General features: G+C 55.4%; 51 protein-coding genes (2 of these 51 only partly in view). 37 read left to right on the top strand and 14 right to left on the bottom strand.

The window, feature by feature from the left end; genetic code table 11:
- On the bottom strand, positions 1-546 hold the 5' end (the start) of the coding sequence (locus RUA4292_RS08450; RefSeq protein ID WP_370737416.1) for a lytic murein transglycosylase. Its footprint begins 678 nt before the window's first position; the window shows 546 of its 1224 coding nt (coding positions 1-546); it begins with the start codon at positions 544-546; the stop codon falls past the left edge of the window.
- Positions 547-745: 199 nt separating this feature from the next.
- On the opposite strand from RUA4292_RS08450, the gene RUA4292_RS08445 reads away from it, so the two are divergent.
- Genes RUA4292_RS08445 through RUA4292_RS08420 form a run of 6 tightly spaced genes read left to right on the top strand, consistent with a single transcriptional unit; the run spans position 746 to position 7277 of the window.
- Entirely contained in the window at positions 746-1708 is a 963-nt protein-coding gene (locus RUA4292_RS08445) for a cytochrome ubiquinol oxidase subunit II (RefSeq protein ID WP_233493389.1), read from the top strand.
- Positions 1705-3795 (top strand): cbb3-type cytochrome c oxidase subunit I, encoded by a 2091-nt coding sequence (locus RUA4292_RS08440; protein WP_058277207.1) that lies wholly within the window; start codon positions 1705-1707, stop codon positions 3793-3795. The genes RUA4292_RS08445 and RUA4292_RS08440 overlap by 4 nt, the downstream gene beginning before the upstream one ends.
- Complete coding sequence (locus tag RUA4292_RS08435; protein ID WP_058277206.1) at positions 3792-4424, top strand: cytochrome c oxidase subunit 3; 633 nt, start codon at positions 3792-3794, stop codon at positions 4422-4424. The genes RUA4292_RS08440 and RUA4292_RS08435 overlap by 4 nt, the downstream gene beginning before the upstream one ends.
- Positions 4417-4743 carry a cytochrome o ubiquinol oxidase subunit IV gene (locus RUA4292_RS08430; protein WP_058277205.1) on the top strand — a complete coding sequence of 109 codons (327 nt, stop codon included), beginning with the start codon at positions 4417-4419 and terminating at the stop codon, positions 4741-4743. Before RUA4292_RS08435 ends, RUA4292_RS08430 begins: the two co-directional genes overlap by 8 nt.
- 33 nt (positions 4744-4776) lie before the next feature.
- Positions 4777-5757: an HlyD family secretion protein gene (locus RUA4292_RS08425; RefSeq protein ID WP_058277204.1), complete on the top strand. Its 981-nt coding sequence runs from the start codon at positions 4777-4779 to the stop codon at positions 5755-5757.
- A complete protein-coding gene (locus RUA4292_RS08420) occupies positions 5754-7277 on the top strand; it encodes a DHA2 family efflux MFS transporter permease subunit (RefSeq protein WP_058277203.1) in 1524 nt (507 codons plus the stop codon). The genes RUA4292_RS08425 and RUA4292_RS08420 overlap by 4 nt, the downstream gene beginning before the upstream one ends.
- Here RUA4292_RS08420 and RUA4292_RS08415 read toward each other — a convergent pair.
- A complete protein-coding gene (locus RUA4292_RS08415; RefSeq protein ID WP_058277202.1) occupies positions 7274-7636 on the bottom strand; it encodes a fluoride efflux transporter FluC in 363 nt (120 codons plus the stop codon). The two genes, RUA4292_RS08420 and RUA4292_RS08415, sit on opposite strands and share 4 nt — an antisense overlap.
- Positions 7633-8040, bottom strand: a complete 408-nt coding sequence (locus RUA4292_RS08410; protein WP_233493388.1) for a fluoride efflux transporter FluC — start codon at positions 8038-8040, stop codon at positions 7633-7635. The genes RUA4292_RS08415 and RUA4292_RS08410 overlap by 4 nt, the downstream gene beginning before the upstream one ends.
- A gap of 216 nt (positions 8041-8256) precedes the next feature.
- On the opposite strand from RUA4292_RS08410, the gene RUA4292_RS08405 reads away from it, so the two are divergent.
- The 3 genes from RUA4292_RS08405 to RUA4292_RS08395 are packed head-to-tail and all read left to right on the top strand — an operon-like array spanning position 8257 to position 12363.
- Entirely contained in the window at positions 8257-9837 is a 1581-nt protein-coding gene (locus tag RUA4292_RS08405; protein WP_058277201.1) for an FMN-binding glutamate synthase family protein, read from the top strand.
- 55 nt (positions 9838-9892) lie between these two features.
- The gene (locus RUA4292_RS08400) at positions 9893-10438 is read left to right on the top strand and encodes an RNA polymerase sigma factor (protein WP_058277200.1); all 546 of its coding nucleotides are present in this window, start codon (positions 9893-9895) and stop codon (positions 10436-10438) included.
- Positions 10435-12363 carry a vWA domain-containing protein gene (locus tag RUA4292_RS08395; protein ID WP_058277199.1) on the top strand — a complete coding sequence of 643 codons (1929 nt, stop codon included), beginning with the start codon at positions 10435-10437 and terminating at the stop codon, positions 12361-12363. Before RUA4292_RS08400 ends, RUA4292_RS08395 begins: the two co-directional genes overlap by 4 nt.
- A 16-nt stretch (positions 12364-12379) precedes the next feature.
- On the opposite strand, the gene RUA4292_RS08390 is transcribed toward RUA4292_RS08395, so the two are convergent.
- From RUA4292_RS08390 to RUA4292_RS08375, 4 genes are read right to left on the bottom strand one after another with little or no spacing between them, the layout of a single operon-like run.
- Positions 12380-13030 (bottom strand): ABC-type transport auxiliary lipoprotein family protein, encoded by a 651-nt coding sequence (locus tag RUA4292_RS08390; protein WP_058277198.1) that lies wholly within the window; start codon positions 13028-13030, stop codon positions 12380-12382.
- Positions 13027-14343 carry an MlaD family protein gene (locus RUA4292_RS08385; protein ID WP_058277197.1) on the bottom strand — a complete coding sequence of 439 codons (1317 nt, stop codon included), beginning with the start codon at positions 14341-14343 and terminating at the stop codon, positions 13027-13029. The genes RUA4292_RS08390 and RUA4292_RS08385 overlap by 4 nt, the downstream gene beginning before the upstream one ends.
- Positions 14344-14348: 5 nt before the next feature.
- A complete protein-coding gene (locus RUA4292_RS08380) occupies positions 14349-15164 on the bottom strand; it encodes an ABC transporter ATP-binding protein (protein WP_058277196.1) in 816 nt (271 codons plus the stop codon).
- A gap of 1 nt (position 15165) precedes the next feature.
- A complete protein-coding gene (locus RUA4292_RS08375) occupies positions 15166-16290 on the bottom strand; it encodes an ABC transporter permease (RefSeq protein ID WP_058277195.1) in 1125 nt (374 codons plus the stop codon).
- A gap of 296 nt (positions 16291-16586) precedes the next feature.
- On the opposite strand from RUA4292_RS08375, the gene RUA4292_RS08370 reads away from it, so the two are divergent.
- The 3 genes from RUA4292_RS08370 (at position 16587) to RUA4292_RS08360 (ending at position 20813) form a co-directional block, all read left to right on the top strand.
- Positions 16587-18119, top strand: coding sequence for a sulfatase-like hydrolase/transferase (locus tag RUA4292_RS08370; RefSeq protein ID WP_058277194.1), 1533 nt, complete (start codon positions 16587-16589; stop codon positions 18117-18119).
- Positions 18120-18249: 130 nt separating this feature from the next.
- Complete coding sequence (locus RUA4292_RS08365) at positions 18250-20115, top strand: PAS-domain containing protein (RefSeq protein ID WP_233493387.1); 1866 nt, start codon at positions 18250-18252, stop codon at positions 20113-20115.
- Positions 20115-20813: a response regulator transcription factor gene (locus tag RUA4292_RS08360; RefSeq protein WP_058277193.1), complete on the top strand. Its 699-nt coding sequence runs from the start codon at positions 20115-20117 to the stop codon at positions 20811-20813. The genes RUA4292_RS08365 and RUA4292_RS08360 overlap by 1 nt, the downstream gene beginning before the upstream one ends.
- A gap of 71 nt (positions 20814-20884) precedes the next feature.
- On the opposite strand, the gene RUA4292_RS08355 is transcribed toward RUA4292_RS08360, so the two are convergent.
- Together RUA4292_RS08355 and RUA4292_RS25220 are read right to left on the bottom strand one after the other, a co-directional pair.
- Positions 20885-21655 (bottom strand): HlyD family type I secretion periplasmic adaptor subunit, encoded by a 771-nt coding sequence (locus RUA4292_RS08355; protein WP_233493386.1) that lies wholly within the window; start codon positions 21653-21655, stop codon positions 20885-20887.
- A 135-nt stretch (positions 21656-21790) separates the two neighbouring features.
- Positions 21791-22141: an HlyD family secretion protein gene (locus RUA4292_RS25220; RefSeq protein ID WP_233493385.1), complete on the bottom strand. Its 351-nt coding sequence runs from the start codon at positions 22139-22141 to the stop codon at positions 21791-21793.
- On the opposite strand from RUA4292_RS25220, the gene RUA4292_RS08350 reads away from it, so the two are divergent.
- Positions 22125-22418 (top strand): hypothetical protein, encoded by a 294-nt coding sequence (locus RUA4292_RS08350; protein WP_058277192.1) that lies wholly within the window; start codon positions 22125-22127, stop codon positions 22416-22418. The two genes, RUA4292_RS25220 and RUA4292_RS08350, sit on opposite strands and share 17 nt — an antisense overlap.
- A 319-nt stretch (positions 22419-22737) precedes the next feature.
- Here the strand turns inward: RUA4292_RS08350 and RUA4292_RS08345 are convergent, their stop codons facing one another.
- Positions 22738-24051: an HlyD family type I secretion periplasmic adaptor subunit gene (locus tag RUA4292_RS08345; RefSeq protein ID WP_058277191.1), complete on the bottom strand. Its 1314-nt coding sequence runs from the start codon at positions 24049-24051 to the stop codon at positions 22738-22740.
- Entirely contained in the window at positions 24051-25748 is a 1698-nt protein-coding gene (locus tag RUA4292_RS08340; RefSeq protein WP_145974905.1) for a type I secretion system permease/ATPase, read from the bottom strand. The genes RUA4292_RS08345 and RUA4292_RS08340 overlap by 1 nt, the downstream gene beginning before the upstream one ends.
- A 109-nt stretch (positions 25749-25857) precedes the next feature.
- Between RUA4292_RS08340 and RUA4292_RS08335 the strand changes: the two genes are divergently transcribed.
- Entirely contained in the window at positions 25858-26622 is a 765-nt protein-coding gene (locus tag RUA4292_RS08335) for a type 1 glutamine amidotransferase family protein (protein WP_233493384.1), read from the top strand.
- 130 nt (positions 26623-26752) lie between these two features.
- On the opposite strand, the gene RUA4292_RS08330 is transcribed toward RUA4292_RS08335, so the two are convergent.
- Positions 26753-28012 (bottom strand): aminotransferase class V-fold PLP-dependent enzyme, encoded by a 1260-nt coding sequence (locus RUA4292_RS08330; RefSeq protein ID WP_058277244.1) that lies wholly within the window; start codon positions 28010-28012, stop codon positions 26753-26755.
- 557 nt (positions 28013-28569) lie between these two features.
- Here RUA4292_RS08330 and RUA4292_RS08325 point away from each other — a divergent pair.
- From RUA4292_RS08325 to RUA4292_RS08270, 12 genes are all read left to right on the top strand, one after another.
- Positions 28570-30309: an ABC transporter substrate-binding protein gene (locus RUA4292_RS08325; protein ID WP_058277189.1), complete on the top strand. Its 1740-nt coding sequence runs from the start codon at positions 28570-28572 to the stop codon at positions 30307-30309.
- Between the two features lie 82 nt (positions 30310-30391).
- Positions 30392-31441 (top strand): ABC transporter ATP-binding protein, encoded by a 1050-nt coding sequence (locus RUA4292_RS08320; protein WP_058277243.1) that lies wholly within the window; start codon positions 30392-30394, stop codon positions 31439-31441.
- Position 31442: 1 nt separating this feature from the next.
- A complete protein-coding gene (locus RUA4292_RS08315; protein ID WP_058277188.1) occupies positions 31443-32519 on the top strand; it encodes an ABC transporter ATP-binding protein in 1077 nt (358 codons plus the stop codon).
- Positions 32516-33379 carry a carbohydrate ABC transporter permease gene (locus RUA4292_RS08310; RefSeq protein WP_058274620.1) on the top strand — a complete coding sequence of 288 codons (864 nt, stop codon included), beginning with the start codon at positions 32516-32518 and terminating at the stop codon, positions 33377-33379. The genes RUA4292_RS08315 and RUA4292_RS08310 overlap by 4 nt, the downstream gene beginning before the upstream one ends.
- Positions 33376-34173, top strand: a complete 798-nt coding sequence (locus tag RUA4292_RS08305) for a carbohydrate ABC transporter permease (RefSeq protein ID WP_058274621.1) — start codon at positions 33376-33378, stop codon at positions 34171-34173. Before RUA4292_RS08310 ends, RUA4292_RS08305 begins: the two co-directional genes overlap by 4 nt.
- An 8-nt stretch (positions 34174-34181) precedes the next feature.
- Entirely contained in the window at positions 34182-34586 is a 405-nt protein-coding gene (locus RUA4292_RS08300) for a DUF2160 domain-containing protein (protein WP_058274638.1), read from the top strand.
- 66 nt (positions 34587-34652) lie between these two features.
- The gene (locus RUA4292_RS08295) at positions 34653-35048 is read left to right on the top strand and encodes a BlaI/MecI/CopY family transcriptional regulator (protein ID WP_058277187.1); all 396 of its coding nucleotides are present in this window, start codon (positions 34653-34655) and stop codon (positions 35046-35048) included.
- Entirely contained in the window at positions 35035-36132 is a 1098-nt protein-coding gene (locus RUA4292_RS08290) for a M56 family metallopeptidase (RefSeq protein WP_058277186.1), read from the top strand. The genes RUA4292_RS08295 and RUA4292_RS08290 overlap by 14 nt, the downstream gene beginning before the upstream one ends.
- A gap of 698 nt (positions 36133-36830) precedes the next feature.
- Positions 36831-37106 carry a hypothetical protein gene (locus RUA4292_RS08285; protein ID WP_145974898.1) on the top strand — a complete coding sequence of 92 codons (276 nt, stop codon included), beginning with the start codon at positions 36831-36833 and terminating at the stop codon, positions 37104-37106.
- A gap of 988 nt (positions 37107-38094) precedes the next feature.
- The gene (locus tag RUA4292_RS08280; RefSeq protein WP_058277184.1) at positions 38095-39066 is read left to right on the top strand and encodes an ABC transporter substrate-binding protein; all 972 of its coding nucleotides are present in this window, start codon (positions 38095-38097) and stop codon (positions 39064-39066) included.
- Positions 39067-39133: 67 nt separating this feature from the next.
- Positions 39134-40162: an ABC transporter permease gene (locus RUA4292_RS08275; RefSeq protein WP_058274114.1), complete on the top strand. Its 1029-nt coding sequence runs from the start codon at positions 39134-39136 to the stop codon at positions 40160-40162.
- A gap of 12 nt (positions 40163-40174) precedes the next feature.
- Entirely contained in the window at positions 40175-41233 is a 1059-nt protein-coding gene (locus RUA4292_RS08270) for a quaternary amine ABC transporter ATP-binding protein (RefSeq protein ID WP_058274115.1), read from the top strand.
- A gap of 33 nt (positions 41234-41266) precedes the next feature.
- On the opposite strand, the gene RUA4292_RS08265 is transcribed toward RUA4292_RS08270, so the two are convergent.
- Positions 41267-42190 (bottom strand): LysR substrate-binding domain-containing protein, encoded by a 924-nt coding sequence (locus RUA4292_RS08265; protein WP_058277183.1) that lies wholly within the window; start codon positions 42188-42190, stop codon positions 41267-41269.
- Between the two features lie 237 nt (positions 42191-42427).
- Here RUA4292_RS08265 and RUA4292_RS08260 point away from each other — a divergent pair, with 237 nt between their 5' ends.
- The 11 genes from RUA4292_RS08260 (at position 42428) to RUA4292_RS08215 (ending at position 56496) form a co-directional block, all read left to right on the top strand.
- On the top strand, positions 42428-44032 hold the full coding sequence (locus RUA4292_RS08260) for a fatty acid--CoA ligase (protein WP_058277182.1): 1605 nt from the start codon (positions 42428-42430) through the stop codon (positions 44030-44032).
- Positions 44029-44715 carry a dimethylsulfonioproprionate lyase family protein gene (locus RUA4292_RS08255; RefSeq protein WP_058277181.1) on the top strand — a complete coding sequence of 229 codons (687 nt, stop codon included), beginning with the start codon at positions 44029-44031 and terminating at the stop codon, positions 44713-44715. Before RUA4292_RS08260 ends, RUA4292_RS08255 begins: the two co-directional genes overlap by 4 nt.
- Before the next feature lie 11 nt (positions 44716-44726).
- A complete protein-coding gene (locus RUA4292_RS08250; RefSeq protein ID WP_058277180.1) occupies positions 44727-46847 on the top strand; it encodes a 3-hydroxyacyl-CoA dehydrogenase NAD-binding domain-containing protein in 2121 nt (706 codons plus the stop codon).
- Positions 46844-48028 (top strand): acetyl-CoA C-acyltransferase, encoded by a 1185-nt coding sequence (locus tag RUA4292_RS08245; protein ID WP_058277179.1) that lies wholly within the window; start codon positions 46844-46846, stop codon positions 48026-48028. The genes RUA4292_RS08250 and RUA4292_RS08245 overlap by 4 nt, the downstream gene beginning before the upstream one ends.
- 128 nt (positions 48029-48156) lie before the next feature.
- Positions 48157-49176: an AraC family transcriptional regulator gene (locus RUA4292_RS08240; RefSeq protein ID WP_058277178.1), complete on the top strand. Its 1020-nt coding sequence runs from the start codon at positions 48157-48159 to the stop codon at positions 49174-49176.
- Positions 49177-49368: 192 nt separating this feature from the next.
- On the top strand, positions 49369-50547 hold the full coding sequence (locus tag RUA4292_RS08235; RefSeq protein WP_058277177.1) for an acyl-CoA dehydrogenase family protein: 1179 nt from the start codon (positions 49369-49371) through the stop codon (positions 50545-50547).
- Between the two features lie 372 nt (positions 50548-50919).
- A complete protein-coding gene (locus RUA4292_RS24745) occupies positions 50920-51096 on the top strand; it encodes a hypothetical protein (RefSeq protein ID WP_158506987.1) in 177 nt (58 codons plus the stop codon).
- 561 nt (positions 51097-51657) lie between these two features.
- On the top strand, positions 51658-52863 hold the full coding sequence (locus tag RUA4292_RS08230) for a YcaO-like family protein (RefSeq protein ID WP_058277242.1): 1206 nt from the start codon (positions 51658-51660) through the stop codon (positions 52861-52863).
- On the top strand, positions 52860-54218 hold the full coding sequence (locus RUA4292_RS08225) for a TfuA-like protein (protein ID WP_082637045.1): 1359 nt from the start codon (positions 52860-52862) through the stop codon (positions 54216-54218). Before RUA4292_RS08230 ends, RUA4292_RS08225 begins: the two co-directional genes overlap by 4 nt.
- Positions 54205-55500, top strand: a complete 1296-nt coding sequence (locus tag RUA4292_RS08220) for a gluzincin family metallopeptidase (RefSeq protein WP_058277176.1) — start codon at positions 54205-54207, stop codon at positions 55498-55500. The genes RUA4292_RS08225 and RUA4292_RS08220 overlap by 14 nt, the downstream gene beginning before the upstream one ends.
- Before the next feature lie 150 nt (positions 55501-55650).
- Positions 55651-56496 carry a pentapeptide repeat-containing protein gene (locus RUA4292_RS08215; protein WP_058277175.1) on the top strand — a complete coding sequence of 282 codons (846 nt, stop codon included), beginning with the start codon at positions 55651-55653 and terminating at the stop codon, positions 56494-56496.
- Between the two features lie 55 nt (positions 56497-56551).
- Here RUA4292_RS08215 and RUA4292_RS08210 read toward each other — a convergent pair whose 3' ends face one another.
- Positions 56552-57671: the 3' portion of an adenylate/guanylate cyclase domain-containing protein gene (locus RUA4292_RS08210; protein WP_058277241.1), read on the bottom strand. It continues 650 nt past the right edge of the window; the window shows 1120 of its 1770 coding nt (coding positions 651-1770); its start codon lies beyond the right edge, outside the window — the gene reads right to left on this strand; its stop codon occupies positions 56552-56554.

Below are 57671 nucleotides of genomic sequence, written 5' to 3'. Positions count from 1 at the left end.
CATTGTGCCCGGCGGTGCATCGCCCGCTTCGGCGATTTGCAGCGCCGCGATCAGCTCTTTGGTAAAATAGTCAGCGCGGGTACTCATGAACCCTTTGGTGCCCAGCACCTCGAAGGTGTTGTGTCGAATGGGAACTTGCCCATAGCCGCTCTCACGACCCCAGATGGCCAGAATGATGCGGGCGGGCACGCCTGTTTCGGTCTCGACGCGCGCCAAGGTTGCGGCGTGTCGCCGGGCCATCTGCCGCCCGACGGATGTCGCGCCCTGAACGGAACCCGCGTTGAAGTATCGACCCGGAGAGCCAAATTCGGCCTGTTTTTGCCGTTTCGGGGTTTTGATCGGTTGCCCCGGAGGCACCAGATCCGGCAATTTCCAGTTCAGCGTCACACCGTCAAAGGCCTGTTGCATCGTGCGTCTGGAAACACCCTTGGCTCTGGCCTTTGGCCAGATGGTGTCTTGCAGCCAAGACTGGAATTGTCTTTCAACCGCAGCACGATCTTGCGCGGTTGCACTTGTGGAGAGGCACCAAAGACCCAGGACGAACATGATCCATCGCATCGCTTAAGGTCTGGCTTGGTCAAAGCCGCAAGTCAACAGCGGTTTTCCCGTGGTTTTGTCTGCGCCTATTCCCACCGTTGATCAGGGTCGGTGGCAGAGCACCGACCTATTTGGGAAAAAGCCTTGAGAAATTTCATTTGTCTGCCGATAGTTGGCGCGAGAGATTGCTTTAGGAGGACAATCAGGCGTGGCCCTATTCCGAATGTCACCAAAGGCGATGCAAGTTGTGATTGTCGCCACGGCTCTCTCTGCTACGGCGCAAGCTGCCGGTGCAAGTGACAGTTTCATGGACCCACAGGGCCCGATTGCCGCTGTCCAAAAAGTGCACCTTTTACGCGCAACTGTCCTGATCTTGTTGGCGGTTGTTCCGGTTCTTGTTTTGGTGCCGCTGATTGCCTTTCGGTATCGGCGGCGCAAAGAAAGCGGAGCCATATACCGACCCAAGTGGGATTTCTCCGGTCCGTTGGAGTTCGTTATGTGGGGCGTGCCGGTCCTGATTGTCGTGCTGCTGTCTTTCTATCTGTGGAAGGCGACCCACAGATTGGACCCATATTCGGATCGCTTTGGCGAAATGCCTGCGCTGAACGTTCAGGTCGTCGGATTGGATTGGAAATGGCTGTTCATCTACCCCGATCTTGGCATCGCCAGCGTCGGAGAGCTTGGCATCCCCGTCAAACAGCAGGTCGCAATGACACTGACGACCGATACTGTGATGCAGTCCTTCATGATCCCTGCTTTGGCAGGCCAGATTTATGCAATGCCCGGTATGACTACGGAATTGCATGTTGTTTCGGATGTGGCTGCAACAATGCAGGGCGAGAACACCCAGTATAACGGGCGCGGGTTCACCAAACAGAAGTTCCAAACCGTTGCCATGTCCGCTGAGGAATTCAACGAATGGGTCGACGAGGTGCGCAGTAACGGCGTTGCGCTGAATGATGAGACCTATCGCATTTTGGCCATGCGGACGGACCGGGACGAGGTGCAAGCCGCGTTGGGAACCGCGCAAATGCCAGATAACGCGTTGTATTTCACGCTGGAGGACAGCAACCTGTTTCATTCAATTGTGCATCGGTATCACGGCAACAATGCTCTGACCGCCGACCAGCAGCCAGGGACGGTAGAATTCGGGCAGGAGGCGCAGCAATGACCACCAATGGTTCTGGCTTCTTCGGCCGCCTGAATTGGGACGCGTTTCCGATTACAGGGCTTATTCAGAATCCCAACACGAACGAGATTGTCGCCAACACTGCCGCTGCGATAGTGATTGTCGGTGTCATCGTCGTCGTTGGATCATTAACGTGGTTTCGCCTTTGGGGACCATTGTGGCGCGATTGGCTAACCAGTGCGGATCACAAGAAGATCGGCATCATGTACATCGTCTTTGCAATCGTCATGCTTGCGCGTGGCGTTTTGGAAGGCGTGGTAATGCGGGCGCAGCAGGCGGCCGGCCCGGGCGATGGATTTCTTGAGGCCGAGCATTTCGCCGAGCTATTTAGTACCCATGGCACGATCATGATCTTCTTTGTCGCCGTTCCGTTTGTGTTTGGGTTAGCGAATTTCTTGATACCGCTGATGATCGGTGCGCGCGATGTGGCCTTTCCTGTGATGAACCAGATCAGCCTTGGTCTGACCGTCTCAGCCGGGATGATGCTGATGGTATCGCTTGTGGTGGGCGAGTTTTCGACCGGCGGCTGGACAGCATATCCGCCATATACCGGTGCGGCGTTCAATCCCGGTGTTGGCCCTGACTACTGGATCTGGGCGATCGTGGTCTCTGGTGTCGGAACCACACTGACGGGCATCAATTTTGCTGTCACGATCTATAAGTTGCGCGCACCTGGCATGAAATTCATGCGGCTACCGATGTATTGCTGGACAATCATCTGTAGCTCGATCCTGATTGTCTTTGCCATGCCGCCTCTGGGCGTTGCCGCACTGATGCTGGCAGCGGACCGGTATCTGGACTTTCATTTTTTCACCAACGACCTTGGCGGCAACATGATGAACTATGCCAATATGTTCTGGCTGTTTGGTCATCCCGAAGTCTATTTGCTGGTTCTGCCGGCCTACGGTATCTACTCTGAGGTCTTCGCAACATTCTCGGCCAAGCGCCTGTATGGCTACAACTCGCTGGTTATCGCCACCATGTCGATTGCGGTGTTGTCATTCACTGTCTGGCTGCACCACTTCTTCACCATGGGTCAAAGCGCGCTGATCAATGCCGTTTTTGGCATCGCGACAATGCTGATCGCTATCCCGACCGGCGTGAAGGTCTATGACTGGATGGCTACCCTGTTCCGCGGGCGCATCCGGTTTTCGGTGCCGATGCTCTACGGGTTATCTTTCTTGATGTTGTTTGTCATCGGCGGGCTTTCCGGTGTGATCCTCGCAAACCCAACAGTGGACTATCAGGTCCACAACACGCTATTTCTTGTCGCCCACTTCCACAATGTCCTGTTGCCGGGTGTGCTGTTCGGACTGCTTGCCGGATACAACTATTGGTTCCCCAAAGCTTTCGGGTTCCGCCTGAACGAATTCTGGGGCCGCGTCTCGGTTGCGTTGTGGACCGTCGGGTTCATGCTGACATTCCTGCCGCTGTATTTCGTCGGCCTGATGGGAATGCCACGCAGGTCATTCAGTTGGGAGGACCCCAGCTTCCACCCGTACATGATCGTCGCCGTCGTCGGCGCGCTGATCATATTGGCGGCTTTGCTGTCGGTGATCGTGCAACTGTGGGTTAGTATCCGTGATCGGGAAAAGGCACGCGTTCCGGTCGGTGATCCGTGGGATGCGCATACGTTGGAATGGTCGATCCCGGCCCCGCCGCCTTCCTACAATTTTGCCATCGTCCCCCATGTGACCGATCGTGACGATTTTGCTGCCGCGAAAGAGCGCGGCAACGCGTACCCGTCGCCTGATGCCTATGAGGATATCTCGCTTTCGCTGAACACTGGAATTGGGTTCAGTCTCTGCGTACTCAGCGGGGTTTGGATGTTTGCGCTGGTCTGGTGGATCTGGTGGCTGGCGGCGCTGATGACAATCTTTATGCTCGCGGCCTTTATCGCATGGACGTTCAAGGCCGAAACAGAGCGGGTCATTCCGGCAGACGACGTGCGTAAGCAGCACGAAGCCTGGTTGGATCTGGTTCACAATTCTACGCCCGTTGACCGTGACCACGAAACTGCCCCGGAAAATCGCGGATTGGCCCGCCCTGATCTGGAGGCCGTGACATGAAACGCGCGCCCACCCACAGCTATCCCGGCCTGAACCTTGGACGGCGGCACGCAAGTGCCGACAAGGCAAGCGAAGTCGTCACCTTCGGGTTCTGGGTCTTTTTGATGAGCGATCTGGTCTATTTCGGGCTGATGTTCGCGATCTACATAACGATGATTGATGCGCAGGCAGGCGGACCGGGGCCGCACGAATTGTTCGACCTGAAAAGCATCTTTGCCCAGACGCTGATCCTTTTGACTAGCAGTCTTACTGTGGGTCTGGCGATGCTTGCGCTCAAATACAACCTTCCGCGGTGGCGGATCGTATTCTGGTTCTTCGTGACACTGGTTCTTGGTCTCAGTTTTCTGGTTCTGGAAGTGCGCGACTTCATGTCGATGGCCGAAAAGGGGGGTATCCCACAGCGCAGTGGGTTTTTGTCAGCATTCTATGGGTTGGTGCCTTTGCACGGTCTGCACGTCACGGCCGGGTGCATTTGGTTGATCGTGCTGGGTATTCAGCTACGAATTTTTGGCCTTACCGATTTGCTGATGTCTCGCGTGGTACGGCTGGCGCTGTTCTGGCACTTTCTGGACCTGATCTGGATTGGCATCATCACTATCGTTTATTTCGGAGGGCTGACCTATGGATAAGCGCAGCGAAATGCATCGCCGCGAGCGTCGTCGCTATGTAATCGGTTATGGTGGGTCGTTATTGTTGACCTTTGCAGTATTTGGAATCGCTTACCGTTTCGGCATTGAGACAAAGGGCGTTTACCTTGCAATCAGCCTGCTCGGATTGGCTCAGCTGATCGTACAGCTGGTTTATTTCCTGCACATCGACCGACGTCGCAGCAGCCGCGAAGATCTGGACCTTATCCTGTTTTCCACGATGGTGCTGCTGATCATCATTCTTGGAACTGTTTGGATCATGGGTAATCTGGCGGTTCGGATGCACACGTTTCCAATGTGACGTTCGGCCAAGCCAAATGAAGGGGGCTGGTTCATGAAATCTCTTAAGGTCGTTGGCGCGGTGGTCATCTTGGGCGCAATTGCCGTCGGGCTGCTGTTGTACTGGCGCCATCAGGAACAATACCCTTCGACCGATGACGCCTATGTGGGGGCGAACATCATCTACGTGGCGCCACAGGTCACCGGTCAGGTTGCCGAAGTGCTTGTGATTGAGAACCAGCCGGTCAAAACCGGGGACTTGCTGTTCACAATCGACGATACGCAATTCAAAGCTTCGGTCGATCAGGCCAAGGCCAACCTCGACAGCGCGGTGCAGCAGGCGCAGTCTTACGGTACGCAGATCGCGGCTGCACAAGCGGTGGTCGACAGCACGCAGTCGGCCTACAATACGGCTCAGAGCAATCTGGAACGTGCTAAGGCGCTGTTTTCAGATGGTGATCTGGCGCAGGCGTCACTGGATCAGACCAGTTCGGAATTTGCGCGCGCCGCGGCGCAGCTTACCACAAGCCAATCCGCTCTATTGGCCTTGCAAAGCGGTCTAGCGGCAAAACAGGATGATATTCTGTCATCGCAAGCCCAAGTGGAAATTGCACAGGCCAATCAGAATTGGACCAAGATTTTCGCATCGGCAGATGGGTGGATCGCCAACCTGACGCTCAGGCCTGGATCGTCGGTATCAGCTAACGCGCCGCAGTTTTCGATCGTTGAGTCCTCTGATTGGTGGGTGGACGCCAATTTCAAAGAGACATCACTGCCGCGCATTCGTCCGGGTCAGCAGGTCACGGTAAAGATCGACATGATGCCGGGCGTCACCCTGACGGGCAAAGTTGCGTCAATCGGGCGGGGGTCGGGGGATACATTCTCGCTTCTGCCATCCGAGAATGCCAGCGGGAATTGGGTCAAGGTCACGCGGCGCTTTCCGGTGCGGGTTGAACTTGATCCTACGGATGCCCCATTGCGGGTGGGTGGCAGTAGCAAGGTGACCGTGGATACCACACCGCAGGCCCAAAAATGACATCCCCGGCAGCAGGCCACATCAATCCGGTGATTGTGGTTGCTGTTGTCCTCAGCGCTATTCTTGAGGTGCTCGACAGTACAATCGTCAATGTCGCGCTGCCCCATATTCAGGCGGCGTTCGGCGCAACAACCGATCAGGCCACGTGGATACTGACTAGTTATATTGTGTCGGCCGTTGTGGTCATGCCACTGACGGGTTTTGTCGCCCGCCGTGTCGGCCGTCGACGTCTGATCCTGACCGCTGTGACCGGGTTCGCGACGATGTCGGTCATGTGTGGTCTGTCCTGGAGCCTTGAAACCATTGTAGCCTTTCGCCTGGCCCAAGGCATGTTCGGGGCGTTTCTGATCCCGTTGTCCCAATCCATTCTATTCGACGCCTATCCCCGTGAAAAACGTGGGCAGGCGATGGCGGTCTTCGGTTTGGGAGTCGTCGTCGCCCCGGTGTTGGGGCCCACAGTTGGGGCGATCCTGACCGAGTATTTCTCTTGGCGGATGGTATTTTTCGTGAACCTGCCGGTAGCCGCGATGGCGTTGCTTTTGTTGGCCGGAGAGTTGCCGGATGACGAAACCGAAGAGGTTCGCATCGATTGGAAAGGTCTTGCCCTTCTGGCCATTGGCATAGGTTGCCTGCAATTTGTTCTGGATCAGGGAGAGACCAAGGACTGGTTGTCATCACGGGTCATTCAGGTTGCCCTCATTGCGTCGGTTTTGGGCGCGGTTGGGTTTATCATCCATGTGCTGACCACGGAAAGGCCGGTTGTCGATTTGCGGTTTTTCGCGGATCGCAATTTTGCGCTATGCAATCTGGTTATCGCCGGATTTGCCATTTCCCTGTTCGGAGGTATCGCGATCCTGCCGACTTTCGTTCAGAACTTGCTGGACTATCCAGTCATCACATCGGGCCATCTTTTTATCCCGCGAGGGGTCGCCGCCGGGCTGTCGATGGTCCTGACCGGCGCTGTTCTGGTTACGCGTTTCGATCCGCGTGTTCTGGCCGGGCTGGGTATGTTTTTGACGGCTGTTAGCAATTTCATGATGGGGGCGCTCAACATGGATGCTGGATTTTGGGAGCTTGCCTGGCCAGGGGCGGTAAGCGGTCTGGGGATGGGCCTCGTGTTTGTACCAATGTCGATATTGGCCTTCGAAAGCATCTCCAAATCGCGGCAGGACGAGGCATCCGGCCTGTTCAATGTGACCCGTCAGCTTGGATCATCAGTCGGAATTTCCTTGGTCGGAACTTGGGTCGTTCGGGGCCTTCAAACAAACACGGCAGTTCTCAGCCAAAACGTGACGCCCTATAACCCCGCCGCCCAAGCCTATCTTGCGCCACTGAACCTGACGCCAGACAGTGCGCAGGGGGCAGCTATTCTGGGACAGGAAATTGCTCAGCAGGCTGAACTGATTTCATATCTGACCGTCTTCAACAATCTGGGGCTTTTCGCCTTGGCGACCATTCCGCTGCTGTTCTTTTGCAAAGTACCTAAACCTGGAACGCAGGCGTCAGTGCCTGCACATTAACGCATCAGGAACAAGCCAAATGCCAGCGCCGCCCAGCAAAGACCCAGGCTGAGCAATATATTGCCCGCCGCTAGCGCGACGGTCCGCTCGCGTCTGAGTTCCAGCGACTGATAGGCAAAGCTGGAAAACGTCGTGAAGCCGCCGCAAAAGCCAAAGACCAGGCGTTTTTGTTCTTCGCCAATCTCTATTGATCCGCCGAGATAGCCGATCCACAACCCCAGCAGCAGACTACCCAGAATGTTCACAATCAGAGTTGAAAACGGCAGGTCATGGACAATCCGCAGAGCGATCCAGTGGCGCAAAACAGCCCCTAAACCGCCGCCTAATCCGAACATGGCGTGCAGGAACAATTCGTTCATTCAGTCGCCCTCGGTGGATGAAAGCGCCTTCCGATAGCCTCACCCAGAATGGCTGCGGCCAGTCCCACCGCGATTTCCAACGCGGCGGCCGAAGCCGCAACCCAGATGTTAGACAAGGCCAACCGCTCCAATTCGGAAACAAAAGAGGAAAAGGTCGACAGGCCACCACAAAAGCCGACAGTGCCAAGATGCAGAACATGGGCATGTACGCGGTTTCGCACCGAATACAGCCACCCCAGTATGAAGCAGGCCACGATATTGATGCCAAAGGTCTGCGTCAGAAATCCGGCATGCGGTATGCTCACCGAGAACAACTCGCGCAGCAGCGACCCAACTGCGCCACCAATGAACACGGCTCCGAACATCAATGCCGTGGTCCGAACATGCGTCGGTTTCTGTGTCACAGCCTACCGTCCTGCCCCAATCCCGTTTCTTCGGGCATAATAGCTGGCGTTGCCCGGATCAACCGTGACCAATGTCCGGACTACATTTCACATCTTCGCCCGTTTACGTGAAGGCGGGCACAATCGCTTGCAATCTAACAGCGATTTGGCCCACGTTTGGCGAACACCTCGCCTGCTACAGCAGGCTGGAAAGCACGCGACCCTGGGAGAGCACGAATGATTGTACGCAGACTCTATTACTTCATTACATATGCGTGTCTGCCGCTGACCCTGTTGTGGGGGTTTTTCTGGCCGCCCGCCCATTGGTTGCTGGTTGTGCTCATTCCGTATGCCTTGATCGGCCTCTATGACATGTTGACGACCAAGCACAACGTGCTGAACAACTATCCGGTCCTGGGGCATTTCCGGTATATGCTGGAGTTCGTCAGCCCGGAAATCCGGCAGTATTTTGTGGAAACCAACGAAAGCGGTCGCCCTTTCAATAGGATCGTACGATCGCTTGTCTACTCGCGGGCCAAAGGACAGGTGGATACGCAGGCGTTTGGTACGCAATACGACGTCCTGTCAGTCGGATATCATCGTGCTAACCACTCGCTTGCGCCCAAGCATGTGGATGAAAGCGAAGAACGGATCATGCTGGGTGGCCCGCAATGCACGCAGCCATACAGTGCGTCGCGGCTGAACGTCTCCGCTATGAGCTTTGGGGCGCTCAGCGCCAATGCTATCCGCGCTTTGAATGGCGGCGCCAAGGACGGAGGATTTGCGCATAACACAGGGGAAGGCGGCCTGTCCCCGCACCATCTGGCCGAGGGTGGCGACATCATTTGGCAGATCGGAACAGGCTATTTCGGCTGCCGCACGCCCGAGGGTGGTTTTGACAAGGACCTGTTTGCCGAAAAGGCAAAAAAGGACGTTGTCAAAGCGATTGAAATCAAGCTGTCGCAGGGGGCCAAGCCGTCGCATGGCGGGGTGTTGCCTGCCGCAAAGGTGGATCAGGAAATTGCCGAAATTCGCGGCGTGCCCGAACATCAGGACGTGATATCTCCGCCCACCCACTCTGCTTTTGAAGGTCCAACCGGTCTGATGCATTTTGTGCAGCATCTGCGGGAAATGTCTGGCGGCAAACCAATCGGGTTCAAGCTGTGTATTGGCAGACCGTCCGAATTCATGGCGATTTGCAAGGCGATGCTGGAAACAGGAATCCTGCCGGACTTCATCACGATTGACGGTGCCGAAGGCGGTACCGGTGCCGCCCCGGTCGAATTCACCAACCGGTTGGGCATGCCGCTGAACGAGGCGCTGATTTTCGTCAACAACTGCCTGCGTGGTGTGGGTTTACGCGACAAGATCCGGATCATCTGCTCAGGCAAGGTAGCCACCGGCTACGACATGGTCGAGAAATTCGCGCTGGGGGCCGACATGTGTAATGCAGCGCGCGCAATGATGTTTGCCGTGGGGTGTATTCAGGCGTTGCATTGCAACACCAACCGCTGCCCATCCGGCGTGGCCACTCAGGACCCGATACGGGGCAGGGCGGTCAATGTTCCCCAAAAACGCCAGCGCGTACACCGCTTTCACAATGCGACCTTGGAAAGCTTCCGCGAACTTTTGGGCGCTATGGGGAAAGCCAATGTGTCTGAACTGCGGCCAGGTGACATTCGTCGACGTACGGCAGACGAGCGTGAACGGTCCTACGCCGAACTCTATACCATTATCGATGAAGGCGTTTTTCTGACCGATTCAATACCGTCCGACTACGCAACCGATTGGAAACTTGCCTCGGCGGACCACTTTTAATTTTTTTGACGACATCGCCAAGGATTGACGTTTTCGATCCGTCATACTCAGTGTGATGCGTAAGAAAACATCGGATGAGGACTTGGCCAAGGCCGCCGCGGACGGAGACGCAGAGGCGTTTGCGACCCTGTTGCAGCGCCACTATGACCGGGTCTTTCGTCTGGCTTTTCGTCTGACCGGACGGGCTGATCAGGCCGAGGATCTGACACAGGATATCTGTGCAGCGCTGCCCATCAAAATCGCGGGCTTCCGGGCGCAGGCCAAGTTCACGACCTGGCTTTATCGCGTTGTCGTCAACGCGGCCGAGGACGCCCGGCGTCGCCAGGCAAGTCACAGTCGCGCCGCCGCAGGGTGGGGTGATGTGGAGCAATTGCGACGGGCAGAAGCGACCGAAACGGCCCAAGCAATGGATTGGTTGCAGCGCGCCATGCGGTCTCTGCCACCTGATTTGCAGGATACTCTGGCCCTGACATTAGAAGATGAAATGACACACGCCGAAGCTGCAGCAGTTCTGGGTGTGTCCGAAGGCACCGTGTCGTGGCGCATGTCCGACATTCGCAAACGTCTGCGCGCCCTGCGACAAGAGGAATTGGCACCATGACCGATGATCTTGATGACTTCAAAGCCTTGATGGATGCCGCGACGCCGGCACCAGATGCCGAGCGGCGGACGAAAAACTTGAAACTGGCTCAGAAAAATTTCACACACAACCAAGGATCGGATGCTGCGATGCGTCCGACTGTTAAGCGAGGCTCAATGGCCCGCATGACAGAAGGAGCGAAATCCATGTTGAGTGCTTTGTCCCATCGCGGCGCGCTGACCGCGACAACCGCAATTGCCGCCGTTGCGCTGTTTATGATCGTGCCGCAGTCCCGCGACATCGTTGTGCAGCCCCTATCGCGCAGCGAAAGCCCTGCGCCCGCACCCGAAGCAGATTCTGCCGCATTGGAAGAACCCGTCGTTGAGGCCCCGGTCGTAGTTGAAGAGTATGCCGCGCCCGTGCGATCCAAAGCGGCCGCCCCTCAGCAAGGCGTTTCGGGCTTGGTTGCTGAAAACACTGCGCGACTTGGCGTCACTTCGGGCGATGCTACTCATATGATGGTTGAACGAGAGGTGGGAATTCTGCCCCTCTCGGATACCGAGGCGTTTTCAAGCGCTGAAGCCAATCCTCTGAAAGTCACCAGTGAAGAGCCTGTTTCCACCTTTTCAATTGACGTCGATACGGCCTCATATTCGATCGTCCGGTCCTCTCTTATGCGCGGTGAGCTTCCACCCAAGGATGCCGTCCGTGTCGAAGAGATGGTAAATTATTTTCCTTACTCCTACCCCGCACCAGAAGGGGACGCGCCGTTCCGGCCGACGATCACAGTAACACCGACGCCTTGGAATGAGGGTACTCAGCTTGTGCATGTCGGTATCCAAGGGGCATTGCCGCAGATCGAGGATGGTCCACCGCTGAATCTGGTCTTTCTGATCGATACGTCGGGGTCGATGCATGATTTCAACAAACTACCACTGTTAAAACAATCGTTCCGTTTGATGCTGTCAGAGTTGCGAGATGAGGACGAGGTCTCGATCGTGACCTATGCCGGAAGCGCGGGGCAGGTTCTGGAACCCACTGCGGCCGTGGAACGTGACAAAATCCTCGGCGCGCTCGACCAGTTGGAGGCAGGCGGTTCGACCGCAGGTCAGGCCGGGTTGCAACAGGCATATCAGGTAGCCGAAAGCATGAGCGCCGACGACGAGGTCACGCGCGTCATCCTGGCAACGGATGGCGACTTTAATGTTGGCTTGTCTGATCCTGATGCGCTGAAAGACGTCATAGCAAAAAAGAGAGACAGCGGTACGTTTCTGAGTGTTTTGGGTTTTGGCCGGGGTAATCTAGACGATGCCACGATGCAGGCACTTGCCCAGAACGGAAACGGACAGGCCGCGTATATCGACACGCTGAGCGAGGCGCAAAAAGTCCTGGTGGACCAGTTGAGCGGCGCATTGTTCCCAATCGCCAACGACGTCAAAATCCAGGTTGAGTTCAACCCGTCACAAATAGCCGAATATCGCCTGATCGGATATGAGACGCGCGCGTTGCGTCGGGAAGATTTCACCAATGACAAAGTTGATGCCGGTGATATTGGCGCAGGCCACTCGGTCACGGCGATTTACGAGGTCACGCCTGTTGGTTCAGACGCCATCCTGAACGACCCGTTGCGCTATGGTGCCCAAGCGGTGCGCGATGGTTCGGATGAGATCGGGTTTTTCAAGCTGCGCTACAAAATGCCGGGATCTGACCAGAGTCAGTTGATCGAACAGCCCATTGCGGCGACGCAGGACGAGGTTTCAGACGATGTCCGCTTTTCCTATGCCATCGCCGGGTTCGGGCAGTTATTGCGCGGTGCAGAATATCTGGGGAACTGGTCCTACGACGATGCGATCGGATTGGCAAACGCAGCCCGCGGTGAAGATCCCTTTGGGTACAGGGCCGAAGCCGCCACGCTCATGCGGCTTGCGCAAACACTGTCACGGTAACAGCGCCCGTGTCCCGTCAATACGATCTTTGGTTGTTGGCCGCGTGCGTGTTGATCCGGCGCACGCTCCACTCTACGGCGTCGCGCATGGTCTTGCCCAAAGCTTCGTCAAATGCTCTTACAAGATCAGGTGTTGCATCGCTGGCAGAGGCGACAACTTCCCGAAATGAACTGGACGCGATGATCTTGTCTTCGTACTCATCAATGATCTTGATGTTCATGCGCACTTCGACGCGGATGGTTTTTGTCCCTTCGACATCACTGACGACGAACCCCTGAAATTCGCGCAGGTCCGGAACGATGACATAATCGGCCCGCAGGCCTACGGTTGAGCGACCAACAGCGGCCACCTTGCCGCTGTTTTCATAGCTTTCGACCAACAGCGCCTGTACGATAAGCGGTGCACGGTCGACCCATCTGGCGCGCGGTAGATATTGCACCTGCAATGGGGTCGGCTGAATAGCGATCTGATCGGTATTGACCGCCGCCGTTGCTGTCGGTTCCTGTACAACGATTTGTTTTTGGACGCGCGGCAACGAAGACGAAAAGGTGCTTTTCGGCGTCAAAAGATACAGGTCGTTTGGCTTGGATGCCTGCCTCAGCGTGCCCAACCCGGTGCACGCGCCCAGCGACCCCAACGCCAGAACCAAAAGAAACAGCCTGATCATTGGCGAAACTCCGAAGCTTGGGTTCCCAGTAAGAAGCGTGCCGGGTCACGTTCGACCTTGTCCACCAGCCGATCCAGGCTGATTACCAATCGTTGCGACTCTTCTACGAAACGTGTGAATTGCGGCAGGCCGACGCGCAGGAAGTCGGACAATTGCCGCCGATTGTCTTGGACGATGCCGTCAATGGTGCCCAGCAACTCGGACGCCGATCGCGATGCATTGAGGATATCGGCCGAAATTTCGTCCAACTTGCTTGTGACATTAGACACTGTTGAGGCGACCTGATTGGCCGCATTGCGGATATCGTCCATGACTGCGCCGACGTCTTTGTTGATGACCTCATTGGCCGAGTCAAAAGCGCGTTCCGCAGAAGCCAATGTGGTGTTTGCTGTATCCATCGCTGCCGTGATCGACCCCAGTGTTTTGTTTGCATTCACAAAGGTCTCGGTCGCGGTCGCCAAGGCAACGCTGCCTTCGTCGGACAGGCCGGTCAGGCGTTCTGCCAATGTTGAGGCCCGATCGATAAATGGTTTCACGTCATCCTGTATTATGCGGTCGGCGGTTTCGATTGTAGTCTTGGCGCTGTTCAGTGTTTCTGTCGCAGACTCGGATGCAGTTTTTACGCTTTTGAGTGTGTCTGTCCCTGTCGTCAGAGTGGTTTCGGCTGTGTCGGCCAATTTATCAAGCCGCGTCGTAAAGTTGCCCAGTTGCTTGGCTGCGCCGCCAAGGTCGGTGGACAAGCTTTCGAAATCTGTCAGCGTTTTGTCCAACCGGCCGGATGCAGAAGCCAGATTGTCCAAAATTTTGCTGACGGATTGGCGGTTCTTGTCGTCAACGACCGAATTCAGACTCTCAAGCAGAGTAACCGCCTCATCCAAAACTTTCGGGGCGCCTTCGAACAAGGATTGAATCGCGCTGCGCTTGCTTTTGATTACGCTGTTTTCCGGCAAGGGTTTGTCGCCGCTTTTGCCACCCGTCAGCTCAACATAACTGACGCCAGTAACACCCAGAGATTGTAGCTGCGCGATGGTATCTTCGGTGACGGGTATGTCGGCATCTACTTCAAGCTTAACGCGCACCTTTGACGGATCGTCCTCGTCCAGATTCAACGAAATCACCTGACCAACGGGCAAGCCGTTGAAGCTTACGCCGCCCGCAGAGGAGAGGCCCGATACGTTTTCGAACAGAACGTCGTAATAGGCGTATTGGCGCGACACCTCGAATTTCGCGAGCCATAGGAAAAACCCGAAGGCACCAAGGATGCCCGCGATTGTGAACGCGCCAATCAGGATATAGTTTGCCCGGGTTTCCATAGCCTTTACCTGTCCTGCCCCTTCTCTTGCGCCGCGCGGGCCCGGGGGCCGGTGAAATACTCTTGAACCCAAGGATGGTCGACTTTGGTCATTTCTTCAATTGGACCTTCAACCAGAACCCGTTTTTCTGCGAGCACTGCGACCCTATCGCAAATGGCATAAAGACTATCCAGGTCATGTGTGACCATAAAGACGGTCAAGCCTAAAGCATGCTGCAATTCACCAATCAACTCGTCATACGCAGCCGCGCCGATTGGGTCGAGGCCGGCGGTTGGCTCGTCCAGAAATACGATCTCGGGGTCCAAAGCCAAGGCGCGGGCAAGGGCGGCGCGTTTGCGCATCCCGCCGGACAATTCGGAAGGCAATTTCCCGCAACTCAGTTGCGGCAAACCGACAAGGCTGATCTTCAGGTCACCTAGCGCGCACATCAGGCTTTCGCTCAGCCCTGTATGTTCGCGCAGCGGAGCCATCACGTTCTGCAATACCGTCAGCGAGGAAAACAATGCCCCATCCTGAAAGGCAACGCCCCAGCGACGCTCAATCCGGCGGCGTTCCTGTTCCGGGCCATTCAATACGTCGACACCCAGCACCTCAATGCTGCCCGCCGCGGGTCTGTTCAGGCCGACAATCGTGCGCAGCAGAACCGATTTGCCGGTTCCCGATCCGCCGACAATGCCCAGAACTTCACCACGCCAAACGTCCAGATTTAGGTTCTGATGTACAACTTGCGGACCGAACTGGTTTGTAAGGTTGCGAACGCGGATCACCGCTTCGCGCTGAGCGTCGGATTTAGATGTCTGTTCCAGCGTCGTGCCGTCCATCTCAGACCTCCATCACCGAAAAGAAGATCGAGAACAAAGCATCCAAAGCGATCACCAGAAAGATGGATTGCACAACCGAAGCCGTGGTTCGTTGCCCGACGGATTGGGCAGACCCCTTGACCTGCATGGCCTGCCAGCAAGCAATAACGCCGATGACCAAGGCGAAGAAGGGGGCTTTGATCATGCCAATGGCGAATTGCCAAATACCGGTGTTCTCTTTCAGGCGCGTGACGAACATACCGGGGCTGACACCCAGATCAATCCAACTCATCAATCCGCCGCCGATCAGGGCGGCAAGGTCGGCGATGAAGCCAAGGATCGGCAGCATGATCAACAGGGCAACAACACGCGGGATCACCAACACCTCGATTGGGTCCAAACCCAATGTGCGCATGGCGTCGATCTCTTCCTGAACCTTCATCGAGCCAATCGAGGCGGTAAAAGCCGAGCCTGAACGCCCAGCAACGATGATCGCTGTCAGCAAAATGCCGAGCTCACGCAAAACTGAGATCGAAATCAGTTCGACCACGAAAATCTCGGCGCCGAACTGCTTTAGCTGGGTCGCGCCCTGAAAGGCCAATACGACGCCGATCAGAAACCCCATAAGGGCAACGATCGGGATGGCCTTGAGGCCGGTCTCTTCCATTTGCGAGACCAAGGCCGCTTTGCGCAGACGGCGCGGCATTAGAATTGTACGGACAAGGCGATGCAGCGTCAGACCCAGGAAGCCCAGCAGGGATAGCATGTCTTTTCCGGCCTGGGCGGTGCGTTCCCCGACACTTGCGACCCAATCGGTAAAACTGCGCTTTTCAGTTGCCACACCGGGGTCGTCAGGAATGTTTTCCGCCACAGTCTCTAAAAGAGCGGAATGAGCGGGCTTTAACCCTTCATAATGTACGTTTGCGCCACTTGCCTTTGCGCGCCGCGCAACATCGGCAATCAGCCATGCGCCACCGGTATCCAGTGCTCCGACCTTCGAAAGATCGACAGTTAGTTCGTTACTGTCTGCTCGAAACCCTTCAAACGCCTTTTCGACCATGTCCAGAGATTGAGTCACCAGATCACCCGAAACCCGCAGGTAAACGCCGTTGGCGTCTCGGTCCGACTGTATCACTGGCTGCGTCATGAGCGTATGTGATGGCAAAGGACATTGACCTGCAACGGATTTTTGCGAACTACATTGTATTTCTTGCCGCTCAATAGCGTCTAAGTGACATCTCCAGACACCAAAGTCATGGTTGTGGTTGGTTTTGCGCTCAACTGGGCCGACCGGTGCAAGATCATTTCAAGTTAATCTGTTGCTTTTGTTGCAAGGGCGCGGGGGGCGAAAATCCGATGGGCCGTGGCTCAGGTGTTGCGGGGTTCTGCGAACCAGGACAGAGTTCGCTCTGGCGCCACTGACGTGGAATCAGGGAGAGCGAAATGCGGCACGCTAAGAATGTTTTGTTCATCATCATAGATCAGTTGCGCGCCGACTGTCTGAACGGCGCTTTAGCGGCCCATGTCGATCTGCCAAACCTGCGTGCATTCATGGACGAGGCGGTGACGTTTGACCGGCATTTTTCGGTGACCAACCCCTGTGGCCCTTCGCGTGTGTCAATCCTGACCGGGCAATATGCGATGAACCACCGGTCGGTTCGCAATGGAACCCCGTTGCGGCATGATACCCCGAACATCGCGACCGAAATGCGCAAAGCCGGCTATCTGCCCATGCTGTTTGGATACACGGATACATCCGCCGACCCTAGGGTTCATGACCACAACGATCCGATCCTGAAATCCTATGAACACCCAATGGCTGGGTTTCATGAGGTCCTCGAAATGCGGTTGGAGGAATCCTATCCTTGGCGCGGACATCTGATGCAAAAGGGTTATGCGTTCGAAGACTACTGGGACGTTCACAAGCCGGTCGCGCCGGATGGGGGTGATCCCCGATTGAATGACCCTGCGATGTATCGGGCGGAAGACAGTGATACTGCCTTCCTGACGGACGTGTTCTTGAACAGCATGGCGCCTTATGTTGGCCAAGACTGGTTTGCCCATTTGACCTATATTCGACCACACCCGCCATTGGTCGCCCCGGCACCCTACAACGATATGTATGACCCAGCGACCCTGCCTCGGCCCGAAGGGTTCTCCAATCCGTTGGATGAGCGGGCGATGCACCCGTTTATTGGCCCGACAATTGACAATACGTCTGCCGGTGATTTTGTTCTGGGCTTTGACGGGGTTGAGCCGACGCTTGAAAACACCCAATCTCTACGCGCCGTTTACTTGGGCCTTGCGACCGAGGTTGACCATCACATCGGGCGTGTCGTCCAGTTCCTGAAGGATAGCGGCCAATACGACAACACGATGGTTGTCATCACTGCGGACCACGGAGAGATGCTGGGCGACCGACACAACTGGGGCAAGATGGCGGTCTTTGACGCCGCCTATAAAACGCCATTGATGATTAGGGACCCCAACAATCAATCGCATGCCGGGTCGGTGATCTCGGTACCGACGGAATCCATCGACATAACCCCGACGATATTGGATTGGGTCGGCCAGCCGATCCCAAATTCCATGGACGGCCGATCGTTGCTGCCGCTGATGCAAGGGCAAATCCCCGACGATTGGCGCACATATTCCTTCAGTGAATTGGATTTTGCCGAGCCCGAGCAGCCAACAATCTGGCAGCAGGTTTTGGGGACGGGCAACAGCGACTCGTGCCTTGGCATCCTGAGGGAAGAGCGTTTTACTCTGGTCGAATTCGCCGCAGACCTTCCGCCCATGCTGTTTGATCAGCAGGATGGTGGAGAATTGCGGAACAAAGCAAGGGATCCCGAATGTATGTCGGTCTTGATGCGCCTATCCAGACAAATGTTGCGCCATCGGATGCAAAATATGGATCATACGCTGTCCCTGGATTCCATTACGGCGGATGGTCCCAAGACCAAATCCAGGTATTGAACGCAAAATATATGCGACCCGTTTTTCCAACCTGTCGCGCTGTTGCCCTCTACACCTGTAACAGATCCGGTGTTACGCATGTGTCGCGGGGAGGATGGATTTGGAAATAACCGAGCAACAGATAAAATCCATGACGACGGCTGGTCTGAATCTGATCGGCCAGGCCCTGTCAATTTATGACAGCCAGCTTCGGCTGGTGGTCAGCAATCGACCGTTTCAGACGATGTTCGATTTGCCGGACCATCTTGTCCAGCCTGGTGCGTTGTTCAGTGACACAATTCGACACCTCGCATCCAGTGGCGAATACGGCGATGTCGATGATGTCGAAGCGGCTGTCGATCTGCGTGTCAATCAAGCTCTGACCTTTGAATCTCATTATATTGAACGTGTTCGGGCCAATGGCCAAGTCATATCGGTCGAAGGGGCCCCTCTGCCCAAAGGCGGATGGGTGGCGGTCTACACAGACATCACCAATACCAAACAAGCTGAGGCCCTGTTGCGTGCCCGCTCCGAGGAGCTTTCTGGTCAGTTGCTCGACCGGGCTGAAGAACTGTCAGCAACGAACAGAAAACTGGCGGCAACAAATTCGGCGCTGGAAGAAGCCAAGCGTCAATTGACCGAGATCGAAGCGCGCACCCGTATGACGACCGAGATGATGCCGGCCCATATTGCACATCTGGATGCTGACGGCCGTTACGATTATTCCAACCGGCGGCTAAACTCGGTCATGCCAGGTCGCCCGTCCGAGATTTTGGGTATGCATATTTCTCAGGCGTTGGGATCTGCCGCTTTTACACGCGTCCAGACGCATCTGAAAAAGGCCTATGCCGGGGAAACCTCTGTTTTTGAATTTACCGAAGATCAGGATTCCAGGCGCATTCGCGTATCCTTCACACCTGATGGCGAAGGTGGTGTTTACATCATGTCCGTCGACATCACCGAGGAAACGCAGGCGCGTGTCGCGCTGCAACAAACCCGTCGCCGCGCGATGGCCGCACAAATGACCAGCGGGTTGGCGCATGATTTCTCGAACCTTTTGACCATTATTCTGGGCATGCAGTCCCGATTGGAAAAGATGGATTTGCCGGAAGACGCCCGTGAGCTGATCGACGCGACCAAGCAGACGGCGCGCAGGGGCGGACAATTGCTGAACCGCATCGCCGACATGACGGGCAACCGGACGCCTCAACCCAAAGCGACGGACATGCGCGGGTTGCTCGAGGATTTGCGGATTCTGGCCACTCCATCTCTGCCGCGCGGGGTTGGCCTGTCTGTGGTCAATACGTTGCCGGACAAAGTCCTTATGCTGGATCCCGGGATGGTTCAGGACGCCTTGCTGAACTTGGTTTTGAATGCGCGCGATGCTTGTGGTGAAACTGGTCAGATTACAATCAGCGCCCACACAATCGGTGAGATCTGGACGGAAATCGCAGTGTCAGACACGGGCCCCGGGTTTTCGAAAGATGCGTTGGAAAAGGCGTTAAACCCATTTTTCACAACCAAAGGCGACAAAGGGTCGGGCCTTGGTTTGCCGATGGTCTACGACACCGTCAAGCTGGCCGGGGGCGATCTGAGTCTGCGCAACACCCCGTCAGGTGCGTCAGTTATTTTGCGACTGCCATACCGTGCGGCCCCGCCGGTACAGGAGGGGTTGGTTCTGTTGGTCGAAGACAGCAACGATCTGCGCAGTCAGTTCCGCGATATGTTGGTCGACATCGGGTTTGCAGTGATTGAGGCGACGTCTTGTGACGAAGCCATCGCCCTGGCAAAAGATGTCAAAGACATTGCTTTGGTGCTGTCCGATATTCGCCTTGAAGGGCAGGAGACGGGTTTGGATCTTTTGGCAAAACTGGAGCCCGCCTTGCCCCGTATCCTTATGACATCCTTGCCTTATGCCGATCCGTTGTATCGCGAGGCGCTGAAACGCGCGCCGGTGCTGCGGAAACCCTTCACCCGGGCGCAACTGTCCGCCCTGATCCGTGACGAGGCTGCCTGATGACCCAACCACTGGTGACCATTGTCGATGATGAGCCCGAGATACGGCGCATTCTGACCGACGCGCTTGAAGAAGCAGGCTTTCGCACCCAGAGCTTTGCGCGCGCGCGGGAATTCGAAGCGTCGCTCAAACGGGTTACGCCGGACGTATGTCTGGTTGATTTGTCCCTGCCGGATACGGATGGGTTGGCACTGGTCCATCGGCTAGCATTGGAGCAGGGGGCTTCGGTCATCATCATTTCTGGTCGTGCGCAGGTACAGGATCGCGTCACCGGTCTGGAACTGGGGGCGGATGACTACATTACCAAGCCGTTCGACCCGGCCGAAGTTGTGGCTCGCATTCGGGCGCGGTTGCGGTCTCCCAAGGCGCAGACCACACAGTCTGACGTGGCGCGTTTCAACGGTTGGACGGCTTATTTTGATCGCTACATCCTAGAAGACGGAGCCGGCGCCGAGACCCCGTTCAGTCATGCAGAGGGAGAAGTTCTGAGGCTGTTTCTGGAAAGTCCCAAGCGATTGATCAGCCGCACTCAGATGCAGGATGCCCTGGGTGGCGCTGCCGGCGACAGTTTTGATCGTGCGATGGATGTCAGAATTTCCAGGTTGCGGACCAAACTGGGCGAAGACCCCAAAAACCCTCGCCTGATCAAGACAATTTATGGTGCCGGATATATATTTTTGGGTGATGTTGAATGGTAAGCAATGGTCTAAACGACGCACTGCCGCGTTAATACTTGGGGCACCAGTTTGTCGTTTGACGCTGCGCTATTTTATTCGCGCAGAGCGCGATCCTTGATCTTGATTACGGGTTGCAAAAGGTAGTCTAGAACCGTTTTCTTGCCTGATAAGATATCCACTTCGGCAATCATCCCGGGTATGATCGCTACGGCAACGCCGCTTGCGTCCATAATAGCGTGACGTGTCTGGATTTCGATGACGAATACCTCTTCATCACGACGTTCCGGCCTTGTCGCCGTGTTCGCGCCTATGCGGGTGATCTCACCATCCAGCGCGCCGTAACGCGCAAAGTCATAGGCCGTAACTTTCACCTTAACGGGCTGGCCTGCGTGCAAAAACGCGATATTTTCTGGCCGAACATAGGCCTCGACCAGAAGCCTGTCGTCTAGTGGAACAATCTCGATCAGCTCTTCGCCGCTGCGTGCCAAACCGCCAATCGTTGTCCGGTGAACGCGATTTACGATTCCCCGCACCGGTGATCTGATCTGTGCGCGATCCGCGCGGTCTTGCAAGGCCGGCAAGGACGGCCGAAGTGCTGCGAGTTCGGATGTCGAGACTGCTAGGACGGTCAGAGCCGCGCTCCGGAACCTGCTATGCGCGGCTTGAATACGATCGTCGATTTCTTCCAGTCCGGTTTTCAACCTTTTGGTCACTGCAACTGCACGGACCTTGCGACCCTCCCATTCGGCGGAACTGCGGCGCAGCGACAAAAGCGTTGTCGCAGGTTCCATTCGTTTTTCCACCAAGGGGGTCATGATGGCGCGTTCTTCGGCCAGGATCCCAAGCGTTTCTTCGGCTGTCACTTAGTCCACCAGTCCTTCCTCATACTCGCGGTGGCGCTGCTCACGCTGTCGCTCCAGAATGGCAACTTCAGCAGCCAGTTCCGCCTGACGACCCTGATACAAAGCAGTTTCGGATCTGACGACTTCTGGCGCGCCTTAGATCAGCTTTCCTGAGAAGGTAAGCTGGGTGCCGTCAATCTCTGCCTGCAATCGTTGGGCACGAGCCATCAATCCAAATGCACGCTGTTGTTCCTGGCTCAACTGGCTTTCGATCTGTGTTGTGTCAAACTCCATCAACAGTGTTCCCTTGTTGACAACCAACCCTTCCGCGACGTGCAAGGATTGCAATACTCCGGGTTCTGTTGCCTCGATCAGTTGACTTTTGCCGTGACGGCGCAAGGTGTCCGGATTGAATACTTCAATGCGACAATAGACGTAAATTCCACCACTGGTAGTCCGCTGAACAGTGCTCAGGTGTTTGGCGCGGGTTTTGGTAGCCCCGATCACGTTCCTGGCGATTTCGGCGATTTGGGGGGGGCTTGAGCTGGGCAGTTCCTATGGGGTTTTGGGGGATGTCTCAGTCAATTCAGAGACCGCCAACTCCAGCCTCAGTGACGCTGAAATCAGCTTCACCCCACATGGCGGAGCCACAATCAGTGCTCGTGCAGACAGCAATGGGTGGTTCGATTTGAACTTACCGTCTGGCACTTTCGAGGGTGAATTCGATGTCCTCAAGACCTATTCTACCGCAAGCAAGGACATCAACGCATTGGACGCGCTGTAGGTTTTGCGGATCTCGGTCGGTCTGGACCCGACATTGGGGGCCAGCCTCGCCTGAGAACTTGATCGCAGCAAATTTCAAACGGGATGGTTCGGCGAATGCGCTCGATGCTTTGTCGATTTTGCAAGTGGCGGTCGGACAGCCTACTGCTGTTCGACAGGAAGGGGTTTTCGTCGACAGTGACGCGGACCTTTCAGGGATCACGCGCACCGACGTTTCTTATGATACCGGGGCCAATGTGGTGGCTATGGATGGCGTGATTGCCACCGACATGACCTCGATCCTGCTGGGAACCTCAAAGCGCCTTAGTGCAACCGGGCTGTCACTCTCGGAACGCTCGGTTGAAGTAATCTGCCAGTGGTTTGACCAAATAAGACATTGGCGTACGTTCGTCCGTCTTGATCAACGTTTCCACAGGCATACCGGGCAGCAGTTCCTGCCCTTTCAGACGATCAACTTGCCCGTCTTGTGGAACGACTTCGGCGCGATAGAATGTCTGGCCGGTGTTTTCGTCGGTAAACGTATCAGCCGAGACATTCATAACCTGCCCGTCAATTTCAGGCGTTTCACGCTGATTGAACGCGGGAAACCGCAACAAAACTGGCTGGCCAACATGCAACTGGTCCACGTGAATTGCATCGACGCGCGCGGCGACGACCAAGGGCGTATCCTGCGGTACCAGATACATCATAGGTTCCGCCGGTTGGATCACGGACTGCAGGGCAAAGACCTGACTGCCGTAAACCGTTCCCGAAACTGGGGCGCGGATATCCAGTCGCGAAAGGCGGGTGTCCAGTGACAGGCGGCGCTCGGCCAATTCGGCAATCTGGGATTGAATATCTCGCAGGGTCGTGATGGCTTCTTCTCGCCGTGTTGCTTCAAGCTCAAGGATCGCGATTTCGGTCGCTGATATCTGGCCTCCTAGGCGCGCGGCGGCAGCTTCCAACCGACCAATATCCCCTGTTAGGCTGGCCTCTTCGCGCTGTAGGGCCGAAACCCGGCTGGCCTGGGTAAGGCCGCGCTGAAGCAAGCTTTCCTGATCATCCAGTTCGGTTTGGATCAATTCAACCTGACGCCGCAGCGAGATAAGCTGCGCTTCGGTACCGTCGATTTCACTTTCGATTTGAACGGTCTGTTTGCCCAGTTGCTCAGTTTGCTGGTTCAATGTATTCAATCGCGCCTCAAACAGGCGTTGCTGACCGGCGATCAGATCAGGGTGGATGTTTTCCTGTTGCTGAATCTCGGCCAACCGGGTGGCCAGAGCTTCGGCAGTTGCGCCATCGCGCTCGACTTCTAAACGTGCCCGGCGGGCCATCAGTTCGAACAGCTGGGCTTCGACAATGGTTTTCTCGGACGACAGAAACGTATCATCCAACCGCAATAGTAATTCGCCGCTGGTGACGGCATCGCCATCGCGCACATAGATCTCTCCAACAACGCCGCCGTCGGGGTGTTCAATCACCTGACGGTTGCTTTCGACCTCGATAATGCCCTGAGAGATAATGGCACCGGCCAAACGCGTGTTGACTGCCCAAACACCCAAACCGCCAACAAGGATGCCAAGGGCCGCAAATCCGACCAGGGCAGGGATCGTAATGCGCCATACAGGGCGCGGATTATTTGTTTTGTCCTGCATCAGTTGCCAGCCTTGCTAAGGTTGCGCTTGATCGATCCGGCATTTTGAACGACTGCGCCCAAAACCTCATCCCTTGGGCCGGATTTGACAACCTGTCCTCGTTCGACAACCGCAAGATCATCACATTCCGAGATCGCTTGGGGACGGTGCGTCATAATAATCGTAGACTTTCCCGCGGCCTTAAGATCGCGGACAGCGGCGTTCAGCGCCTCGGTTCCATCGGCATCCAGCGCCGAGTTCGGTTCGTCCAGGATCAACAAAACGGGGTCTCCGTACAGCGCGCGAGAGAGCGCGATCCGCTGCTTCTGACCGCCTGACAGCTGACTGTCATTGCCTTCCAGAATGGTATCGTAGCCTTTTTCCAGCGTCAGAATCAGCTCATGCGCATTGGCCTTTTTGGCTGCCGCTACAACAGCTTCAGGGTTTGGGTCTTCCGACATGCGCGCGATGTTTTCGGCGACAGTTCCGTTGAACAACGTAACTTCTTGCGGAAGGTACCCGATATGCTGACCCAGATCAGTTGGATCATATTGATCTAGCGTTGCACCTCCCAAACGGATCTCGCCTGCTGCAGGACGCCAAATACCCAATAGCGCCTTGGCCAAAGTGGATTTTCCTGACCCGCTTTTTCCGATTACACCAAGTGCCCGCCCGGGCTCGAGGTTCAATGAGACGTTTCGGAGGGTTGGAGTATCCGCTCCAGGCGGGATGACCGTCAGTCCCTTGGCCGTCAGCCGGGCTTGGGGCACAGGCAGCTTGGTGCGCTGTTTTTCGGGCGGCGTGGAATCCAGAAACTGGCTCAACGAGTTCCACGCCGTTCGGGCGCGTTCAACGACAGCCCATTGCCCAACAACCTGCTCGACGGGTGCCAAAGCACGACCCAGCAGGATCGAACCTGCGATCATCGCGCCGGGGGTCAATTCATTGCGCAGAACAAGCAAAGCCCCAAGCGCCAGCATTGCAGATTGCAAAAACAGCCGCAGCGATTTCGTCACTGACGTAAAGCTGCCGGTCCAGTCACTGGCGGCGATTGTTTGTTGCAAGGCGTCTGTTCGTTGACGCTGCCATCTACGCGTGATGTCCTCTTGCATGCCTTGCGAGTGTACGACTTCGGCTGCTTGTCGGGCATGTTCGGAAAAGATGTTGGCTTTTGCCGACGCTGATTGAGCCATGGCGACCTTGCGACGAGTCAGTATTTGGTTCAGCAACGCGATCACAACCAAAAGCGAGCCACCACCAACGGCCAGCCAGCCCAGAAGAGGATGGAACAGAAAAATTGCCGCAATAAAAATCGGCGTCCAAGGGATGTCCATGACGGCCAGTAGAACCGGAGAAGAACACAGGTTTTGGATGGACTCCAGATCGCGCAACGCCGTTGCAGGTGCAGCCCGGGCGCGTGGGTGTAGCGATCGGCGCAGGGTTGCATCAAAGACGCGTTCGTCCAGCTGCGATTGAAACCGAGCGCCGAAACGCGCCACGATTCGACCCCGCGCGAAATCGAGCATGGCCATAAGGCCGTACAAAAGTGCCACCAGCAGAAACAGCGCAGCTAACGTCTCGACCGCTCGGGATCCAAGAACGCGATCATAGACCTGCAACATGAACAAAGGCCCAGTTAACATCAGCAAGTTGACAAAGATACTGAACAAAAACGCCAGCCCCAAGAATGTGATCCCCTGGTTGCGCGCCGAATGCATTTCACGTCTTGGCTGTGCTGCCATGTGGTTCTTAATGTTCACGAACGAAGCTTCTCGTGTTTGTTGCTCGGGTTTCGAATGGTCTAGCATTCGCGCGCATCCTAGACTGATGTCCCAACAGTGGAAATACATGTCGTCGCGGATGGTCCATATGCCGCCGACCGAGCTTCGTAATTGGCGATTTAATTATGGTTTTTTGGCATTAACTCGCAAGTTGAATGGAGGGATACTCCCCTGGCCCTCAAATAGTGCGATCGGGACAGAGTCCACATGGTCAGTACCTCAGGCCCTAAGCCGTGTTCTTGCCATGGACGCGTCTAACTTTAACCTTACCGCTACAATGGGGCTTATTGATCCGTTTCGTGCGGTCAATTGTCTGGATAGTAAACCCTATTTAGAATGGAGCTTCGGGTCCGAGACAGGCGGCTATTGTGTCTCAAGCAATGGCGTGGGGATAAGCATAGTTGCGCTTAGTGACGTCGAAGCGGCCGATACCATAGTGGCTTCAACGAGCTGGACACTTGAACGGTACCTAACCTTGAAAACGGACAATGCTCTGCGTCGCTGGATGCGCAGCGGTGCCACATTGGGTGCGCTTGAAAAAGAGCGTTATTTCGGGCGACTAGGTGGTTTGCGATGGGGCCGACATGGTTGTTCAACCTTGGGGTGGGATTCAGGCTTTTCGGGATCATTTACCCAAACGTTCAGCGGATGGTGGGATGGCTTTGACAGCGTTAACTTTACCGATGATGTAACCCGACAACTAGTTGACAGAGTTGCAGTCGAAGCGTGCGAAAAAATGCTGACCAATCCTTCACGGCAACGCGATGCAAGGATCGTCGACTTGCGAAAGTCGACAACTGGTCAGCGCTGACATTTGGTGGGTTCGAAAGGGTTCACCACGGCCATCATCGAGCTAACGCAAGTCGTGTCATTACTGCGATTCTGACGACGCTCGGACGCGGGTCAGAGCGCCGCGCATTCGCATGTGTTCACCAGTCCGGTCATCGGTTTTCGCCCAATACCTTGATCGCCCCCAGAAGACGGGCGATTTCCTGCTCCGTGTTGTAGTGACAGAAGGAAATGCGGATGCAATCTGACAGATCCAGCGGCGTAAGAACGTTGCCGGAATAGTGATCGGCCTTTCGCGTATGAGTGCGAATGCCCTGTTGATTCAATATCTCGACCACGTCTTCGGATGCATACCCCTCGACCACGATTGACACCAGTCCTTCGCGTGCCGGGTTATCGGCGCCCGCCAAAATTGTCACGTGGTCCATATCACGCAGTCCTGGCAGATTGCCTGTGCCGTTGATTGCAGTATTGGTCAGGTGGGTTTCATAGGCGTGAATGGCGCGACCTGCAGCCTCGATCCGCTTGCGCGGTTCGGTCTCATCCGAGACTTCGCTACCGAGCCAGTCAAAATACGCCACTACGTCCGATACAGTTGCGTAAGATCCCGCGTCACGGGTCCCGAACTCCCACCCGGTTGCGGGTGCGTCGATCAACATGTCATGCGGCAAAGCGCTGAGTTTGTCAGAAATCCAGGCGATGCCATATCCGTGACGCGAAAACACTTTATAGGGCGAGATCGCGTAGCCATCGACATTATAGCCATCCAGGTCCAGTTGCCCGTGGGCCGCATGCTGAATGCCGTCGACGATGATCAAACAATCCGGTGCCACAGAACGGATCGCCGCGGAAATTGCAGCTACGTCCATACCCATGCCTGTCACGGGCGACGCATGCAGGATCGTTGCCACTGCGACATCTGGCGTCATCAGCGCGGTATAGTCCTCGGCCGTAACCAATCCGGTGTCGTTGCCGTGGGGCACATTCACATACTCCAGCCCTGCGATTTCAGCCCAGCGGCGTGCTGCGCTTCGGGTGGCCGGGTGCTCGATGGATGACCCTATCACTTTTGACCCTTTGGGGGCGACCAGGCACGCGGTGCGGATCATGCGAAATAGCAGCTCGGTTCCGCTTTCACCTGCGAAGAACTGCCCGGAAGATGCGTTCATGAACACGGCCAGGTCGTCCTTTGCCTTGTTAATAACGCCTTGGGTTCCCTGACCTGCCGGATTCATGCGCCCGGGATTGTCTGGGATTGCTGCATAAAAAGCCGAGGTTTCAGCGACGGATTTCAATGTCAGTGCTCCGCCCGCATTCTCGAAAAAGATGCGTTCGCCCTGAAACGGGCAAGTGCCGACATGGGCGAACCGGTCGCGGATGGCGTCGATGAGGGCAGGGTTGTCTTGGATCATAGATTTGTCCTGTGCATAGTCAGAGCGCGGTTCACGATCGTGCGGAGGAGCTTGGCCACCGCGATAAGGCTTTGTTCGGAAAACCGTCGACAGAGTCATCGAAAATTCCGCGAACTGAATTGATCAGGCCGTATGCTGCCATCCTGTCAAGCGACAACGCGACATGATTGCGCTGCACCGGCGTTTTTTGTCGCTATCGAACTACTCTTTCACAAAAATTTTGCGCGTATTATCGGGAGATCCAGATGAGAATGGCGTCTTCTGTTGGCTCGTGTGTGTGGTGAAGCAGGCGATATGTTTCGTGAACGGTTTCATATCCTCGACAAAGGTTTTTGTCAGCTTTAGCACAATTCCCGCAGGGTGTTTTCCACGATGATCGGGCACTATCCTACCGTTGGGTGATGCGCTGGCTTTCTAAAAATATATAATATAGTCAACAAGTTGCTCAGAGTTTATCTATTTACTAAAAATTTAGTTTGACAGGTGCGCAGAAAATCGCTGATGCTGTCTGCTATCCGGTTTGCGCCGGAAAACCATAATTTTTTGGGAGGAAAGAGATGCGGAGACATCTACTTTCCGCAGTGGCGGCTGTTGCCGTCATTGCGGGGCACGGTCCCGTTTGGGCCGACGAAGCCGCAGCACAACGTTGGATCGACGATGAATTCCAGCCATCGACCTTGTCGAAAGACGAACAGATGTCGGAAATGCAGTGGTTCATCGAAGCTGCACAACCTTATGCTGGCATGGAAATCAACGTTCTGTCCGAGGGTATCCCGACACACTCCTATGAATCCGAGGTCCTGACCAAGGCGTTCGAGGAAATCACCGGCATTAAGGTTAATCACCAGATCCTTGGTGAGGGCGAAGTGGTTCAAGCGGTTCAGACCCAGTTGCAGACAGGCCGGAACTTGTACGACGGCTATGTCAACGACAGTGACCTGATCGGCACGCATTCGCGTTTGCAGCTGGCCTATCCGCTGACTGACATGATGGGTGGCGACTGGGCCGGTACGACCTCGCCGACACTGGATCTGGATGACTTCATGGGCATTCAGTTCACCACCGGTCCGGACGGCAAGCTGTATCAGCTGCCCGACCAGCAGTTCGCCAACCTTTACTGGTTCCGCAAGGACTGGTTCGATGATGAGGCAAACAAAGCCGCGTTCAAAGAGAAGTACGGTTATGATCTGGGTGTTCCGGTCAACTGGTCAGCTTACGAAGACATCGCAGATTTCTTTACCAACGACGTGAAAGAAGTCGACGGCACCACGATCTATGGTCATATGGATTACGGCAAGCGTGCGCCCGACCTAGGCTGGCGTATGACCGATGCATGGCTGTCGATGGCTGGTGCAGGTGATAAAGGCGAGCCAAACGGTATCCCCGTCGACGAATGGGGCATCCGCATGGAAGCGGGCACCTGTAACCCTGTTGGCGCTTCGGTGTCGCGCGGTGGTGCTGCAAACGGTCCGGCCGCGGTCTACGCAATCCGCAAATGGGACGAATGGCTGCGGAACTATGCGCCTCCGGGGGCTGCGTCTTATGACTTCTACCAGTCGCTACCGGCGCTCAGCCAAGGCAACGTGGCCCAACAGATCTTTTGGTACACAGCCTTTACCGCCGATATGGTGAAGCCGAAGTCCGAAGGCAACAACACCGTGGATGACGAAGGTACGCCGCTGTGGCGGATGGCGCCAAGTCCGCACGGCCCCTACTGGGAAGACGGTCAGAAGGTTGGTTATCAGGACGTGGGTTCCTGGACCTTCTTGAAGTCGACCCCTGCGGATCGTGCTCAGGCGGCTTGGCTCTATGCCCAGTTCGTGACGTCCAAGACTGTCGATGTGAAGAAGTCCCATGTGGGTCTGACCTTCATTCGCGACAGCTCGGTCAACCACGAGTCGTTCACCGAACGCGCATCCAAGCTGGGTGGTCTGGTCGAGTTCTACCGCTCGCCTGACCGTGTGGCATGGTCGCCGACCGGCATCAACGTGCCGGACTATCCGAAGCTGGCCCAGATCTGGTGGCAGCAGATCGGTGACGTGAACTCAGGTGCCTTCACCCCGCAAGAGGCGATGGACCGTCTGGCCGAAGAGATGGACATCACCATGGCCCGCATGCAGGCCGCGGATGAAAGTGCTGGTGTCTACGGTGGCTGTGGTCCCCGCTTGAACGAACCGCAGGATGCGTCGTTCTGGTTGGAAAAAGCAGGCTCGCCCAAAGCCAAGCTAGAGAACGAAAAGCCGCAAGGCCAAACCGTCAACTACGACGAACTGGTTCAGCGCTGGCAGTCTCAGTAAGGCATTGAAACCCGGGGATGCCGTATCAGGCATCCCCACCTCAAGACCAGTGCGACGCACTGAAGAACCGGAACCCACGGACATGATCGAACTACAAGATGCCACCAAACGCGTTGGCAACGTTATCCATATCAAGCCCACGACCCTGACGCTGCAAACCGGCCATTTCAATGTGCTGCTGGGCGCGACGGGATCGGGCAAAACCTCTCTGATCAAGATGATGGCCGGGCTAGACCCGATCGCCTCGGGCAAGGTGCTGATGGACGGTCAGGACGTCACAAGGCTGAACACGCAAAAGCGGCAGATCAGCCTCGTGCACCAGTTCTTCGTGAACTATCCGCAATTGACTGTTTTTGACAACATCGCCTCGCCTTTGCGTGTGGCTGGGATGGCGACATCCGAGATTGAAGGGCGCGTGGAAGAGGCCGCCGACTTGCTGCAGCTGCGCCCGATGTTGCATCGCCGACCGCATGAGCTGTCAGGTGGACAACAGCAACGTACCGCGCTGGCCCGTGCCATCGCAAAAGAAAGCCGAGCGGTGTTCCTCGATGAACCGTTGGCCAACCTGGATTACAAGCTGCGCGAAGAACTGCGTGAGCAGCTACCTGACCTGTTTGCCGGTCGTGGGGCGGTGGTGGTTTACGCCACCTCGGAACCCGAAGAGGCGCTGCTTTTGGGTGGATATACCGCCCTTATGGAAGACGGTCGCGTTACGCAATTTGGCCCGACGGCTGATATCTATCGCAACCCTGAGAATATTGCCGCTGCGCGCGTGTTCTCAGACCCGCCGATCAATGTGGCCCGCGTCACCGTGTCAGCTACGCAGGCACAGCTTGCGGGCGGCGGCGGCTGGGCGGTTTCGGATTTGGCGGACGGCGAGTACATGGTTGCAGTACGACCGCACCGAGTGACTCCCACCCGCACCTCGGATGCCGATGTGGAACTGACAGGTCGTGTGATTGTCACAGAGCTATCGGGTTCGGATTCCAGCGCGCACTTCCAGCACGGGGATGATGCTTGGGTCTCTTTGGCGGCAGGCGTGCACCCTTATCGGGTGGGCGAAGATCACCGATTTTATATGAACCCGGCCCATTGCCGGTATTTCGGCCAAGACGGCAAAAGGGTGGCCTGACATGGCACAGATCAAGCTTTCAAACCTCAAACACAGCTATATGCCGACGCCAAAAGGCCCGGATGACTACGCGCTGAAGGAAATCGACGTGACCTGGCGAGATGGCGGAGCTTATGCCCTGTTAGGGCCGTCAGGCTGTGGGAAGTCTACGTTGCTGAACATCATTTCCGGTCTTCTGACACCGTCTGAAGGGCAGATCCTGTTCGATGACCGCGACGTGACAGCTCTGCCGCCTGACCAGCGTAATATCGCGCAAGTATTCCAGTTCCCGGTGATCTACGACACGATGACAGTAGGCGAGAACCTGGCGTTTCCGCTCAAAAACCGAGGAGTTGATACGGCGACAATCAAACGCCGCGTCGATGAGATCGCCGAGATGCTGGACGTCACCGAGTTGCTAAAAACCCGCGCGTCGGGCCTTAGCCCGGACAACAAACAGAAGATCTCGATGGGGCGCGGTCTGGTCCGCGACGACGTGAATGCGGTGATGTTCGATGAACCGCTGACTGTGATCGACCCGCACCTGAAATGGAAACTGCGGTCGAAACTGAAGGAACTGCATCAGCGCGTGCGGGCCACGATGATCTACGTGACCCACGACCAGACTGAGGCGCTGACCTTCGCGGACGAAGTGGTCGTGATGCAAGACGGCGAAGTGGTTCAGATCGGCACGCCTGTCGAGCTGTTCGAACGTCCTCAGCACACGTTTGTTGGTCACTTCATCGGCTCACCCGGCATGAACGTGCTGCCCTGTGAAGCCAGGGGCGACCGCGCCGTATTTGAAGGCCACGACGTGATGTTGGAAGGTCCTATCCATGGTGATGGCGGTCGCACCGATCTGGGCATCCGCCCCGAATACGTGGGGTTCGGTGACACAGGTATCCCGGCACATGTGACAAAGGTTTCGGATATTGGCCGTCACTACGTGGTCAGCGCCATGGTCGGTAACACAGCGCTGAAAGCAGTAACTGAACACAGTGTCCCGGAACCGGGATCACAAGTCTTCCTGCAATTCAAACCTGAACAATCGCGCGTTTACCGCGACGGCTGGATCGCAAGCGAGGAGCGGGCACAATGAGAACGGAAAACCAAAAGGCATGGTTCTTTGTCTTACCGGTGCTGGCACTCGTCGCGTTCAACGCGCTGGTGCCGATGATGACGGTGGTCAACTACTCAGTGCAGGAGACCTTCGGCAACAACCAGTTCTTCTGGGAGGGACTGGGCTGGTTCGAACAGATCCTGCGCTCTGACCGGTTTCAGGCTGCGCTTGGACGGCAGTTCCTGTTCACTTTCCTGATCCTGCTGATTGAGGTACCCCTGGGCATCATCGTGGCCCTTTCGATGCCGCGCAAAGGGTTCTGGGTTCCTGTCTGTCTGGTTCTCATGGCTCTGCCGATGTTGATCCCGTGGAATGTAGTCGGGTCGATGTGGAATATCTTTACCCTGCCCAAGATCGGCTTGCTGGGCTATTTCCTGAATGACGTTTTAGGCATCAATTATGACATGACGCAGCAACCGCTGTCGGCATGGATCACAGTCGTCATCATGGATGTCTGGCACTGGACTTCATTGGTCGTACTACTCTGCTATGCGGGTCTCGTATCGATCCCGGACGCCTATTATCAGGCCGCCAAGATTGACGGCGCCAGCCCGTGGTCGGTGTTCCGCTATATTCAGCTGCCCAAGATGAAGACGGTTCTGACCATCGCCGTGCTGCTACGATTCATGGACAGTTTCAACATCTATACCGAACCCTTCGTTCTGACCGGAGGCGGCCCTGGCAATTCAACCACCTTGCTGTCGATCGACCTTGTGAAGATCGCATTGGGACAGTTCGACCTTGGCCCTGCAGCGGCGATGAGCCTAATCTACTTCGCAATCACGCTGCTGGTGTCTTGGGTATTCTACACTCTGATGACAAAGGATGACGCGCAATGAAGAAGCGGTCCCTTATCCCGATCCTCTATATCGCGTTCCTGATGCTGCCGATCTATTGGCTGGTTGCGATGTCCTTCAAGACAACGAATGAGATCCTGTCGGGCTTTTCCCTATTCCCTCAGACCTTCACGCTGGAGAATTACATCACCATCTTCACAGATCCGACGTGGTATTGGGGCTACATAAATTCGATTGCCTACGTGACGATCAACACGGTGCTTTCCGTTTGTGTGGCCTTGCCCGCTGCCTATGCGTTCTCGCGGTATCGGTTTCTTGGTGACAAACAGTTGTTCTTCTGGCTGCTGACCAACCGGATGGCTCCGGCTGCGGTGTTCGCGCTGCCTTTCTTCCAGCTCTACTCCTCTATCGGATTGTTCGATACGTATTTGGCCGTGGCTTTGGCCCATACACTGTTCAACGTGCCGTTGGCTGTTTGGATCCTGGAAGGTTTCATGCGCGGTATTCCCAAAGAACTGGATGAGACCGCCTATGTGGATGGCTATTCGTTCCCACGTTTCTTCGTGACGATTTTCCTGCCGAACATCAAAGCGGGTGTTGGTGTCGCGGCCTTCTTCTGCTTCATGTTTTCGTGGGTCGAGATGCTGTTGGCCAAGACACTGACTGCGGTAGAGGCTAAACCCATCGCGGCCGTGATGACGCGTACTGCCTCCAGCGCCGGGTACGAGCTGGGTCTGCTGGCCGCTGCCGGAACCCTGACCATCATCCCCGGAGCCATCGTCATTTGGTTTGTCCGCAACTACATCGCGCGCGGTTTCGCGATGGGTCGTGTATGAGGTTCGATATGCGTAAACTTCTTCTCATCCTCCCCTTCCTACCCACGACGGCCTTAGCTCAGGCTCAGACCGGATGGGGCAACGTTGGCCAGCAAGAGGAAAAGGGATTTTCCTGGACCGACCCTTTGTGGCCCGATTTCTGGATGGCCTGGACGCCTGCGACACTTGCAGTTTTCGTTGGGATATTCTCAGCCATCGCGCTGATTGGCGTTCTAGAAGGCTTCAAATATCGCGACGGGATTGAGCGGCGCGGCGTATTGGGCCTGACCACCACGCTCGGCGATCGTCTCTTCATCACGCTTCTCGGGGCTGCCTACATCTTTCTGGCCTGGCTCGGATTGGTTGGGCAACCGGTTTGGACGCCGCTGTTTTTGTCCATCGGTTGGGGCATCTTCGTCTTCTGGAAAGTTTAGGCTTTGCGAAACAGTGAAAGGATGCTTGTCTGTCAGGCATACTAAAAAATGGCGACACCGAGACTGATGCGGAAGAAAAAAACTACAAACTTGCTGACCGAAGTGGAACTTGAGTTCATGAATGAACTCTGGGCGCTGGGTCAGGGCTCAGTCCGAGATGTTCTTGATCGTTTGGCGCCAGATCGAAATCTGGCCTACACATCCGGCGCAACAATTTTGCGCATTCTCGATGAAAAGGGATTTGTAGAAAGCAAAAAGAACGGCAAATCGTTGATTTATAGGCCACTTCTGGAAAAAGACAGGTATCAGTCGCGTTCGCTGCAAAATCTCTCCCGAACGTTATTCGACGACACCCCCGCAACTTTGGTTGCCAGGTTGGTCGACGATGCGGGGCTGACAGAAGATGATCTGGAGGAAATTCGAGCACTGGTAGAGAGGAGACTGCAAAATGACGGCGGTTAAACCGGTTCTCGACGCTTTTCTCGAGTTAAATGTTGTACTTGGATTGTCGGCACTTATCTGGCTGGCGGTGCGCGTCGTGTTCGCGCGATCGTCTATGCGATATGGGTTTGTTGCACAACTTCGATCGCTCAAAGCACTTTGTATTTGTGTTGTGCTGAGCCCGGTGCTGGCCATGGGTGTCTCGGCCTTTATCGGTTTTCTGTGGCCTGGACGCGCAGTCGCGCTGGGGGATCTGGCCGTGGCTGCCTACTTGCGTGGTGATATTGCCATGCCGGCTGCGCAGTTCGAAACCCTGCTGAACACGCGTGAACGTTGGCTTGATCACGTTCTTTCTGGTTCGTCTGTCCTTGTAACATGCGTTTTGATTGCATTCGCCCTGGTGTCGACTTTCCTGACAATTCGTGTGCTTCGCGATGCATGGGCAATTCGCAAAACCGTGAGATCCAGCTTTCTTTGGCGGCGGTCGTCGAGGGTAGACATCCGTTTGTCGGACCGGATAACCGTACCCTTCGCTGTGCGCGGCCTACGTCGCCGCCACGTCGTCTTACCCAGCCATTTGCTGAATACACCGCGTGAATTGCGGTTCGCTCTGGCACACGAATTTCAACACATCCGTGCCATGGATGTGGAGTGGGAGCTGGGCTTTGAGCTAATGCGCCCGCTACTGTTCTGGAACCCGGCATATCTGGTGATTAAGCACCAGTTTGACCGACTGCGCGAGTTGGCCTGTGACCAATCCGTTGTCTCGCGTAAGGGGATAGACGCCAAAGACTATACGGCCTGTTTGCTGGATTACTGTTCGCGATCTCTTACAATGAACGGCCCACGTATTCTTCATGTGGCCTTGGTGAACGGGACAAAAGCAAAGCATGTGTTGCGTTTGCGTGTGATTGCCTTGACCGAAGCGTCGACGGCAAGTCCTCCTCTGCCTGCCGTATTTCTTGGGATGACCCTAGCATTGGCAACCATTCTTGCCATCAGCTCGGCGTCAGTACGCCAAACTCAGGATTGGAGCCACGATCGCTTGATGTTGTCGACAGTTGTTAATCTGGAACGGCTTGAGGCTCGCACTCAGGGGAATTGATACGCGGTGATGATCTCCGGCCAGGGTTGGAGAGACGGATTGCGGTGTTATGCGCATGTGTTCATTGCCGGGTATTTTTGGCCCGAAGCTGGCGCATGTTGAGTTCCCGATGGGGCAGGGGTGCCCCGTTTTCATGCAACCAGGCAGAGCTATGTCGTTTGACAAACGTACGCCCGCTTGCACAACCGGCATGGTGTTGCAGTGCGGGCCCAAACCCTGTGCGAGTTGCACACTTTCAAAAGAATGAATCGGAGATCAAACAAGAGTCTGATGGCAAATAATCAGGCTCTGTAATGATCCCCTATAGGTTGTGTTTTTCCCGTAGCGTGGCAGTCAAACGCGGACAACCTTGCAGTCAGATTGACTGCAGAAATCAATAAAATAGTCAAATGTCTAGTCATCGATTGTGGTATTCGCAATTGCCCTATCGGATATTTGCAAACTGCTTGGCGTCAAAAAAACCTATGCCTTTTGTGGGCTGGCCAACCGCCATTGTTTGCGATTGTGCCGATGGCGGCTTCGTCCGCTTTGCGGTGTTTCCAATCAAGCCTGGCGTGTGGTCGGTTCGCGCCACCAAACGACGTTGCCGACAGGGCTATGTCATGCTAGCTGCGATCATGCCCTGATTGTTTTCCACTTAACCGCACCCAACACGGATTTCTCTGTGCCTGCTGTTGTTCGGATAAAAAGGAAAACGAATGAAACGATCAAAGTTACCACCAATCCAAGCCAGACGTTTTGACGTTGAGATGCTCCAAGATACGGCATTTAGTTTGACCGAGCATGCTTCCAAGGGGCCGACCTGGCTTAGACATAAAGGAAGAATTTCTTTCGTTGTTCTGACAGAGGAGCTGTTCGAACAAATTTGGCCTGACCATCGGCGCGCTTGGAGCGTGGATGATATGCCAATTCGCCATGAGCAAATGTTGCTCGAAGCGCTTGAGGCTTCGCTTTCTCAAGACAATAAAGAATAGGACATTAAATGGTGAGAGCAGGGTGGTCAGGGGTGCTGTAAATCCCAGCCACCTGACGGAGTTCAGAAAAAATGGCCAATCGCCCTTGCTACAGTTTGTAACCTAGAGAAAACAACATTTCGCTCAGCAGACATGCACAACAAGACCCGTTATCTGTTGTGAAAAAGGAATTTGGCAGAGTACGATAACTAAGATTGGCGATAGCCTCATTAGAGGTGCAAAAGAAGCACTGGAAATTGCAAAGCGTAAACTCGACCCTGCAGGAGCATCTATGCCTGGTGAAAAAACCGAGAACGCCGCAGATGCCTCCGATGGATCAGCTATCGGCCAAGTGCCTCCACGGGATCCCCATAAGGCTCGAATCTTCAATTCAATGTAGCTGAAGCTGAAGCGCTTGAACCGTCGAATCATTCAAAAAACGCAAAATCATAAGGTGTTGAATTCAATAGGAAGCGAGTCCCAATATTAAGTCCCATTATTTTCGTACTCCTACATAAATTGTCGGATCACCTTAATAGTGAGACTGCGATTCCAACAAAATCAGCTACTTAGAGTTTTGAATTTTTGAGACTCCAGAATTCGCGATTTTCTAACCGAACAATTAACAAGAAGTCCTTCGTTCAACGTGCAGAGAACGACTGCAATGAGCCCAATCTACCGATGCTGCAGCTAGTTCGAATGGGCGTGATGAGCACAGAACGGACGTCCCCGGGTTTGATCACTCCTCCTGCCGACTCCTGAGAAGAGGCAATAATACACACGCATAAGCCACCTATGGATTTACATCTAAGAAGCTTTCGTTGGAACGGAGGTCACTAAATTCGAGCCTGGCTTCAACTCTCCACCTGTAAACAATTGTACATGATCCAAAATTCTTTTCAGTTTTTTGCCATTAGGCCTGTCGGTACAAATCATCACTACAAACAAGGCGAATTTTGGCTTGGAGCGTTTCTCTGCCCCTGTTTCGCCGATGACAAGGAGGAAAGAAATGTTCAAGATTTCAGCGGGTCTCGGGTGCGTATTTGCTGCCGCAATCACCGCTTCGGCGGCCCAGGCAAACGAATGCGGTGAAGTATCACTGATGCAGGCCGATTGGGGGTCAGCGCAAATTGTGACCGCGGTCTCGAAGTTTCTGATGGAGCAAGGCTATGGTTGCGAAGTGACCACGGTTCCGCTCTCGAGCAACCCTGCGCTGGCATCCGTATCCGAGACCGGAGAGCCCGATATTCTGACTGAAATCTGGACAAACGGCGCGCCGGCTTACCAAGGGCTGGTTGATTCAGGTGCGATCATTCCTGTGACCGAAGTTTTGTCAGATGGCGGTGTCGAAGGGTTCTTTGTTCCGAACTACCTTGTGGAAGAGCATCCGGAACTGGCAACAATTGAAGGCATCGCGGCCAACCCCGAACTCGTCGGAAATCGCTTTCACAACTGCCCCGAGGGATGGACCTGTCTAAATGTCAGCACCAACCTGATGAAGGCAGGCGGGCTGATTGATGCAGGCATTGAAAACTTCGTGCATGGATCAGGCGAAACCCTTGCGGCTTCGATCGCTGCCGCCTACGAAAACAAAGAGCCATGGTTCGGCTTTTATTGGGCACCAACATCGGTACTGGGCAAATACCCGATGACCCTGGTCGATATGGGCCCCCATGACCCTGAAAAGCACGCCTGCAACATCATAGCGGAATGCGCGACGCCAGAAATGAGCGCCTTCCCCCGCAGTGAAGTCGTTACAGTTCTGTCGAAAGAATTCATGGCCGAAAACGCAGCAGTGTCTGACCTGATGACAAATCTATCCTTCACCAACGCTCAGATGGGCGAAACGCTGGCATGGGTTGAAGACAACAATGCCTCCTACGATGAAGGCGCGGTGCATTTCCTAACAACCTACAAGGATGTCTGGGGGGCGTGGCTTAACGATGCTGCGCGCGACAAACTTTCCGCCTTGCTGCAGTAAACTGCATGGACAGGGGCATCCTCAGCGATGCCCCTAACGCACTGAAGTAGATCGGAAAGTGGGAAAAATGGCCTTCTATGACAAGTTATTCAGCGCATTGGGTTTGAGCGAATGGTGTGGCACGTCCGATGACAAAGCGCCTCTTTCGCTGGCGGATCTTGCGGCGCAAGCAGGAGGAGAAGAGGCCTCTGAGCCGCTCATTCCAATTCCCTCGTTTGATAATCTGCACGAAAGCTGTAACCGCATATGGCAGTCGCGCGATGTAACCAACGGGATCGAAGAAGGGTTTCTGGCAGCCAAACCGGTCCTGAAAACCGTTCTGGACCCGATCACGCAGCCATTGAGCTGGATATTGGATGGCGCACTTTGGCTGTTTGAAGCGACGCCATGGTTCATCATGGTACCGCTTCTGGTGGCGATTTCCTGGTACGCGTCACGTTCGCGCCCTGTGACGATCTTCGTGGCCGCCTCGATTATGATGCTGGCCCTCGTAGACCACTACGATGTGGCGATGCAAACCCTGTCGATCGTCTTTGTGTGTACGACGATTTCGGTGCTGTTCGGTGTGCCCATTGGAATTGCCATGTCGAAATCCGACCGATTGCAAAAAGGCGTCGTTCCGTTGCTCGACCTGCTGCAGACCCTGCCGACATTCGTGTACCTGATCCCTCTGATTTTCTTGTTCTCGGTCACGGAATCCAAACTGTACGGGATTGCGATCATCCTTTACGCGATTGTGCCGGTGATCCGTTTGACCGACCTTGGCATCCGGCTTGTCGACAGGGATGTGATCGAGGCGGCCAATGCCTTTGGCATGAAGGACCGCCAGAAACTGATGCGGGTGCAACTCCCTTTAGCGCTGCCCAATATCATGGCCGGAATCAACCAGACCATCATGATGAGCCTTGCCATGGTCGTGATCGCCTCTCTTGTTTCGGCCCCTGGCCTTGGCGTGAACGTGTTGCGCGGTATCCGAAACCTTGAACTGGGTGTGGGCATCGTCGCGGGCATCGGCATTGTTCTGCTGGCCGTGATCCTTGACCGCGTGTCCAAGGCAGCTCTCACACGGGTCGATAAGACCCAAGTCAAACATTAAGGAGCCGGTTCAATGACACAACCAATGGTCCGCCTGTCCGGGCTCTATAAAATCTTTGGCGCCCGCGACAAGGACGTGTTGCAGCATGCCAAAGGAGGCATGGGCAAGGAAGAATTGCTGGCGCAGCACGGGCACGTGTTGGGGCTCAACAACATCAACGTCGATATGCAGGCGGGGGAAATCACAGTGGTCATGGGCCTGTCCGGCTCTGGGAAATCTACTCTGATCCGCCACCTGAACCGGTTGATCGAACCCACTGCGGGCGAGATCATCGTGCAGGGTGAGGACGTGATGCAACTGTCCGAGGACGGGTTGCGCCATGCTCGACAGGAAAAGATGTCGATGGTGTTCCAGAAGTTCGCGCTTTTGCCGCACAAAACCGTGCTGAAGAACGCAGGCATGCCGCTCTCAGTGCGCGGCGAGGACGAGGCGACTTGCGACCGTGAAGCCGCCAAGTGGCTGGATCGCGTGGGTCTGAGCGGGTTCGAGAACCATTATCCAGCGCAATTGTCCGGTGGGATGCAACAGCGTGTGGGCATTGCCCGGGCGCTGACCGCGAACACACCGATCATGCTGATGGACGAGGCTTTCTCGGCTCTTGACCCACTGATCCGAACCGACATGCAGGACCTGCTGCTCGAGCTGCAAAAAGAGCTGCACAAGACCATCATCTTCATCACTCACGATCTAGATGAGGCGTTGAAGCTGGCCGATCACCTTGTGATCCTTAAAGACGGCTTTGTCGTGCAGCAGGGCGAGCCGCAGCATATTCTGTTGAACCCCAACGATCCTTACATCGAAGACTTCGTGAGCGACATCAACCGAGCACGGGTTCTGCGGGTCCGCTCGATCATGACCCCGCTGGACGGTGGCCAAGTGCCAGAAGATGCCCATGGCGAAGTGGACGTGAACGACACGCTCGAAAGCATGATCGCGCGGTCCGGCGGGGATACGTCACACGCCTATGTTGTCAAGGATGGGGAGAAGACAGTCGGCTCACTGGATATGACTGAACTGGTTCGCGCACTCGTCCCTCGCGTCGCATCCGAAGCAGGCGCACGTCAGTCCTGACGCGCGCTGACGACAAAGCTGGAATTCATCAGATCAGGCCCGAAATAGCCGCATGGTTGGGTCGGCTTCGATCTGTTCGAACAGCCAGTCAACAAACGTATCGAGCTTTGGGTTGGGTGCACGTTCTTTTTGCGTCGCCAGATACCAGCTGCCTGGCTCGGGCACCGAAATATCAAACGGTTTGACCAGGCGCTCCCTTTCAAGGTCACGCGTGCAAAACGGTGCTCTTGCGACGCTGATACCGTGATTTTTTAGAACAGCTTCACGGACCAGCGGGTAATTGTCGAAAACAGAGCCAAATTTCATCGTTTCGCGATCTAAGCCCGCCGCATCCAACCAGCAGTCCCAGTCATCCGGCTCATTCCATGTGTTTGGGACACTCAGCAACAGGAAATTTCTTAGCTCTTCCAGCGGCATTCCACCGCTTGCGGTTTTCAAGGCCTCCGGAGCACATACCGGGTAGATATCCGTTTCGAACAAGGGGCTATAGTCAAACCGTTTGTCAAATGGTGGCGCGTTGAACACGCCCACATCGAACCGGTGCATGTCATAATCACCGTCTTCAAAGGTAGAGACGATGCGCACGCGTGTGTCCGGATTATCCTGAAGAAAGTCTGCCAATCTGGGCTGTAACCACATTGTATTGAAACTTGCGTAGGACTGAACGAGCAACACGTCCGGTTCCTCAGGTGTCTGGATGCGCCGAGTGGCTTTGATGATTCCCTGAATGTGTTCGCGTATTGGCGGGTAATATTGCTCGCCAGCCGGTGTTAGCTCGACCGAACGGCTTGTGCGTTCCAGTAGTTTAACACCGATTGTTGTTTCTAATGCTTTGACCTGGTGGCTGACTGCCGCATGCGTCACACAAATCTCGTCAGCGGCCTTTCGGAAACTCTTGTGACGCGCCACCGCCTCAAAAGCGCGCAGTGAAACCAGCGTGGGCATGTGAGTGGTCATTGCTGCATCTCCTCGATGAAATCAATTCTGCTTACCCTCAAGCAGAGTTATCCGACGACGGGCGCGAATATAGCAGGGTATTGATACTCTTTTTCATAACCTGTCAGGGGGTAGCACGCAATTCGCGGTGCGACGTGATCGGTTAGAATTTCTTGATGAAAGGAAATTTCTTTCAATTCTTCCACGGGGTGAGAAATGCCAGATTAGCAGATAGAGATGTTATGGGATTCCACCTTCATGCCACCACTTTCACCTTCGCCAAATGCATATGGCTATCCGTTGCTGATTAAACACTTGCTGGCCGGATCCCAGCTCGCGTCAGCCAGCCAAGAGATCGTCAGCGGCACCGAAATGCGGTTGAGCTATGCGGACTTGGGCAAACGCGTGCGCCAACTTGCCAATTCTTTAAAGGCGAGCGGGATACATGAGGGTATGCGCGTTGGTGTCATGGATTGGGATACGCACCGTTATCTTGAGTGTTTTTTCGCGATCCCGATGATGGGCGCGTCCCTTTTCACGATCAACGTGCGTCTGTCTCCTGCTCAGATTCTTCATACGATCAACCATGGGCAACCGGATCTGATCATCGTGCACCGCGATTTCATGCCGCTCATTGAGGGTATCAAATCGGGCTTTGATCGGGACATCACCATCGTGCCGATTGGAGACGGAGAAGGATATGAAGAGTGGATAGGCAAAGCCCCAGGCAGCTTTGCCTTCCCGGACTTCGATGAAAACCAAACGGCAACCTTGTTTTATACAACCGGGACCACCGGCAATCCCAAGGGTGTGAGCTATTCACATCGGCAGTTGGTCCTTCACACATTGGGCTTGATCGCAGGTTTCGGCGCATGGCCCGGGAATGCCGGATTTCATCGCGGCGACGTCTACATGCCGCTGACGCCCTTGTTTCACGTCCACGGCTGGGGATTTCCATATGCCGCAACGATGCTGGGGCTGCGTCAGGTCTATCCCGGTCGATATGACCCTGACACAATCTTGCGTTTGATTGCAGACGAAAACGTCACCTTTTCACACTGCGTGCCCACGGTTCTGTCAATGGTGCTCGACCATCCGGGCTGCCCACAAATTGACCTGGACAGATGGAAAGTGATCGTTGGCGGGGCCGCTTTGCCGCGAGGCCTGCAGGACCGCGCCGCGGCGGCAGGCATATCCTTGCATGCGGCCTATGGGATGTCCGAAACCTGTCCGTTTCTGACGGTGGCCGATTTGTCCAGCAATGACCCCGAGATGCAGGCGCAAACCGGCTTTCCCGGCCCTCTTGTCGACCTTCGTGTTGTGACACCGGATATGCAGGACGTCCCACATGACGGCGAAACAACCGGCGAAGTTGTTGCTCGGGCTCCCTGGTTGACACAAGGCTATCTGGATAATGCGCAAGCCTCGGATGAGCTTTGGGACGGTGGGTATCTGCATACCGGGGATGTTGGGTATATCCGCGAGAATGGATCGTTGCAGATTACTGACCGCCTCAAGGATGTGATTAAGACCGGCGGCGAATGGATATCCTCACTGGCACTGGAAAACATAGCATCGTCTTGCAGCGGCGTTGAGGACGTCGCAGCAATCGGGCTGCCGCACGCGAAATGGGGTGAAAGGCCAGTGTTGGTCGCTCAAGCCGCAAAGGATGCCGACCCGGATCTTGTGCGCTTGAGAGTCATGGAAGAAATCCAGTCGCGGGTTGACGCAGGCGAGATCTCAAAATGGGCAGTTCCAGACGAATTAATCTTTGTCGACCGCCTACCTAAAACCAGCGTCGGCAAGCTCGACAAGAAACTCGTGCGGCAAGATATTTCAACGCGCTCGGACCTAAAATCATGACAGACAAACAACGTCGTATTCAGGCGCTTATTCAATCCATTGTCACCTATCTGCAGGCTCACAGAGCTGCCACGCGCGGCGTTGATCTGACGTTGGACAAGCTGGCAGCCATGGACCTGTCCGATGAGAAGCTCATTGACTTACCTCCCCAAGGAACCCGGCATGATGAGGTTCTGAAGAACGCTGTCGCCGGGATTGCAGCCCCGGAATTGCAGGAAATCGCAGGCTGTCTGAAAGCGGCCAAGGATGATCTGATCTGGCGCGAAGACAACGCCCAATTCTATCCCCCCGGTGCCGATTTGGGAGAGGGATACACAAGGTGCAACCTGCATACTCTGCTGATCGGGCCGGATGCATGTGGATATCACCATCTCGATTTCAACCTTGGCATTTTCATGCTGGGACCAAGGACGCTGTATCGCGACCACAACCACGACGCGCCAGAACTGTACCTGAACCTTTCCGAGAAATCTGGTTGGCGGTTTGGCACCCGTGACTGGCAGGATTATCCGGCTGGATCACTTATCTGGAACGCGGCGGGCGATCCCCACGCCACCCGGGTCTATGACCAGCCATTCATCTCCGTCTTTGTCTGGCTCGAGAACGTGAATTCACCCTGCAATGTAATCCACTTCGACGATTGGGCAGAGATCGAACAAGATCTTGCCAAACAGTCCAATTGAGGTTTCCAAACATGATTTCCATTAAACATAACGAGGGTGTCGCTTTCATTGAGCTGAATGCCCCGCCAGTGAACGCTCTTGGTCTCAAGATGCGACTGGCGCTTTCCTCGGCCATCCACGAGTTGGACGCCGATGAACAGGTCAAAGCTATCGTTCTATGTTCGGCTCTGCCGCTCTTTTGCGGCGGCGCTGACATCGTCGAGTTCCGTACCGGGGCAGTTTGGGACAAGCCGGACTTGCCAGACCTGTGTGAAACGATTGAAACCAGCAAGAAACCCATTATCGTCGCGATAGCAGGTCCCGCGATGGGTGGTGCGCTGGAGATCGCGCTTGCCTGTGATTACCGTGTCGCCACGCCGGATGCCGTGATGGGCCTACCTGAGATCAAACTGGGGCTGCTGCCTGGTGCCGGAGGCACCCAGCGACTACCCCGGATTGCCGGGCTGGAAGCGGCAACGCAAATGATCCTCTCGGGTGATCCCGTCAAAGGCGAATATGCCCTGTCTTGTGGGCTGGTCGACGCACTATTTGAGAACGACCAGGATTTTCGCGCGCATGTTTTGGGTTTCGCCACCCGTGTCAGCCATGAGGGCGATCCGAAACGCGGTTGCATGGATATGACCGTCACACACCCTGATCCGAAGGGATATCTGACGGGTTTCCGAGACCAGATAGCGCACACGTCCAAAAACCTTGTCGCCCCTGAACGCTGCTTGGTATCCATCGAGGCCGCGTGCGAATTGCCGCTGGCCGAGGGGTTGGCACAAGAGAAGGCAGGTTTCGCTGAACTGCTCGACACACCTCAATCGCGCGGGGGGCGGCATCTGTTCTTCGCAGAGCGTGAATGCACCAAGGTTCCCGGCGTTACCCGTGCTGACCAACCACGTAGCATTTCATCGGTCGCCGTGATCGGTGCCGGAACGATGGGGCGCGGCATTGCCATCGCCTTTCTGCAGGCGGGATATCCGGTCACGTTTCTGGAAACCACACAAACTGCGCTGGAACAGGGGCTGGAAAAGGTCCGGGAGCATTTCCAGCGTGCGGCTCAAAAAGGGCGGCTCAGTGCCGATCGGGCAGAGGCAATCGCCGCCAACGCCACCGGGACGCTCAGCTATGCAGACCTTGCGAAGGCTGACCTGATCATTGAAGCGGCGTTTGAAAGCATGAATGTCAAACACCAAATTTTCGCGAGCCTAGACCAGCACGCCAAACCTGGCGCGATACTGGCCTCAAACACATCGACATTGGATCTTGATGAAATCGCCGCGGTCACGTCCCGCCCGGAGGATGTGATTGGCCTCCATTTCTTCAGCCCGGCAAATGTCATGCGCTTGCTAGAGGTGGTGCGGGGCGCCAAGACCGCTCCAGATGTCATCGCAACGGCAATTACAGTCGCAAAGAAGATCCGGAAGCTCCCTGTCACGGTTGGCGTGTGCTACGGCTTTGTTGGAAACCGGATGCTGGAGCCATACTTCCGCGAAGGATCTCGTCTGCTTCTTGAGGGGGTGACGCCGAAACAGGTGGATGACGTCCTTGAGAACTTCGGCATGGCCATGGGCATTCACGCGATGGCAGATCTGGCCGGGGTCGATGTGGGCGCACGCGTGCGTCAGGAACGGCGTAGTGAAATCGCGCATGACCCCACATACCAGGCCGTGCAGGACATGTTGTGTGAACTGGGCCGACTGGGTCAGAAAACCAGGCGTGGAAGCTATGTCTACGAGGGACGGACACGGGTCGAAGACCCTGAGATGGTTCAAATCAGTTCCGAGCTGGCGGACCTGCATGGCGTGAAACGCAGGGACATCGACGATCAGGAAATCCTTGAGCGATGTCTCTATCCCCTGATCAACGAGGGCTTTTTGATCCTTGAAGAGGGCATTGCAACGCGCCCGGGTGATTGCGACCTGATCTGGGTCAATGGCTATGGCTTTCCAAACTGGCGCGGCGGCCCGATGCACTATGCCGACGAGATTGGATTAAGCCAGATTCTGGAACGCATGACCCACTATCGGCAGTCGCTTGGCGCCTATGGCGAGATGTGGTTCACGCCTGCGCCTTTGTTGGAAGAACTCGCAACCTCGGGCGTGACACTTACCGCGTATTTTGATGCCAAAAAGGAAAAATCATGAGAGCAGCCGTTGTCGTCTCAACCGCCCGAACCCCGATTGGGGTTGCCTTCAAGGGTGCGCTGAACAACATCAAATCCCCTACCATGATGGGGCACGCCATTCAGCACGCTGTTGAACGTGCAGGCGTGGACCCCGGTTCGATCGAAGATGTCGTCATCGGATCGGTCCTTACGGCGGGGACAGCAGGCATGAATGTCGCTCGTTTGTCGGCGCTGGCGGCGGGCCTTCCCAATACGGTGGCAGGACAGACGATCGACAGGCAATGTTCCTCCGGGTTGATGGCCATTGCGACGGCCGCAAAGCAGGTCATTGTGGATGGTCAGAATGTCGCCGTGGCAGGCGGGCAGGAAAATATTTCCACCCTGCAGAATGCCTATCTGAAATGGGCGGGCGATGAGAAAGATCCAAACGTTATCGCCCAATCTGAACATGCCTATATGCCGATGCTGATGACGGCGGAAAATGTGGCGCAGGCATATGGGATCAGTCGTGACGCCCAGGATGAATATGCTGCACTTTCCCAAGGTCGGACGGCCCGGGCTCAGGCTGCTGGCGCCTTTGATGACGAGATTGTCCCAATCACTGCGATAAAGCGGGTCAAGAATCGCGAAACCGGAGAGGAAACCCTGGAAGAAGTGACCTTGTCAAAAGACGAAGGCAACAGGCCGGGTACGACGGCCGAAACACTTGGCCAGCTGAACCCGGTTGTCGAAGGAGGCGTGATCACTGCCGGAAACGCAAGCCAGCTTTCTGACGGTGCCTCGGCTTGTGTGCTCATGGAAGGCAAAATGGCTGAGCAGCGGGGCCTCACACCGCTAGGTATCTATCGCGGCATGGCTGTTGCAGGAAACGCACCGGAAGAGATGGGGGTCGGCCCAATCTATGCCATTCCAAAGCTGCTTAAGAATGCAGGTCTTCGCATCGAAGACATCGGCCTTTGGGAGCTTAACGAAGCCTTTGCCTGCCAGGTTCTCTATTGCCGCGACCATCTTGGGATCGATCCCGAAATCTACAACGTGAACGGCGGTGCGATATCGATTGGCCACCCCTACGGCATGACAGGTGCGAGACAAGTCGGGCACGCTCTGCTTGAGGGGAGGCGTCGTGGCGTAAAATACGTGGTGATCTCCATGTGTGTTGGCGGAGGCATGGGGGCCGCAGCGTTGTTCGAAGTCGCCTGACCCCACTGAAATGAGTTCAAGCAGAGCGTTATCTGGTTGAGACATTGACATTCTGTCATCTGCGAAGGCCGCCATCTGCAAGCCTGCGTTTCATGTCGACCGGAATTGGTGATACCTCTTGAGGCGTTATGACCAATGTCACGCCAACGATCCTTTCCACGGTTTCCAGCCAGTTTGTCGATGACTGGCTGGCGGCGCTGCGTGCCCTGTGCCCAGAGGCGCAGATGGCGTCGCTGCTTAGCCGGTCCGGTCTGAACGCGGATACGCGCTCGCCGAATGGTCGCGTCACGCTGGATCAGATCGTTTGCCTCTATCAACTTGCCGCAGTTGAGACCGGTGATGAGATGATGGGGCTTTGGAGCAGACCCGTCCGGCCGAGGGCCCTACAACATCTTTTGACCACTGTCAGGGAAGCCACGTCTCTTGCATCTGCACTCTACCGGTTTTCGACGTTCTGGAACTTGTTGCTGGATGATTATCAGTTTGATCTGGAGGACGCCGACAACGCGTTGGTGCTTACCCTGAAACCACAAGGTGACGTGCCGCTTCAGCGGTTTGGACATATGCTGATCCTCAAACTTGCCCATGGGCTGATGTCTTGGCTGGCGGGGCATGAGGTTCCGGTGAGGGGCGTCGATTTCGCGTTTGATCGCCCGGACTTTGATCAGGATTACGCGATCATCTTTCCCGCACCGCTACGGTTTGGCCAACCTGCCACCGCCATCGCGTTTGACCCGAATGCACTGGGTCCAGTGCTGACTCGAAGTACAGCTGATCTTGACCGGTTTTTGCAAAACGCGCCGCGAGACTGGATTTTTACCTCTTCCCGCGAACACACCCAATCGCTGCGGGTGCGCACGTATCTGGGCCAAACGGGATGGGACGCGGCGACCCTGACCCAGACAGCATCCGCAATGCACATGACCCCGCGCACCCTGATCCGCAGGTTGCAGTCGGATGGGACGTCGTTTCAGGCGATCAAGGATGCCCTGCGGCGCGACATCGCGATCCGCGATCTACAAGCGGGACGCAAAAGCGTTGAGGCCATCGCACATGATGTCGGCTTTTCCTCGGCTGCCAATTTCCACAGGGCCTTTCAACGCTGGACCGGCAGTACACCCAGCGCATATCGCAAATCACATACATAAGCGGCCATTTGTCACTTTTGGACAATTATCTGTCAGCACACGAGATAGAGCTTAACGGGCTGGCTCGCTAAGTCTTGCCGCAGAGAAGCATTTTCAGCTGAAGTTTCGCCTTCATAGCTCATCAGTCCGGCCATCCACGATTGCCGGGTTGTGGCGTCATCTGAGAACAATCGCCATTGAAAGGATCCGTCAATGTCAGACAAACTCGCCACCATACTCCAGGCCGCACGCGACCACGCCGAGCAGGTCATCCTGCCCAATGTGGACGCCTGGAACGCCACGAAAACATGGCCCCGTGATGCGTCGGACAAGGCCGGGGCCGTTGGCCTGACGGGGCTCTACGCCCCCGAGGAGTTTGGCGGCCAGGGCTTGCCACTTTCAGAGGGCATTCAGGTCTACGAACAGCTGGGGCTCGGAGATGGCGCTTATGCCTTTGCCCTGTCGATGCATAACATCTGTACGTTCGCGGGCTGTGGTTATGGCACAGATGCCTTCAAGGAAAAATGGGCACGAGACCTGACCTCTGGCCGCAAACTGGCGAACTTTGCACTGACCGAACCGCAATCCGGATCGGATGCCACAAACATGTATTCGCGAGCCGTGATCAATGACGACGGCACATGGGCGATCAGCGGTGCGAAGGCATGGGTCAGCCTGGCGACCGAGGCTGATATCTATTTCACCGTGGTCAAAACCAGTGACGCACCCGGCCACAAGGATATGGCGATGATCGCCATTCCCGCCGACGCTCCGGGCCTCAGCTTTGGTCCGCTCTACGACACCCCGTCCTACAACTTCCTGCCTCTTGCCGAGATGTACATGGACAAAGTCGTGGTGAGTGAAGACAACATCATCCTGCCCATTGGCCAGGGCCTGCAAGGCTCACTCATGGCAATCGATATCGCCCGTGTGTCGATTGCGTCAGGATGCTGTGGATTGATGCAAGCTGCCTTGGATACGGCGCTGTCCTATTCTAAGAACCGCAAGATGTTCGGTGGCAAGAACCTCGATCTGGACGGAATCCAGTGGATGCTGGGCGAAGTTGCGACCGATCTTGAAGCCTCGAAGCTGCTGTACCGCAAGGCGGCAAAGGCCCTTGGCACGCCCGAGGGCCCACTGATGGCCGCCCATGCCAAACGGTTTGTGCCAGATGCCGCAGTGAAGGCTGCAAATACCTGCACGCAAGTGCTGGGCGGCATGGGGCTGTTGCAGCCTTATGGTCTGGATCGTTTGTCCCGTCTTGCACAAATGCTGCGGATCGTGGACGGGACGACGGAAATCAGCCGCGTGGTCATCGGACGGGCCTTGCAGAAACGTGCGGCTACCTTGCCTGATCTGCCAGTACCGAAAGGATTTGGTGAAACCGGCTGAACGTCCCACCCCCCGGTGAAGCGGAACCAACCTGAAAATCTCCTCACAGATCGGTAAAATCGAAAGATCGGCCGCACACGTGCGGCCGGTTAAGGGCCGGCAGCCGACTGTCTGAAAACTGTTGAACCCGTTCATTGAGCAGGTTTGACAGATGCTCCGTAGTTTGAGACCTTCCTACCATTCGCAAAGGAGAATCTAACAATGGACCAGCATAGTTTCTGATCCCGCCGCGCTCTGACCTCGATTGACAGATTGCGCATTTAAACACTCCTGCGGAGGACTCTGACAATGGACAATCGACGCTAGCCCCTTGCGGGCGTTCGCAGTCGTGCATCTGCGCGACTTCAGCTTTCTTTTGCCATGAGGTGCATCATGCCCATCGAACCACCAAAAACCGCCCTCGGGCGTACCCTTCCTGCTGTGGAGAAGACACCGAAATCCGCCAAGTTAGTGAAGGCCAAAGCCAAGCCGCCGCGCGATCTGCGTATGAAGACACCACCGCGTGCGGCCAAACGGATGAACATTCCCGGAAAAGCTGGGGGCCGTTAGAGAGAGATGCGGGGCGTGTTATGCGTCCCGCATTTGTGACCGGGATGGTCTATTGAGAAGCACAATTGCGCGCGAAATTTGGATCGACGCGTGCACGACTTAGGATTTGCTGCAGCAGTGGAAGCAAATGCTGGATGTCTGCTTGGGGCCAAGTGCTGGGCAGGGTATTCTGCTGATCAACCAAGCCCAAGTAAGGTACACTGTGCCGGTTTCCAGGTTGCGAAGAGGCTCTTTGGCTTTCTGATTTACGTCGACTTGAAGCGCTTGAGCCGTCGAAACACTCAAAAAAGCGCAAAAAACTTAAGGTGTTGAATTCAATGGGAGGCGAGTCTCAATAATTCGGTCCCATTATTTACGTACTCCGACATAAATTGCAGTTTTGATTAGCTTTACGTGTAATCTATGTTATGTTAAATAATTTTACTTGAATTTATCGCCAAGTTCCAAGACTGACGCCAGAAACCAGTAAGGTTGACCCACGCGAATTCCTCTACCATCCTATTTGCGTATAGCTTGTTTTATTGTGCGAACCTGCACGTTTGTTTTGGCAAGGTCGATGAAATGACCAATAGTTCACAAAAGACCTACGTGCATGACACTCATCGTCTGCGCGACCCCGCGCACACCCTGAGCATTGTGCAACCATTTCTTCGGGAAATGGGTATAACTCGGATCGCGAATCTGACCGGTCTGGATCGGATTGGTTTGCCTACCGTCATGGTTGCTCGTCCCAATTCCCGATCTGTTGCGGTGTCACTTGGTAAGGGACTGTCGTTGCAGGCAGCGCAAGCTTCAGGCGTTATGGAAGCGATCGAATCCTGGCATGCCGAACGTGTGCGACTTCCGCAACGGCTTGCCAGACTTACCGATTTGGCTGATGAAGCGACCGTAGTGGATGTGGAGCGATTGCCCAAGATCACCGGCGCGCAATTTGATCCCAATAGCAACATGTTATGGGTCGAAGGCCGGGATTTGAAAAGTCAACGGGCCTGCTGGGTTCCGCTTGAGATGGTGGACACTGACTACACTTCCGCTCCACTCGCCGGACAACGCGCCTTTCCCAGAACAACAAACGGTTTGGCTTCGGGCAATAATGATGCCGAAGCGCGTTGTCATGCGATTTGCGAATTGATTGAGCGCGATGCAACGACGCTGTGGTCTCACCAAACCACGACCGCGCGCGTTGATCTCGGCACTGTCGACGACCCACGATGTCAGGTGGCCATTGAAAAAGTCACCGGCGCAAGTCTGGAGATCGGGGTGTGGAACACCACGTCGGATATCGGAATTGCCAGTTTTCGGTGCGTGATCTGTGAGGCCGGCGGGCAGCCTGGTCACATCGGCATCGGCGACGGGTGCCATCCGGATCGAGCAATCGCGTTGCTGCGCGCGGTGACAGAGGCTGCTCAGACCCGGCTAACCTATATCTCGGGCGCGCGCGATGATCTGGACCCGGCAGAATTCACTGATCAGGCGCAAACGGATCGATGTAGATATGTGCGGGATCTGATCGATCGTGCCTCTCCGACAGAGAATTTCCAGGACTGCCCGACGCATTCAACCAAGACATTTGAGGATGACCTGGCTTTGCTGTTGAACAGGTTAGAGGCCGTCGGGATTTCTCAGGTGGTGATCGTGGACTTGTCTCGGCCTGAATATGATCTATCGGTTGTTCGGGCGGTCATACCGGGCTTGGAGGCGCCACACGACGACGCGGATTATGTACCAGGCCTAAGAGCGTTGCAGATCAGGCAGGAAACCGCATGACCGTCGTTGTATTTGTGGGTCCTACCCTGCCAGCACACGAAGTCACCGCACAGTTGAATGCTGCGATCCTACCCCCTGTTCAGCAGGGTGATGTCTATCGCGCAGCCAAGGATCAACCGCACGCCATTGGGATTATAGATGGGTTCTTCGAAGGTGTGCCCTCGGTTTGGCACAAGGAAATCTTGTGGGCAATGGAGCAAGGGATACCGGTTTTTGGCAGCGCCAGCATGGGCGCTCTGCGCGCTGCGGAACTGGTCGATTTCGGAATGATCGGTGTTGGCGGGATCTTTGAAGATTACCTAAGTGGTGTTTTACAGGATGACGATGAGGTTGCAGTTCTGCACAGCCCGGCAGAGCTGGGTTATCAGCCGCTCAGCACACCGATGGTTTCCATCCGAGCCACAGTAAAAAACGCACAGGCGCAAGGGATTTTACCTGCTGAAAGTGCCGCTGAAATTCTTGAGTATGCTAAATCCAGACACTACCGGCACCGCATCTGGCAAGACATCGGCCAAGAAGTAAACAAACTGCCCGGAGTTGAGGCCTTTCTGGATTGGCTGCCGAAGAACCAAGTTGATGCCAAGGCAGATGACGCCCGCACGATGCTGGCGCTAATGGCGGATTGCCTGTCGCAAGGCACCCTACCCTCAAACCCTGTTACCCGGACAGAACCGACATTAGTTTGGAAACAGTTACGCAATCGCATCGATTCCGACGTGGTCAAAAACAATGCCGTGATCGACGAATTGAGGTTGGACCCGCAACTTTATTCCGAGCTACGCGACCGGGCGGTGCTGAGCGTTATCGCGCAGGAAGAAGCAACCGTGCAGGATCAGCAACCTGATCGCGAAACCCTGATCCGGCAAATGACGGGCCACAGGGCCAAGGCTGGATTGTCTCATAAAGCGCATTTGATGGAATGGCTGGATTCGAATGATCTGAACCTCGCGGGGTATGAAGACATGCTGGCGGATGCCGCCCGGATCGATGCGGCGGTCGCTGAGCGTTTACGCCAGTTAGACGGGCCACTACTGGCCGAACTGAAACGAACCGGCAAATATGTCGAGCTGCGAGATCGGGCAGTCGCCAAGAGTAATGCTGCCGTTGTGAATGGCCCCGTCTCGGGGGCGGATCGCCTGCGTATGGTTTTGTGGTACTTTGAAAAAAGTCTTGACCAGGACGTGCCGGATAACCTGGACAGCTACGCAACCTCGCTTGGCCTACCCGGGCGCGCGGAACTTGGTGAGTTGATCGAAGCAGAGTTTTTGTTTTGCCACAGGAGTGCCTGTACGGACGTCCCAAAAAGCAAGGTGGCCTCCGCCCGGCACGAGGGGTCGATTGATGAACGCACATGAGACTGTAAGCGACGAAGAACCCGGCACACGGTTCCTGCTGTATCCGCAATCACCTTTTTTGGAACCGGGCGCGCAACCGGAGCTTGTCGAAATTTCGGCTCCACAAGGCAGCATCGGGCCGGGGCCGTCCGGTCCGCGCATGTACACCGTCAATCCTGTCGGCAAAACCACACCTTACGGCGCCATCGTTCCGGGGCCAAATGGACCGGGTATGTATCTGCCACCTTGGGACGGATACATCCAACCGCCCGCGATGCCCGATGAGTTTGGCAATTTCTTTCATATTGCCCCATCCGACCCCGCATTTGAGGCGGCGCATTTGTTCGGGTCGGCCCATTTTACAATGGATGTGTGGCAAGGGTATTTTGATCGACCAATCCCGTGGCATTTCGCGCGCGATTTCGACCGGCTCGAACTGTCCCTGCTACCCAGTTTGGACAACGCACATATTGGTTGGGGGTTTCTGGAAACGGGCGGCACACACGAACATGGCGATGAGTACCGCCCATACAGCCTGAACTTTGACGTTGTCTCCCATGAAATCGGACATGCCATTATCTATAGCGTCATTGGTATGCCGTCAGACGGAGATGCGTCGGGCGAATATTATGGATTTCACGAGTCCGCTGCCGATATGGTCGCCCTTCTTGCGTCGCTGCATTTTGGTTCTGTTGTTGACGCGTTGTTGAAAAACACACGGGGCAACCTGTACACCTTCAATCGTCTGAACCGGTTTGCCGAACTGGGGGAAAACGCTCAGATCCGAATTGCCGCCAACACACGGTCCATGTCAGAGTTTGCGGCCGGATGGACCAGCGAACACGATCTGTCCGAACCGTTGACCGGAGCGATGTTCGACATTTTTGTAGATATTTATCACGAACGCCTGCTGCTGCATGGGCTGATCTCACCTGAAGAAGAACATCTGTCCGATCAACTGGAAGACTCTCCGGATTACAGCGAGGTTATGCAGGGTGTGTTCGATGCCCGTTATGCCGAAAACCCCGAAGGTTTCCGGATCGCTTTGCTTGAGGCGCGCGATTTTCTGGGAACCTATCTGGCCGACACATGGGAGCGGCTGGATGCCGATATGCTCAGCTATTTCGGTGTTGAAAAGGCCCTGCTGGCGGTTGATCAGGAAATCACTGGCGGTGCGTTTCGCAACATCATCGAAGGCAACTTCCGCATGCGAGATATCGGCCTGACAATTGCTGGTCCGCGCCAACCCGACCCCGAAGAGGACAGCCATTCTAATTCTGTCCGTACACAGGTTCCGGGATAATGCCCAAAATCCTTTATTTTTAAGCGGTTTTGTGGCATTTAGACGTGGGGTGATTGAAATGGATTAATTTAGGTCTGAAACTTTTCAGACCGCATTGAGGGGGAGATGTGGTCTCAGACTCCGTCGATCCCATAATTGGGAGATTGTGATATGTCTGAGTCCTTGCTCAGTTTTTCAGAAGTGTTGTTATTTGGAAGAGCTCTTGACGATATCAAGATCGAGTCTCGAACAAAGGTGCGAGCTGCGACCACAATCAATTTGACGACATTGGAAGGTGGCACCGTAGATGGCGTAACTCTGCGGGCCGGGAACAGGGTGTTGGTCAAAAACCAGACCGACAAAACCCAGAACGGTGTGTATACGGTGGCGGATAACGCTGCCAAATCCTGGTTCAACAAAATCCAGTTTGAAAATGGGACAGTTATTAAGATCAGACGGGGTACACAGCAGAAATTCTGGGAACAGGAAGGCAACTTTGCTGTCGGAGAACAGGAGTTCACGGGTTCCGACAAACCGCCCAGAGGTCGTGGGAACAATAATCACCTCGCTGAACAATTGGACAACGACGCGCAGTTCGCGAGAATCTATGGTTTCGCTTATGAGGGCACATATTATGAGTTGCCCGAACCCACGGTATTCCTTGTGCATGGGGAAGGCAAAACTGCGACCATGGACAATAAGCCAACCGACCAGGCGGCTCGGGCTCCGGGGAATCCGACCTTAACTGGGGTTGCTTCTGCGGATTACCAGATAGCCAACGATATCCGCGTTTGGGAATATGACAAAGCCGATTATACGATCCGCATGGACGTGATGACCGGCCAGTTCGAACAGGTCCTGCTGGACATCTATTTCGGTTTTGACAGCCCGGCCATAAGTGGTGCCAAAGTCAGCGGCGCAAAGGTGAGTGGGGCCAAGGTCAGCGGTGCAAAAGTCAGTGGCGCAAAAGTAAGCGGTGCCAAGGTCAGCGGCGCAAAGGTACGCGGCGGCGACTAAATCCAGTTTTCGAAAGTAAGCTCAGGGGCACCGGAACGCGGTGCCCCTTTGCATTTTAGAACCCGGCCTTTTTCAGACCTTCCACAAAGTGCTGCGTGTCTTCCTCTAGCCGATCCGGTTGAACGGTTGTCCACCGGGCCAGCGAAAAGTTCGGGTGCGCCTCGCGGTGCTTTTCCCTTATGAGGCGGGCCATGTCCGTTTGACCCAGCTGAGCATAGCTGGCGGCCAGCATACGCTGCCCTTCAGTCGGGTTGTTCATCTTGTTGACCGTCTCAATGACGTCCTCATACCGTCTGAGATTGTAATACGCGCCGCCCAGATGCCAAAGGTATTGATCCGGGAAGTACGGATTCAAGCGCATTGCCTGCTGAATATGCGTTATGGCCGTTTCGTTGTCACCTGAGTGGGCCAGCGCATCGGCAAAGTCAGAATGCATATCCGCGTCATTTGGGTTTAACGCCAGCGCCCTCTGATAGGATTGGATGGCTGCGTCATGCTCTTTGCGGTACAGGTGCACATAGCCCAATTCGCCGAAACCACGTGCATCGGTCGGGTCTAGTTCAATTGCGCGCTGCGCCAATATCAGCGCCTTCTCCAACGCCTGCGACGGCTCTTCGGCCCAGGAATAACGCCAGTCGATATTTAGAGTTCGCGACAGCGCTGCTGCAGCACGGGCATATCCTTCGTCCCTTTCAAGGGCTGATTGATAGAAATTCTGTGCCTTGCGGTTGTCGTTTCGGGTATATTTGAAGATGTGGTGTTGACCTTGAAGGACCGAACCATAGGCCTCAAGATCGTTTGGAATCGCCTGAATCATGCGCTGTTTTTCATGCGACTCGATCATCACCGCAGTGGCCGCAACAATGCACTCTGTGACCTCATCAAGAATGTCGAAAATATCGTCAATCTTGCGATCGAACCGTTCGCCCCAGATCGTGCGCTCGGTGTTGGCATCAATCAACTCGGCGGAAATCCTGATCCGACTGGTTGACCGACGTACGCTGCCGCGCGCGACATAGCGGACATTCAGTTTTTGCGCGGCCTCTTTCGGAGGCATCGATTGTGTCCTGAAGAAAAATGACGAGTTCCGGGCGATGATAAAAAGGTTCCGGAACTTGGACAGATTCATGATTACGTCGTCCGTCAGACCTTCGGCGATCCAGCTGTCGGACTCA

It is taken from the genome of Ruegeria atlantica, assembly GCF_001458195.1.
Taxonomy (GTDB): Bacteria; Pseudomonadota; Alphaproteobacteria; order Rhodobacterales; family Rhodobacteraceae; genus Ruegeria; species Ruegeria atlantica.
This window is presented reverse-complemented; position numbering and strand designations above follow the sequence as displayed.

What these genes read in the sequence shown, in the direction of transcription:
- RUA4292_RS08440 (WP_058277207.1), top strand. Translation starts at nt 1,705, where the DNA reads ATGACCACCAATGGTTCTGGCTTCTTCGGCCGCCTGAATTGGGACGCG.
- RUA4292_RS08435 (WP_058277206.1), top strand. Translation starts at nt 3,792, where the DNA reads ATGAAACGCGCGCCCACCCACAGCTATCCCGGCCTGAACCTTGGACGG.
- RUA4292_RS08430 (WP_058277205.1), top strand. Translation starts at nt 4,417, where the DNA reads ATGGATAAGCGCAGCGAAATGCATCGCCGCGAGCGTCGTCGCTATGTA.
- RUA4292_RS08425 (WP_058277204.1), top strand. Translation starts at nt 4,777, where the DNA reads ATGAAATCTCTTAAGGTCGTTGGCGCGGTGGTCATCTTGGGCGCAATT.
- RUA4292_RS08420 (WP_058277203.1), top strand. Translation starts at nt 5,754, where the DNA reads ATGACATCCCCGGCAGCAGGCCACATCAATCCGGTGATTGTGGTTGCT.
- RUA4292_RS08415 (WP_058277202.1), bottom strand. Translation starts at nt 7,636, where the DNA reads ATGAACGAATTGTTCCTGCACGCCATGTTCGGATTAGGCGGCGGTTTA.
- RUA4292_RS08405 (WP_058277201.1), top strand. Translation starts at nt 8,257, where the DNA reads ATGATTGTACGCAGACTCTATTACTTCATTACATATGCGTGTCTGCCG.
- RUA4292_RS08400 (WP_058277200.1), top strand. Translation starts at nt 9,893, where the DNA reads ATGCGTAAGAAAACATCGGATGAGGACTTGGCCAAGGCCGCCGCGGAC.
- RUA4292_RS08395 (WP_058277199.1), top strand. Translation starts at nt 10,435, where the DNA reads ATGACCGATGATCTTGATGACTTCAAAGCCTTGATGGATGCCGCGACG.
- RUA4292_RS08390 (WP_058277198.1), bottom strand. Translation starts at nt 13,030, where the DNA reads ATGATCAGGCTGTTTCTTTTGGTTCTGGCGTTGGGGTCGCTGGGCGCG.
- RUA4292_RS08385 (WP_058277197.1), bottom strand. Translation starts at nt 14,343, where the DNA reads ATGGAAACCCGGGCAAACTATATCCTGATTGGCGCGTTCACAATCGCG.
- RUA4292_RS08380 (WP_058277196.1), bottom strand. Translation starts at nt 15,164, where the DNA reads ATGGACGGCACGACGCTGGAACAGACATCTAAATCCGACGCTCAGCGC.
- RUA4292_RS08375 (WP_058277195.1), bottom strand. Translation starts at nt 16,290, where the DNA reads ATGACGCAGCCAGTGATACAGTCGGACCGAGACGCCAACGGCGTTTAC.
- RUA4292_RS08370 (WP_058277194.1), top strand. Translation starts at nt 16,587, where the DNA reads ATGCGGCACGCTAAGAATGTTTTGTTCATCATCATAGATCAGTTGCGC.
- RUA4292_RS08365 (WP_233493387.1), top strand. Translation starts at nt 18,250, where the DNA reads ATGACGACGGCTGGTCTGAATCTGATCGGCCAGGCCCTGTCAATTTAT.
- RUA4292_RS08360 (WP_058277193.1), top strand. Translation starts at nt 20,115, where the DNA reads ATGACCCAACCACTGGTGACCATTGTCGATGATGAGCCCGAGATACGG.
- RUA4292_RS08345 (WP_058277191.1), bottom strand. Translation starts at nt 24,051, where the DNA reads ATGCAGGACAAAACAAATAATCCGCGCCCTGTATGGCGCATTACGATC.
- RUA4292_RS08340 (WP_145974905.1), bottom strand. Translation starts at nt 25,748, where the DNA reads ATGCATTCGGCGCGCAACCAGGGGATCACATTCTTGGGGCTGGCGTTT.
- RUA4292_RS08335 (WP_233493384.1), top strand. Translation starts at nt 25,858, where the DNA reads ATGTCCCAACAGTGGAAATACATGTCGTCGCGGATGGTCCATATGCCG.
- RUA4292_RS08330 (WP_058277244.1), bottom strand. Translation starts at nt 28,012, where the DNA reads ATGATCCAAGACAACCCTGCCCTCATCGACGCCATCCGCGACCGGTTC.
- RUA4292_RS08325 (WP_058277189.1), top strand. Translation starts at nt 28,570, where the DNA reads ATGCGGAGACATCTACTTTCCGCAGTGGCGGCTGTTGCCGTCATTGCG.
- RUA4292_RS08320 (WP_058277243.1), top strand. Translation starts at nt 30,392, where the DNA reads ATGATCGAACTACAAGATGCCACCAAACGCGTTGGCAACGTTATCCAT.
- RUA4292_RS08315 (WP_058277188.1), top strand. Translation starts at nt 31,443, where the DNA reads ATGGCACAGATCAAGCTTTCAAACCTCAAACACAGCTATATGCCGACG.
- RUA4292_RS08310 (WP_058274620.1), top strand. Translation starts at nt 32,516, where the DNA reads ATGAGAACGGAAAACCAAAAGGCATGGTTCTTTGTCTTACCGGTGCTG.
- RUA4292_RS08305 (WP_058274621.1), top strand. Translation starts at nt 33,376, where the DNA reads ATGAAGAAGCGGTCCCTTATCCCGATCCTCTATATCGCGTTCCTGATG.
- RUA4292_RS08300 (WP_058274638.1), top strand. Translation starts at nt 34,182, where the DNA reads ATGCGTAAACTTCTTCTCATCCTCCCCTTCCTACCCACGACGGCCTTA.
- RUA4292_RS08295 (WP_058277187.1), top strand. Translation starts at nt 34,653, where the DNA reads ATGCGGAAGAAAAAAACTACAAACTTGCTGACCGAAGTGGAACTTGAG.
- RUA4292_RS08290 (WP_058277186.1), top strand. Translation starts at nt 35,035, where the DNA reads ATGACGGCGGTTAAACCGGTTCTCGACGCTTTTCTCGAGTTAAATGTT.
- RUA4292_RS08285 (WP_145974898.1), top strand. Translation starts at nt 36,831, where the DNA reads ATGAAACGATCAAAGTTACCACCAATCCAAGCCAGACGTTTTGACGTT.
- RUA4292_RS08280 (WP_058277184.1), top strand. Translation starts at nt 38,095, where the DNA reads ATGTTCAAGATTTCAGCGGGTCTCGGGTGCGTATTTGCTGCCGCAATC.
- RUA4292_RS08275 (WP_058274114.1), top strand. Translation starts at nt 39,134, where the DNA reads ATGGCCTTCTATGACAAGTTATTCAGCGCATTGGGTTTGAGCGAATGG.
- RUA4292_RS08270 (WP_058274115.1), top strand. Translation starts at nt 40,175, where the DNA reads ATGACACAACCAATGGTCCGCCTGTCCGGGCTCTATAAAATCTTTGGC.
- RUA4292_RS08265 (WP_058277183.1), bottom strand. Translation starts at nt 42,190, where the DNA reads ATGACCACTCACATGCCCACGCTGGTTTCACTGCGCGCTTTTGAGGCG.
- RUA4292_RS08260 (WP_058277182.1), top strand. Translation starts at nt 42,428, where the DNA reads ATGCCACCACTTTCACCTTCGCCAAATGCATATGGCTATCCGTTGCTG.
- RUA4292_RS08255 (WP_058277181.1), top strand. Translation starts at nt 44,029, where the DNA reads ATGACAGACAAACAACGTCGTATTCAGGCGCTTATTCAATCCATTGTC.
- RUA4292_RS08250 (WP_058277180.1), top strand. Translation starts at nt 44,727, where the DNA reads ATGATTTCCATTAAACATAACGAGGGTGTCGCTTTCATTGAGCTGAAT.
- RUA4292_RS08245 (WP_058277179.1), top strand. Translation starts at nt 46,844, where the DNA reads ATGAGAGCAGCCGTTGTCGTCTCAACCGCCCGAACCCCGATTGGGGTT.
- RUA4292_RS08240 (WP_058277178.1), top strand. Translation starts at nt 48,157, where the DNA reads ATGACCAATGTCACGCCAACGATCCTTTCCACGGTTTCCAGCCAGTTT.
- RUA4292_RS08235 (WP_058277177.1), top strand. Translation starts at nt 49,369, where the DNA reads ATGTCAGACAAACTCGCCACCATACTCCAGGCCGCACGCGACCACGCC.
- RUA4292_RS24745 (WP_158506987.1), top strand. Translation starts at nt 50,920, where the DNA reads ATGCCCATCGAACCACCAAAAACCGCCCTCGGGCGTACCCTTCCTGCT.
- RUA4292_RS08230 (WP_058277242.1), top strand. Translation starts at nt 51,658, where the DNA reads ATGACCAATAGTTCACAAAAGACCTACGTGCATGACACTCATCGTCTG.
- RUA4292_RS08225 (WP_082637045.1), top strand. Translation starts at nt 52,860, where the DNA reads ATGACCGTCGTTGTATTTGTGGGTCCTACCCTGCCAGCACACGAAGTC.
- RUA4292_RS08220 (WP_058277176.1), top strand. Translation starts at nt 54,205, where the DNA reads ATGAACGCACATGAGACTGTAAGCGACGAAGAACCCGGCACACGGTTC.
- RUA4292_RS08215 (WP_058277175.1), top strand. Translation starts at nt 55,651, where the DNA reads ATGTCTGAGTCCTTGCTCAGTTTTTCAGAAGTGTTGTTATTTGGAAGA.